40 protein-coding genes and 5 tRNA genes (1 of these 45 running past the window's edge) are annotated in these 57,671 nt (G+C 39.1%); 18 read left to right on the top strand and 27 right to left on the bottom strand.

Annotated features, from left to right (window positions below):
• Positions 1-79: 79 nt before the first annotated feature.
• From L1283_RS20310 to L1283_RS20370, 13 genes are all read right to left on the bottom strand, one after another.
• Entirely contained in the window at positions 80-637 is a 558-nt protein-coding gene (locus tag L1283_RS20310; protein ID WP_429626391.1) for a DUF3267 domain-containing protein, read from the bottom strand.
• A 468-nt stretch (positions 638-1,105) separates the two neighbouring features.
• Positions 1,106-1,699: a CPBP family intramembrane glutamic endopeptidase gene (locus tag L1283_RS20315; RefSeq protein ID WP_429626392.1), complete on the bottom strand. Its 594-nt coding sequence runs from the start codon at positions 1,697-1,699 to the stop codon at positions 1,106-1,108.
• Between the two features lie 80 nt (positions 1,700-1,779).
• Positions 1,780-1,944 carry a hypothetical protein gene (locus L1283_RS20320; RefSeq protein ID WP_157625908.1) on the bottom strand — a complete coding sequence of 55 codons (165 nt, stop codon included), beginning with the start codon at positions 1,942-1,944 and terminating at the stop codon, positions 1,780-1,782.
• 12 nt (positions 1,945-1,956) lie between these two features.
• Positions 1,957-2,133 carry a hypothetical protein gene (locus L1283_RS20325; protein ID WP_175441997.1) on the bottom strand — a complete coding sequence of 59 codons (177 nt, stop codon included), beginning with the start codon at positions 2,131-2,133 and terminating at the stop codon, positions 1,957-1,959.
• Positions 2,134-2,223: 90 nt separating this feature from the next.
• Positions 2,224-2,556 carry a hypothetical protein gene (locus L1283_RS20330; RefSeq protein ID WP_070566309.1) on the bottom strand — a complete coding sequence of 111 codons (333 nt, stop codon included), beginning with the start codon at positions 2,554-2,556 and terminating at the stop codon, positions 2,224-2,226.
• Between the two features lie 7 nt (positions 2,557-2,563).
• A complete protein-coding gene (locus L1283_RS20335) occupies positions 2,564-3,475 on the bottom strand; it encodes a TolC family protein (protein ID WP_429626393.1) in 912 nt (303 codons plus the stop codon).
• Positions 3,387-3,965: a TolC family protein gene (locus tag L1283_RS20340; RefSeq protein WP_429626394.1), complete on the bottom strand. Its 579-nt coding sequence runs from the start codon at positions 3,963-3,965 to the stop codon at positions 3,387-3,389. Before L1283_RS20340 ends, L1283_RS20335 begins: the two co-directional genes overlap by 89 nt.
• Positions 3,935-6,097 carry a peptidase domain-containing ABC transporter gene (locus L1283_RS20345; protein WP_429626396.1) on the bottom strand — a complete coding sequence of 721 codons (2,163 nt, stop codon included), beginning with the start codon at positions 6,095-6,097 and terminating at the stop codon, positions 3,935-3,937. The genes L1283_RS20340 and L1283_RS20345 overlap by 31 nt, the downstream gene beginning before the upstream one ends.
• A gap of 36 nt (positions 6,098-6,133) precedes the next feature.
• Entirely contained in the window at positions 6,134-7,234 is a 1,101-nt protein-coding gene (locus L1283_RS20350; RefSeq protein WP_286850966.1) for an HlyD family secretion protein, read from the bottom strand.
• 80 nt (positions 7,235-7,314) lie between these two features.
• Positions 7,315-9,906, bottom strand: coding sequence for a hypothetical protein (locus tag L1283_RS20355; protein WP_429626397.1), 2,592 nt, complete (start codon positions 9,904-9,906; stop codon positions 7,315-7,317).
• 8 nt (positions 9,907-9,914) lie between these two features.
• Positions 9,915-10,625 (bottom strand): GLPGLI family protein, encoded by a 711-nt coding sequence (locus L1283_RS20360; protein ID WP_070566299.1) that lies wholly within the window; start codon positions 10,623-10,625, stop codon positions 9,915-9,917.
• Positions 10,600-11,040 carry a MauE/DoxX family redox-associated membrane protein gene (locus tag L1283_RS20365; RefSeq protein WP_139144993.1) on the bottom strand — a complete coding sequence of 147 codons (441 nt, stop codon included), beginning with the start codon at positions 11,038-11,040 and terminating at the stop codon, positions 10,600-10,602. The genes L1283_RS20360 and L1283_RS20365 overlap by 26 nt, the downstream gene beginning before the upstream one ends.
• A 4-nt stretch (positions 11,041-11,044) precedes the next feature.
• Positions 11,045-12,109, bottom strand: a complete 1,065-nt coding sequence (locus L1283_RS20370) for a hypothetical protein (RefSeq protein ID WP_333885974.1) — start codon at positions 12,107-12,109, stop codon at positions 11,045-11,047.
• 389 nt (positions 12,110-12,498) lie between these two features.
• Between L1283_RS20370 and L1283_RS20375 the strand changes: the two genes are divergently transcribed.
• On the top strand, positions 12,499-13,140 hold the full coding sequence (locus L1283_RS20375) for a rhomboid family intramembrane serine protease (RefSeq protein WP_075991177.1): 642 nt from the start codon (positions 12,499-12,501) through the stop codon (positions 13,138-13,140).
• Here L1283_RS20375 and L1283_RS20380 read toward each other — a convergent pair.
• Entirely contained in the window at positions 13,137-13,274 is a 138-nt protein-coding gene (locus L1283_RS20380; protein WP_157625900.1) for a hypothetical protein, read from the bottom strand. The genes L1283_RS20375 and L1283_RS20380 overlap by 4 nt on opposite strands.
• A gap of 161 nt (positions 13,275-13,435) precedes the next feature.
• On the opposite strand from L1283_RS20380, the gene L1283_RS20385 reads away from it, so the two are divergent.
• Positions 13,436-13,756 (top strand): helix-turn-helix domain-containing protein, encoded by a 321-nt coding sequence (locus L1283_RS20385; protein ID WP_429626398.1) that lies wholly within the window; start codon positions 13,436-13,438, stop codon positions 13,754-13,756.
• A 20-nt stretch (positions 13,757-13,776) separates the two neighbouring features.
• Here the strand turns inward: L1283_RS20385 and L1283_RS20390 are convergent, their stop codons facing one another.
• The 9 genes from L1283_RS20390 to L1283_RS20430 form a co-directional block, all read right to left on the bottom strand.
• Positions 13,777-15,357 (bottom strand): S41 family peptidase, encoded by a 1,581-nt coding sequence (locus L1283_RS20390; RefSeq protein ID WP_429626399.1) that lies wholly within the window; start codon positions 15,355-15,357, stop codon positions 13,777-13,779.
• A 70-nt stretch (positions 15,358-15,427) separates the two neighbouring features.
• A complete protein-coding gene (gene nusG, locus L1283_RS20395) occupies positions 15,428-15,973 on the bottom strand; it encodes a transcription termination/antitermination protein NusG (protein ID WP_046672242.1) in 546 nt (181 codons plus the stop codon).
• Between the two features lie 20 nt (positions 15,974-15,993).
• A complete protein-coding gene (gene secE / locus L1283_RS20400; protein ID WP_028072657.1) occupies positions 15,994-16,188 on the bottom strand; it encodes a preprotein translocase subunit SecE in 195 nt (64 codons plus the stop codon).
• A 23-nt stretch (positions 16,189-16,211) separates the two neighbouring features.
• Positions 16,212-16,282 (bottom strand) — tRNA-Trp (locus L1283_RS20405).
• Positions 16,283-16,446: 164 nt separating this feature from the next.
• Positions 16,447-17,631: an elongation factor Tu gene (gene tuf, locus L1283_RS20410; RefSeq protein ID WP_075991174.1), complete on the bottom strand. Its 1,185-nt coding sequence runs from the start codon at positions 17,629-17,631 to the stop codon at positions 16,447-16,449.
• Between the two features lie 72 nt (positions 17,632-17,703).
• Positions 17,704-17,775: transfer RNA gene (locus L1283_RS20415), tRNA-Thr, on the bottom strand.
• Between the two features lie 95 nt (positions 17,776-17,870).
• Positions 17,871-17,943 (bottom strand) — tRNA-Gly (locus L1283_RS20420).
• 50 nt (positions 17,944-17,993) lie between these two features.
• A tRNA-Tyr gene (locus tag L1283_RS20425) sits at positions 17,994-18,074 on the bottom strand.
• 26 nt (positions 18,075-18,100) lie between these two features.
• Positions 18,101-18,173 (bottom strand) — tRNA-Thr (locus tag L1283_RS20430).
• Positions 18,174-18,499: 326 nt separating this feature from the next.
• Here L1283_RS20430 and L1283_RS20435 point away from each other — a divergent pair.
• Positions 18,500-19,663: a BamA/TamA family outer membrane protein gene (locus L1283_RS20435; protein WP_312482475.1), complete on the top strand. Its 1,164-nt coding sequence runs from the start codon at positions 18,500-18,502 to the stop codon at positions 19,661-19,663.
• A gap of 189 nt (positions 19,664-19,852) precedes the next feature.
• Here L1283_RS20435 and L1283_RS20440 read toward each other — a convergent pair whose 3' ends face one another.
• The 4 genes from L1283_RS20440 to L1283_RS20455 all read right to left on the bottom strand — a co-directional run bounded on the left by L1283_RS20440 (position 19,853) and on the right by L1283_RS20455 (position 24,553).
• On the bottom strand, positions 19,853-20,371 hold the full coding sequence (locus L1283_RS20440) for a hypothetical protein (RefSeq protein ID WP_075991172.1): 519 nt from the start codon (positions 20,369-20,371) through the stop codon (positions 19,853-19,855).
• Between the two features lie 82 nt (positions 20,372-20,453).
• Complete coding sequence (locus L1283_RS20445; protein WP_286735828.1) at positions 20,454-21,773, bottom strand: sensor histidine kinase; 1,320 nt, start codon at positions 21,771-21,773, stop codon at positions 20,454-20,456.
• Between the two features lie 3 nt (positions 21,774-21,776).
• Positions 21,777-23,138: a sigma-54-dependent transcriptional regulator gene (locus L1283_RS20450; protein WP_333885970.1), complete on the bottom strand. Its 1,362-nt coding sequence runs from the start codon at positions 23,136-23,138 to the stop codon at positions 21,777-21,779.
• 32 nt (positions 23,139-23,170) lie between these two features.
• Positions 23,171-24,553, bottom strand: a complete 1,383-nt coding sequence (locus tag L1283_RS20455; RefSeq protein WP_429626400.1) for a TolC family protein — start codon at positions 24,551-24,553, stop codon at positions 23,171-23,173.
• Positions 24,554-25,210: 657 nt separating this feature from the next.
• Here L1283_RS20455 and L1283_RS20460 point away from each other — a divergent pair.
• From L1283_RS20460 to L1283_RS20530, 15 genes are all read left to right on the top strand, one after another.
• Positions 25,211-26,464 carry an efflux RND transporter periplasmic adaptor subunit gene (locus tag L1283_RS20460; RefSeq protein WP_120333433.1) on the top strand — a complete coding sequence of 418 codons (1,254 nt, stop codon included), beginning with the start codon at positions 25,211-25,213 and terminating at the stop codon, positions 26,462-26,464.
• Positions 26,465-26,530: 66 nt separating this feature from the next.
• Entirely contained in the window at positions 26,531-28,897 is a 2,367-nt protein-coding gene (locus L1283_RS20465; RefSeq protein ID WP_429626401.1) for an ABC transporter permease, read from the top strand.
• Between the two features lie 91 nt (positions 28,898-28,988).
• Positions 28,989-29,666, top strand: coding sequence for an ABC transporter ATP-binding protein (locus tag L1283_RS20470; RefSeq protein WP_046672289.1), 678 nt, complete (start codon positions 28,989-28,991; stop codon positions 29,664-29,666).
• Positions 29,667-29,710: 44 nt separating this feature from the next.
• On the top strand, positions 29,711-32,116 hold the full coding sequence (locus L1283_RS20475; RefSeq protein WP_424544434.1) for an ABC transporter permease: 2,406 nt from the start codon (positions 29,711-29,713) through the stop codon (positions 32,114-32,116).
• A gap of 133 nt (positions 32,117-32,249) precedes the next feature.
• A complete protein-coding gene (locus L1283_RS20480) occupies positions 32,250-34,625 on the top strand; it encodes an ABC transporter permease (protein WP_088160329.1) in 2,376 nt (791 codons plus the stop codon).
• A 62-nt stretch (positions 34,626-34,687) separates the two neighbouring features.
• Positions 34,688-37,108, top strand: a complete 2,421-nt coding sequence (locus L1283_RS20485) for an ABC transporter permease (protein ID WP_088160328.1) — start codon at positions 34,688-34,690, stop codon at positions 37,106-37,108.
• Positions 37,109-37,142: 34 nt separating this feature from the next.
• On the top strand, positions 37,143-39,614 hold the full coding sequence (locus tag L1283_RS20490; protein WP_429626402.1) for an ABC transporter permease: 2,472 nt from the start codon (positions 37,143-37,145) through the stop codon (positions 39,612-39,614).
• A 47-nt stretch (positions 39,615-39,661) separates the two neighbouring features.
• Positions 39,662-42,070 carry an ABC transporter permease gene (locus tag L1283_RS20495; RefSeq protein ID WP_088160326.1) on the top strand — a complete coding sequence of 803 codons (2,409 nt, stop codon included), beginning with the start codon at positions 39,662-39,664 and terminating at the stop codon, positions 42,068-42,070.
• A 69-nt stretch (positions 42,071-42,139) separates the two neighbouring features.
• Positions 42,140-44,521, top strand: coding sequence for an ABC transporter permease (locus L1283_RS20500; RefSeq protein ID WP_088160325.1), 2,382 nt, complete (start codon positions 42,140-42,142; stop codon positions 44,519-44,521).
• Between the two features lie 32 nt (positions 44,522-44,553).
• A complete protein-coding gene (locus L1283_RS20505) occupies positions 44,554-46,917 on the top strand; it encodes an ABC transporter permease (protein WP_088160324.1) in 2,364 nt (787 codons plus the stop codon).
• Positions 46,918-47,133: 216 nt separating this feature from the next.
• Positions 47,134-49,524 carry an ABC transporter permease gene (locus L1283_RS20510; protein WP_198386034.1) on the top strand — a complete coding sequence of 797 codons (2,391 nt, stop codon included), beginning with the start codon at positions 47,134-47,136 and terminating at the stop codon, positions 49,522-49,524.
• Positions 49,525-49,624: 100 nt separating this feature from the next.
• Complete coding sequence (locus L1283_RS20515; protein WP_429626404.1) at positions 49,625-51,985, top strand: ABC transporter permease; 2,361 nt, start codon at positions 49,625-49,627, stop codon at positions 51,983-51,985.
• 90 nt (positions 51,986-52,075) lie between these two features.
• Positions 52,076-54,469 (top strand): ABC transporter permease, encoded by a 2,394-nt coding sequence (locus tag L1283_RS20520; protein ID WP_429626405.1) that lies wholly within the window; start codon positions 52,076-52,078, stop codon positions 54,467-54,469.
• A gap of 51 nt (positions 54,470-54,520) precedes the next feature.
• Positions 54,521-56,911 (top strand): FtsX-like permease family protein, encoded by a 2,391-nt coding sequence (locus L1283_RS20525; protein ID WP_429626406.1) that lies wholly within the window; start codon positions 54,521-54,523, stop codon positions 56,909-56,911.
• A 33-nt stretch (positions 56,912-56,944) separates the two neighbouring features.
• A protein-coding gene (locus tag L1283_RS20530; protein WP_429626408.1) for an ABC transporter permease crosses the window boundary here: on the top strand, positions 56,945-57,671 show its 5' end (the start). The gene runs 1,679 nt beyond the window's last position; the window shows 727 of its 2,406 coding nt (coding positions 1-727); it begins with the start codon at positions 56,945-56,947; its stop codon lies off the right edge, out of view.

Consider the following 57,671-nt stretch of genomic DNA (forward strand, 5'->3'; position numbering starts at 1 on the left):
TACTAAATGTTCTCCGTGTACGTGACATAATATTGCTAATTTAATCTATTTATTTCATACCTTAAATTTATGTCTAGTTTTAGGGGAGCAGCATAAGTACCAGGTTATCTTTATTCTCTTTATAAATTAAATTTAAAATCATGAAATCTCCGACTGCCGCACCAGAGAAGAAAATTGCAAAAAATAAAAGTGGTAAATTTCCAGTAAAAATTGAATAAATCGCGGGTAAAAAGCCAACAAGGAGAAAAGGCATAACTACACCTAACATATAAGGTCTTACCCGTAACGGTTCTTTGCAATGAGCATATGGAGTGAGCATTTTCCAAATAATTCCAAACTTTATGGATTTGAAACCTTGCTTCGCAAAGGATGCGAATACAATGCCATGAATCAATTCATGAAGAACGACACCGATAATAATGACAATACCATAAACCCACCATGCATTCGAAGCTTTATTATATAGGCTATCTTTAATTGCCGCCAGCTCTTCCTTTAGATCCCACAGTAAACAAAAAGGTATCCCGTATAAGAGAATGAAAACAGCGAAAAACAACATGCCTATCATGTTAGCTTTAGACATACTAATCAATCTCGGCTCTACAACAAACCCTGGATAATCTATTAATTCATTCATTAATTTTCTCACATTATTCTCATCAACTACTCTTCAATTGCCAATAGCACAAGTCAAAACACCATTACTTTCTTTGAACTAGGGTAGAAAAAGTAATAATGTCTTCAAATTATATTTATAGAAGATGCTTTTCTCCTATAAATTTATACCATAGTTTATTCTTATAGCCTGCGATTCATCATTATTTAGTGGTATTAATTTATATACGGGCTTTATTTTTTTGATTATGTGCAACCATTGCACGGATAAGTAGCAAAATTAGAAAAATTCGATAGCCAAATATAATAATCAAGTTATGACTTTTTACTAACAACATAATTTAAATATCTTAATTTAAAGCCCAATCCAATGGAATAATTCTTATATTCACAACTTTTTAATAATTTCAATATCATGCTACTCTCCCCTTTTTTACTTATTTTGGGCCCATATATAAATAAAATGTTAACATTAATAGAAAACCGAAACCTAATAATTCACGTGTGCATTTCTTTCATATCTGGAAACTGTAAATAAGATAACGCCAAACAAGATACTCCTAATCAGAAGACTTGCAAACCCTCCTTCTATCCCATAATTTCCTCCCAACCAATAATCATTGGTTGGCAAAATAAGACTATATAAACCACTTTTTGTTGTTCCACTCATTGGAAGTGAAAATAACCATTGAATATAATTCCAACCAAAGTGTAATCCAACAGGATAATATATAGATTTTGTATGAATATAAGCATATGCATAAATTATACCACCTAGAAAATGGGAAACAAATGCTGTGGTCGTAAAATGAGAATTTCCTAGATGACATGCAGCAAATAAGACAGCTGAAATTAGTACTGATTTTTTCTTATCAAAAAATCTACGCAACCCGCGAATCAAATAATACCGAAAGACAATCTCTTCAAAAAAAGCTGTACAGATACAAATTAAAAAAATATTAAATTGATCAGACATGGTAATAGTATTGGAGGCTATATCCAAGCCAAACAATAGAAAAAACACAATCAAAATAATACTTGATTGTAAAGTACCAAATATTAAAAGTTCTATTTTCTGTTTCAATAAATCAAAATTAGGACGAACCTAAGTAGCAAAGTACTTAGGTTCTTACGTAAAATAGTTTTTATTTTCAAAGCACTAAATTACCCATGAATTGCTGTAGGGCCACCAATGGATCCATCTAGATCTCTCTGTTGAGCCTGAAAAAATCGACCTAAAACCCAAAAAAAAGCTTCTGTCATACCATCTCCACCGTTTACTTCAATAATCTCAGAATTAGTCAATTCTGTTAGTTCTATTTTGTTCATAAATTTACAATTTTATAAAGCTTCACCATTTATTCCTCTTTCAAATGCAGCAACGTTTTGTCTCCAATCAGCAACGACATTATATAAAAATGTCCCCAAAGCAGCTTGCCACCATCCCCCATCAATTACTTCCATTTCTTTCGCATCCATTTCCTGAACACCGAAACCTTTTAAATCTAATGTATTCATTTTTTTGATTTATAAAAAATTAGTCCCTACTCTATTGTTAGCCTTTTCGGATTCCTGCTCTATTGATCAACACTACTAAATTACTTTTGCTCAATGCACAAAAAAAGCATTCAGAAAATGATTTGAAATAAAATTATCACCCGCATTTGCTTGTCTCATCTGATTTAAATCCAGCAAATGAATATTTTCCTGCTGAACCTCTACCTTGATTTGGATTGAATAGTCTTTTTCATAGTAATACGTATTAAGCGATCTATCAAAAGTAATTGGAGCACCAATATCTCTAAGATATTCAATAATACGGGCCAATCGTGACACAGAAAGCCCGAGGCGGACTGCTAGTTCTGACTGCGTCCCCGTCCTTCTTTGGCGGATCAACTTGTCCAACAAATTAATCCGATCTATATATTGAAATAGCTTCATAATGATTTTAATTTATCGATCCATAAATCTGATAGCGCAGCATGAGCTGATTGAACACCACAGTATATTTGCTGCGGATCGTTTCCGACTCCGCTTTAATCAAATTACTTTTACTCGTATTGACATCATAGATCGATGCCTTGCCCGCTTCAAAACTCCGCAAGGTGTAATCCAAAGATTGCGCTGTTGCCGTGCTCGCTTCTACCGCAATACCATATTGCTTTCTGTTCTCATCCAATTCAAGCAATAGCTTATCTAAGATCTGCTGCTGAGCAAACTTTTCATTATCAATCGCCAATTGTATATTTTGCTGGTTCAAGTCGATCTGCTTCAACTGACGTTTTGTTTTTCCTTTGTTGAAGATGGGCACCGAAACCGTCACAGCGAGCTGCTGGGCAAAGTTGTCTTTACTCTGTACAAAAAAAGATCGCGTATTGTCCGCTTTAAAAGCATTGAAATAGGTACTCCCCAAACCAGCGGATCCTTTTACCGTCGGAAATAACGCTGCTTTAACCAACTTGGACTCGACCTCAAGTCCAACAGCTTGACTTCGAAACTTAGCAAATACCGGATTATGCAAATAAGCTTCTTCCCGCAGGTTCGATATATCCGAAAAAGTATGCTCTTGCAGAAGATCACTCTCCGCTACTGGGACAGCCAGGCTTAAGTTATTATAGTCCGGGTAGTTCATCAGCTGGGCTAGTTTGAGCAAGGACTGTTGTCTATCTTTGTGATATTGTTGGTATTGCTGTTTCTCCCGTGCCAGATTGGCTTTTGCTTCGGCAACTACCGACACTGCTGTTGCCCCTACCGCCGTACTTTTCTGGGCCTTATCCAAGAGTTGCTGTGAAAACTGCATGGCCGAATCCTGTGAGACCAGCAGTGCCTGAGCCAGCAAGGTCTGCAGATAGGCTTCCATCTTCCATCAGCTGAACGGTAAGATTCCGTTTCAATATCTCTTTTTCGATATGTTCCTGTTCCGCTTCGGAAGCAGCTTTCTTGGCCTGGTTTCGAAAATAGTTATATTGGTATAGGGTCAGCTCCGCATTGATCCCCATGTTGCTATTCAGGTTGTCATTGCGCCGAATCGTACCAAACACATCCTGTGATGATCCAAAAGTGGTATAACCATTTGCGTAGCCGCTCACACTTGGCAAGCGTTCCCGCACTGCCATTTCCTGATCCAGCACTTTTATCTTAGCCTTGATGTCCTGCTGTTTGATCGGCAGATTATAAGCCACAGCATAGTCGATACAATCCTGTAAAGTCCAGGCTCGCTGCGCCAGTACATTCGTAGATAACAGTATGTTTATAGTAATAAACCAACACTTTATCCTACTTCTTTGATAATTGTTCATCATTGAATAAAAAACAACAGTTAGTTTAACACGATCGATTGCTTTTTCCACATATCCTTATAGGCAGACTCTTGGGCTAACAACTGATTATGCTCCCTTTGTTCGATAAGTACACCATCTTTAAGCACCATAATGGTATCGGCCTCGGCAATCGTACTCAACCGATGGGCAATCACAATCATCGTCTTACCCGAATCTTTAAAGCGACGGAATGCCCGCTGGATTACCTGTTCTGTTGAAGTATCCAAAGCTGAAGTTGCTTCGTCTAAAATCAGAATGTCCGGATTGCGGTATAATGCTCGTGCAATGGCAATTCGTTGCCGCTGTCCACCGGATAGCATGGATCCATTTTCACCCAGCTGAGTTTCAAAACCGGCTGGCAACTTTTCAATAAAAGACATCATGTCCAATTCATTGACCACCTGCAAGAGACGCTGAAAATTGGGAATATCCTCACCAACAGCAATATTGCTGACAATATTACCCGAAAAAAGATCGATCTGTTGGGGCACGATGGCAATGCGTTCCCGAAGGGAGCTCTTCGAAATATAGTTCAGATCGTATTGCCCAATAGAAATCTTCCCCTCCTGTAATGGATACAGCTGTTGAATAAGCGCTCCCAGCGTAGTCTTACCGCTTCCACTTTCTCCGATCACAGCCGTCATCTTGCTCTGTTGTATCCGGCAGCTAAAATTTCGGAATACCTCTACCCGTGATCCGTAAGAAAAACGAACATTATCAAAGACAATATCCCCAACCAGATCCGAAGTAAGCTGTAATTTTTCTTCTGATTCTTCGCGCTCCAGATCCATAATTTCAAACAGGCGATCTGCTGCAATCAATGCATTTTGCAATGTCTTGTTCATGCCGATCAATTGCGTCACCGGACCTGTAAAATAACCGATCAGGGCGTAAAATGAGAGTAGTTCTCCCGGTGTGATCGTACGTTCGATCACATAGTATGAGCCAACCCATAAGAGGATAATGGTAAATAACCGTGACAATAACTCGCCAGAGGTACTGGAAAACAAGCCATTCATCACCGAGGCATAAATGGTTTTCAATACATGCGAAAACCGATTGTCTGTACCACTATTAAAATAAGTTTCAATGCCAAACTGCTTGATAGTCTTGACCGAATTGAGCGATTCGACCAGATGAGATTCCAGTTCGGCCCCTTCTTCCATCATCCGGTGCTCTACTTTTTTGTTCAGTTTATTCGAAAGCCAATAGACCCCAAGATAAAAAGGGATAACAAGCAACATGATCAAAGCCAGCTTCCAGAAGTAGGTAAACATAAGCGCAAAGGAAAAGACTACGATCAACACATTAACGACCGCTTGTATGGCTACATCGTTGATAAAAGCACGAATTTTGACTGCATCATTGACCCGCGATATAATCTCGCCTACTTTCATTGTATCAAAGAAGCGTTGCGGAAGGCTCAGCAAGTGCTTATAGTAACCCAAAATCAGGTATTTATCGATCCTTTGCCCCGTCTGCAGGACCATGACACTTTTCAATGTACCAATGAGCAACTGAAAAATCAGAATGACCAACATACCGATCGAAAGAAGGTTCAATAAGCGCAGATTGCCATCGACCAGTACATAATCGGTAATTTTCTCAATGTAAAACGATGTTGAAAGCCCCAGCAGCGTATACACAGCAGCTCCCACCAGTGCCTGAACGATCACCGAGCGATGCGGCCGGATCAGATTCCAGAATCTCTTGTAAACATCGATCTTCTCATTTTTCTGTTCAAAATATTCATTGGGTTCCATTAAGATCAACACCCCAGTCCAAATCTTCTGAAAGGCCTCAAAGGTATATTTTTCTACTTTTCCCAAACCAGGATCCATCACCGTAATTTTATCCTTTTCCACCTGATAGATTACCACATAGTGTTGGAGCTGCTCTTTGAGCACAACATGGGCAATTGCTGGTAAAGGTATCTGCGGAATGGCATCTATAGCGCCCTTGACACCTTTGGCATTAAAACCCATTTGTTGCAGTCCTTGAACCATACCTAACACATTGGTACCACGCGTATCGGTGTGACAGAATTGTCTAATCTTGGCAATAGGAATATGTGTACCATAATAGCCCGCAATAGAAGCCAGACAGGCCGCCCCACAGTCACGGATATCGTGCTGCCTAACGCAAACAGGAGATTTTTTCATTACAAATTTACTGTTGTCAGATTAATAAAGAAATTTTTATAATGCGCTCGTTTTAGCGCCAAGATTTGGATTGAACAGATTGTCGGCCCGATCGAACAGGAGCTGCCATAACGTACGGTCCAAGAGGTAAAACCGCGCATTAAATGTATTTCCCTTTCCTACAAAGGCCTTATTTCCATTGGGGAGGCTCAGAAAGTTTTGATCCATACGGCACCTGACCTTAAAAAAGGATCCTTTTTGTTGATCGTTTACCAGATTGTAGTCAATATCATGCACTGTCCCCGAAAGAAATCCCCATTGGTTATAATTATACGTGTCCATCTGGAATTTGACCGATTGATTCTTTTTAATATAGCCGATCGATTTGGCAGGCACCATACATTCAGCTATAAGCTGATCCTCTGGCGAAATTTCCAAAATATCCTGTCCCTGCACGAGCTGTCCTCCTTTTTGATATCCTTTAAAATTAACCACTGTACCTGTTATGGGCGCTCGAACAATATAATTTTGACCATCAATCAAGATAGACTTTTTCTCGGACGACAGCGACTGTGCTTTCTGTTTCAGTTCGACCAACTTAGCGCTCCATTGCGCCATCTGCTGCTTCCGTATCGTCAAAAACTGATTTTCAAGTTGTTCAAAAGAGTATTGTGTTTTATCAAGTTCTGCTTGGGAAACCACCCCCTGGCTGAATAGCTGATTATGTCGGTCCAGTTCACGGCGTGCTAAGGTAAGCTGCGACTGTATTTCAGACATACGTTGTTCCATGGACAGATATTCCAGTTGATATTGTCCACTTTGCAGACTTTTTGCCCTACCATCAAGAATAAGTTTTAGATCAGCGATTTGCCTCGCATAGTCATCCGTTAAACCCTTATTTAGAGACAATTTATTTTCCAGATCTTCGGAAACAATGATTAGTAGTGTATCCCCCTGTTTTACCTGCTGATTGTTGCCTACTATACGGTTGTCAATAATACGGCCACTAACCAAGGATAGCATCTTTGTATTCTCCATCGTAGGCCTGACGATTCCCTGTGCCGAAATTGAAATCGGCACTTTGATAAGCGGTAATAATATCAACCCTATAATTATAGCCACTATCAGCAGCAGGTATATAATATTTGTTCTTTTCATCTTGGTTTTAATCAACAATACAAAACTGTCTATTGTTGATTAAATCCACCACAACCTGAGGTTGTATTTTTAAATTTTCATCAAAATCTGTACTTGACACCCACCGCACTATATCCAACTAAATTCTTAAAAGATTGAAAATTTTCAATTCCATTTTGATTATTAAAAACAGACAAAACAGCGTTGTTTTTAAAACCTAAATTCTGCAACATGTTTTCACAAGTCAATATCAGTTCTAGCTTTTTACTAATGATATATACCGAGGAAAGATCTATATCCATAAACTCGCGCCGTTGATCAACACTATTTATAACGCTATATTTAAGCATTGTCTTCCATTCCGTCCTTTTATGATTAAATTTTGGCCCCAACAAAATCATTAGTGAGTTCTGATCCGTTAGAAGTCCATCTTGATAACCATACCGTGTATAATCGTTTTTGAGGGTCATAGAAATGTTGATCGCTCCTGAGGAAAAAGAATTTAGATTTAGCATATAACCATGATTCCGCTGCTTAATCTGCGATTCTCCAGCACCCGAAAACTGATAAGAGCGGTTGTTCTGATAGTTATAGAACAAGGAAACATTCATAGGAAACTGATCTTTAAAAAGATTTTGTGCATAAGAGACATCTAGCCCTACATTTCGATACCCCTGAACCAATTTCAAATTTCTTAAAAGCGGAAAAGTCATATCAATAAATTGTACCAGCGCTTTTTCACTGTGCTGTCTATAGAGATTTATTCTAAAAGATTGCCCTTTAAATGGAAAATCATATAAATAGCCGAGCTTTACTGTATTGATTGCATAAATATCATGCAGCAATTGATGGTTTCCAAGTATTGTCTGATCATAAGAGATTACGCGCTGGCTTAGCCCTGATTTGACGTCAGGTGCTTGGGTAGTTCTTCCCCAATTAAAAATTAAACGATTTTTCTTAAATCGATCCAAAAAGTAATCCAAATTAATGTTAGCCAATAAAAAAGTAGAAGTAGATATAGAATCAAATACTTCGATTCTTTGACGCTGCAAGGCTATTGTACTACGAAGGTTAAAGCGTTTTAAATTAAAATTTGCTTCTGTGCGAGCTATATATCGCGTTTTGGCTTGGTTAATATTATCAGGAATAAAGCTATTATGTATATTACTATAAGATAATTCATAGACAAGTGTATTTACTTTTCCCAAAAGCTGTCTCAAATTAGTATGCAATATACTTTCATTGCTTGAAAATTTAATATTCTGTTTATTCCGATTAGTCTGCTCTTTCGTTGTCTCTAAATATTGAAGTTGCCAAGTATCTCTTGAAATCTCATTTTTCCAGTCCCAGCCCATATTCCAGGCTAAGGCATTATTTATCTTGGTCTCATAAGTCAAACGATTTGATAAAATATTGCTCCTCTGCTCCGTCATCTCTCCGAGATTAAAAAGCTCCTTTGTTTGAGGATATATTGATTCGTAACTTCCCTCTCCTTTCAAACGGTCTTGATAACTGGAAAAGATATTTTTGGCAATACTACTTTCACTCAATTTATATCGGAAATTCAACATAGTACCGATCATTCTAGCGCGCAAACTATCCGTACTATTTTTTTCATAAAGATTATTTCCTAAAAATCTGGAATTCTCTTCAGAGAGTCGGATGGACTTCAAATAATTTAAATTCAGAACCGCTTGTAATGAATATCGCTCCGTGTTCTTTTTAATCATTGTCGCATTCAATAAGCTAGATTCATTATTTAGCGTAATGTCCTTCGTATAAAATACCTTCTTATTCTGAGAGGAATAATAACTTGAAGCGACATTGTTAGAACGTATTGCGCCTGCATAATCCTCACTCGACCAGTCCTTATCAAAGACATTATTGATATTCGTCAACGAAAACAAAGAAAGATTGTCGCCAAAATAAAAGAGAAAGGGTTTAAATTTATACTTATTCTTATAGCCTAGAAATGCTTCCACATTTCCTTTCAATATATTCGTAAAACTATCTTTCACCTTTAGATCCAACACTTTCTCTTCATGCTCATTGCCAAGATTGACACGAAATGGATCCTGATAATTGGCAATCACTCTTATGTGATCTAACATTCCAGATTCCATGTTCTCCAAAGCTATTTTATTTTGAAACTCGAAGACTTCTTTACCATTGATCAGAATTTTATTAATCTCTTTCCCACCATGCACGATTTTGTAATTTTCATCGACTTTGAATCCAGGAATCCGTAATAAAATCTCTTTCAGATTGTCTCTATCTTGAAGATTCAAAGCCTTAAGATTATAGACCGTCGTATCATTATTAAAGGACGCAAAGCCTTTGTTCATATTTACCAATACTTCATCCATGCGAATAGACTCATCGCTTAGCATGATCACTGCAGGAAAATCAGATGCTTTACTCACTTTAGTTCGAAAAGTTTGAAAAGACATAGATCTCACCTTTAGTATGAACGGAAATCCATGTTCACGCAAACGGTATCTGCCTTTGTCGTCCGTCGTCATATAGTGCAGCATACGATCAGAATCCTGTACACTATAGAGACTAATTATTGCTCCTGAAATCGGATCTCCACTGGTTCGGGAAACTACACGACCATCAAGCAGCTGGGCTGAAGCACAATAACAAGAAAAAATTAAGAATAAAATGAAGAAAATACCCGACCAAAACCTCATTTGTTGTCCTAATCAATAATATTTTCAGTTTTCATCTTTTTTAGCAAAGGGGCTACCTGTTCTCTATACTTGGCGTAAGAAATACCAGTCTTTTTCTGAGCTGCATTCATTTGATTTTCGATATTCTTGGAAAATGCCTCTTTTGTTATTTTATCGATTTTGATAACATAGTAATCATTCTCCAACAAAACTGCCAAACCCGGAAGTTTAGCTCCGATATAGGGTCCAAAACTAATCGGATAATCTTCACAAAACCATACTACGGTATTGAAAGGATCATTCTTAAGGACTGCTTTACGGCAATTAAAATTGCCAACTTTCATTATTTCCTGTTTTACATCCCATTGTAATACTGCCGGCGAGTCTCGCACCTTAAATTGCTTACCGCGGAATAGATCTTCAAAATATAGGTTACCGGCCTGATCATAAAAAGAGAATAAATGTTTGAATGGGGGAGGACCATCCAATCCAATTTCTTTCTGTTCCAAGAGGATCGATCTCCCCTTGGATACATCAACATACAATGCATATTGCACTTCGAAACCCTCAATCAAATCTTTATATCCTTGCAAAAACACTGGATCATTTACTTCTTGCTCCAATCTCGCATTGAGAGAAGAGGAAAGCAATGTTCCTTTATAGGTAATCTTATATTGATTTTGCGCAACACAAAGTAACGCATATATACAAAAACTAAACGATAACAATATTTTTTTCATATGTTGATTTTTTCACGAATAGAATACTAATCGCAGCCAAAATTATATAAATAAGATTAAGAGTTAAATGTTCCTTGAATGGTAATTGCGCCATAATACCACCACAGCCGCAGGAAGGATAAAAATAGTATAATTCTAATATAATAATATAGAGGGTATAAACTGAAAAAAGAAGAATAGTCAAATAAAATCCTATTTTTCGATAGGCCAATAAGAAGAAAGCAACAATCAACTCCGCAACGATCACAGCTATCGCAAAATACTTCACTGAATTTACATAAAACAAATTAGTTCCAACTAATGTATCCATGAAAGTTTCAAAATTTTTAATCTTTTGATATACAGAAATCATGAGTAACACAAAAAGCCCAAATTGTATAACCGATACAATAAAATATAAAAGATATCTTTTCATAAAGTTATTTTTTGAAAAATAACGTAATCTTGGCATAACGACCAGACCTATATTTATCCCCAAATATTAAGCTAAACTTATCAGCCGTTAAATGATTGGTGAAGATGGGATAAGAATATTGACTGATATCAAAATCAAAATTGAGCTTAAAGCTATCTTTATATTTTCCTTCCACGAGATCATACCGATCATAAAGTATATAACTATTTTTAGTACTGATAATATTTGTCCGTACATACAAAATATTGTCAAAGATTTCTAGACCTTTATACAACCCTTCCAGCTGTATATTGTATGCCTTATTGGACTTCCCCTTAAAATCAAAGGTATCTATAGTGGTAATTTCACGAACAAATCTTCCGTCTTGATCAAATTCATAAAAGCTTGATCGATTATCGAACACATACAGTATACGATCTTGGAATACATAAAATTTACCACCATAGACACCAGGGTCTCCATTAACGGGATCTTTAGTCTCAATTGCTTTTATCAATGTTTGAGTTTGTTGCAAGGTATCAATAAGGTAAAAACCCAATTTTTCATCCTTTACTCCTGTGGATAGCAAAACATCTGGTTTCTTGCTGAGCTTGGCTGTACTAATTACAGTATATCCATCAAAATTGACAATATTCAATTTTTCAGAAACCAAGTTATACGTACCAAAACTTTTTCCTTTTGTAGATGAATTATAGAAATATATACTATGTTCATCTTGTCCTATAACCAATCCAAAGGGATATTTTTTTGATAGGTCCATCGTATGATGTTCAAGATTAGCAACATCCCAATAATGAACTTGTTGATTACTCTCTTTGAGATAATACCGTTCCACACCGGAACTTGCTATTTGATATAGTTTATCACCAAAATCTGCAGGTTTTAATGATTTAGTATAAGGTACAGCCTCCAAATCATTTTGCAAATCACCGTAGATGGTCTTTCCTTCAATTTGAAGTGCATCACAAACAACAATATTTCGCTTTTCTAGTGCATTGAAGCTGCTTGGTGATTTTAAACCACAGGAAATCAACAACACTAAACTTGGTATTAACAATTGGATTTTCATTAGATGAATTTATATACTTAAATTTTACTGATTGTCTGAGGGTGTTGGTTGGGATTCCTCATCTGGCATTGGTTCAACATGAGAATTATCAGAACCTTTATAAACCAAACCCCACAGAATACAAGAAGATCTACTTCCTTCACCAAATCAATCTTAGAAATACCTACAAGAGTAAATATTACCGCCAATAAGGCAAGAGAATTTTTTTTTATTGTTTTCATAAAAAAAAAAATTATTTATTGATTCCTACTCTATTTTAAAGCTTTTTCGGCAACTGCTTTTGTTGATCAACGATACAAATTTGGGCATTACCCATTACGTCCACCACAACCTGAGGTTGTATTTTAAAATTTATTAGATATTTTTGCATGATTCACCAACAACTATAAATGAAATTTTTCGATATATTCCCAACTTTCGCCGAATCCCCCTATTCCTATATTGTCGTACCGATTATATTGGTATGCAGCATCATTGGATTTTATAATAAATCGTTTTTCCATGCACTGATCCTGCACCCCTACGAAATAGCAAGAGGTAAGCGTATTCATACTTTGCTTACCTCGGCTTTGATTCATCGCAACTGGATTCACCTCTTGTTTAATTGTATTGTAATTTTTGGATTAGGGTATGATATGTGTGCTGTCTTAAATCAAGCACACGGAATTACTATTGCTTACGTCTTTACTATATTTATTTTTCTCCTTCTTATAATCCTACCAAATCTCATCCAAACACTTTTTAAAAAGAAAGACTTCACATTTACCGCTGTGGGTTCATCTGGCCTTTCCTTTGGACTATTCGGTTTTTCTGGACTATTTTTCCCTTTGCAAAAAATGAATCATTTATTCATTCCATGGATTCATAATTCAACGCACTATTGGATATATGCTTTACTAACATCAGTACTACTTTCCCTCATCAAAATATCCAAAATAAATAGATCCTTACACTTGGTCGCATTTGTTCTTGGCTCCATATTAGCACTAATTATGAGCCCCTATGCTATCGAATTGAAAGACGCATTTTAAGGTTTAAGATAATTCCATATGGATTCTAACCAATTTGTATTTTTCTCACCCTCCCGCTCCGATCCTCCTTCAATCTCCAACACTTCATTTGCATCCAACTCGCTAACATTAATTTCTTTTAATTTCTTTTCCATGATATCTCAATATTTATTTTTATCAAAATTCATGGAAAAGAGGCTGAGCTACCACAACCTAGGGTTATAGACTATAACTAGAAGTTTTAACATTGAAAAACTTCACAACTTCAAGTTATATTTATTAAATTAGGCCATTCGATAATTTGGGTTTTTAAAGAATGGCAAGAGAAGAAATCGGAACAATTATTAGGCAGAAAAGAGAAAGTCTCAGGATATCACAGGAAGCTGTTGCATTCGTTTTGGAGATATCACAGGCTGCCTATTCAAAAATCGAACGCAATGAGACGAAGCTAAAGGTAGAGCAGGTATACAAAATAGCGGATTATTTTGGTATCACGATCTATGAACTTTTACCACCTGCTTTGGCTAGCGATATAACAGGAGAGAATATATTTGGCTTAATCTATTATTATAGCAAACTTGTTCTAAAGAAAATAATTGCCTTATTTCAAGGGAAACGATCTCAAAGTAAAGCCTAATCCCCCGCTTACACTTCTCCTTATTTTTTAATAGACTTCAACACCTTATCCAATACTGGATCTTTCCCCTTGATAACATCATCAACACTCCGCACGACAGGAATATCCGGCATGACACCCCGCCCCGCTTCGTTTACTTGATAATAAGGTTTGACATCCATTAGGCCAAAACGCCAACGCAGATGGGAGTTTGGAAGTTTCAGCACTGGAAGAACTCCCGCAACTGTGCCACTAGCTGCCCCACCTGTCTCCTCGCCCACAAACACAGCCCGCTTCCCAACTTTTAGATTTGTAGCAATTAAACTCGCAGCAGAAAAAGTACCGCCATCAATCAATACAAATAAATCACCGCGATAGCGACTGCCTTTTGATTTCTCGACTTTGCTCCCTGTAAGGTGGGTATAATTTATCCCATCTTTGGAGAAGCTCTTTGTCCAGGATACTACAGCACTTGGAATAATAAATGGTGATAAAATGGGATAAGACCAGCTCGGCAATCCTTTTACCTGATAAAACGGCAAGTTGAATTTTGAGGTGATAACTGCCGGCTGAACAAATTGGAATTTATCCTCTTCCACTAAGTAACTGTATAGTTCACGGACATCGGACAAACGTCCGCCCAAATTGCCACGAAGATCCAAGATCAGGTATTGGACCGAATTAAGCCCCAGCCGATCAAAAATCCTTCTATAGGCTTCTTTTGGACGCCCATATGAAAAGTCAACCACTTTCAATAAAGCAACACTACTATCGCCTTTAACAGGGAAAGAGAGCTGTTTACTCATTCTTTTTAGATTGGCATTATACCCAAAGATTTTACGCTGCTTTTTTAGATCACTTTTCTTCTGATCAGGTTGGCTCACTTTTTTCACAACCGTGGTCCTTATCCCTGATTTAGCCTTTGTATCGACACTGTCAAACCTTCTGACCACCGTCCGCTGATATGTACTATCGGCGCGAGAAAACAAAACCGAAATAGAATCTTTATATCCCAGTTCCAATTGGTAATACCGCGGTAATAAACGCTCAAAAGCCTGATCGATAAATGTCGTATTATAGCCGTCTGAAGTAAAGGTTGGACGATATTTTGTGTACAGATTTTGTGGTTTTATACCCTCAATAGAAAGAATTTTAGAGCCTGCTACCAAACTTGAATCTAACGTTCCATTTTTTGAGAGGTAGAGTGTATTTTCCTGCCAATGAAATCCCAATTGTGAAAAGGGACCCTTACTTTTTTGATAACGGACTTTATCCTTACCTTTCGGATCAAATTTGGAAATAAGGGGACTCAGCGTCATATGCCCCTGCCGAACTTGAGCCAGTACAGATGCTAATGCCAACTGAAACTGATTGGGCAATAATGGCTGGCGGATCGCCCTACGAAGGCTGTCGAACTTAACCTTTAACTGATCTTCCCGCACATATAGAAACAAGTCTGGATGCATTTTCCATAAGTTATGCTCAACATAGTTGATATCTTGCTGCATAGCTTCCACCGCCAGGGGAGTTTCAATAAATCGATTGTACTTCTCGACATTTGCACAGCTCAGCAATGTCAGCACATACACCAATACGAATAGATAAATAGTTGGCCTTTTCATTTGTAGTAAGATACAAAAAAAAGCCTTCCAATTTTCATGAAAAGCTTTTCTCTATCGTTAATTACTAATCTTACTCTTTTTCTACTTGCATGTAGTTTAGTTCAAGTGGCGTCTTACGACCGAAGACTTTCACCATCACGATTAATTTCTTTTTATCTTCGTGGACTTCTTCGATTTCTCCGGTAAATCCGTTGAAAGGACCGTCGTTGACTTTCACTGTTTCACCCACATAGTAAGGAACGTTAATGGTTTCACCTTGCTCGGCCATTTCATCCACTTTACCTAGGATACGATTTACTTCTGCTTGGCGCAAAGGAACCGCATTACCAGCTTTATCGCCCAAGAAACCAATTACACTATTGATATTTTTGATGATGTGCTCTAACTCACCGTCAAGAGCTGCTTCTAATAAAACATAACCAGGATAGTAGTTACGTTCTTTAGCAACTTTCTTACCATCGCGCATCAAGTAGTATTTTTCCATTGGAATCAACACCTGAGGAATCAAGTGCTCAATACCTAAACGGCTAACTTCGGCATCAATATATTGCTTTACTTTCTTTTCTTTACCACTTACAGCACGAACTACGTACCACTTTAAACCTTGATCTGCCATAAATAAATACGATTGAAAAATTAAGAAGCAATACCGTACAAGAATTCTAACCCTACGCTTGAAGCTTTATCCATTACAAAGACAACCAATGCAATAAGAAGAGATGCAACAAGCACAATAACAGCTGAACTTTGTAACTGAGACCATGTAGGCCAAGTCACTTTCTCAGTGATCTCTACATAAGAGTCTTTAAAAAAATCAAGTACTTTTGCCATTTTAGTTTATCTGTTTTTATAAGCACGGGCACCAGGACTCGAACCCAGACCAAAGGTTTTGGAGACCTTCGTTCTACCTTTAAACTATGCCCGTGTATTTCTTATTTTGTGATGCAAATATAGTGTTTTAAACCACTTTCTGCAAATCTTTTTTCACTTTTTTTTATTCTAATCCGATAAATCGCTTATCGAAAAAATAAGCTAATCAACCTCAGTCGATTAGCTTATTCTATGTGATTCTAAATCTTTAATTAAAGACTAGATAATTTCAGTTACCTGACCAGCACCTACTGTACGACCACCCTCACGGATAGCGAAACGTAGACCTTTTTCCATTGCAATAGCAGAAATTAATTTCACGCTGATTGTAACGTTATCACCTGGCATAACCATTTCAGTACCTTCTGGTAAAGAGATCTCTCCAGTTACGTCAGTTGTACGGAAATAGAATTGAGGACGGTATTTGTTGAAGAATGGAGTGTGACGACCACCTTCAGCTTTTGACAATACGTAAACCTCAGCTTTGAAATGATCGTGAGGAGTTACTGAACCTGGTTTACAGATAACCATACCACGTTTGATATCAGTTTTCTCAATACCACGTAACAATAAACCTACGTTATCACCAGCCTCACCGTAATCTAAGATTTTACGGAACATCTCAACACCTGTTACTGTAGATTTCAAGTTCTCAGCACCCATACCTAAGATCTCAACTGGATCACCAGAGTTGATTACACCTCTTTCGATACGACCTGTAGCAACTGTACCACGACCTGTGATCGAGAATACGTCTTCTACTGGCATCAAGAAAGGTAAGTCAGTCAAACGTGGAGGAATTGGAATGTAGTTATCTACAGCATCCATTAATTCCATGATTTTCTCAACCCACTCAGGCTCACCGTTCAATGCACCTAAAGCAGAACCTTTGATTACAGGGATATCATCACCAGGGAATTCGTAGAATGATAATAACTCACGAACTTCCATTTCAACTAAGTCTAACAACTCAGGGTCATCAACTAAGTCAGTTTTGTTCATGAATACTACTAACGCAGGAACACCTACTTGGCGAGCCAACAAGATGTGCTCACGAGTTTGAGGCATAGGACCATCAGTCGCAGCAACTACGATGATAGCACCGTCCATTTGAGCAGCACCAGTTACCATGTTCTTAACGTAGTCAGCGTGACCTGGACAGTCAACGTGTGCATAGTGACGGTTAGCTGTAGAATATTCTACGTGTGCAGTATTGATTGTGATACCACGCTCTTTTTCTTCAGGAGCAGAGTCAATTGAATCAAATGAACGAGCTTCTGACAAACCTTTATCAGCCAATACTTTAGTGATAGCAGCTGTAGTTGTAGTTTTACCGTGGTCAACGTGACCGATAGTACCAATGTTTAAGTGTGGTTTACTACGGTCAAATTTCTCTTTTGCCATGTTTATGCGAATTAGTAATTATAAATTATTTCTATTTGTTATATACTCTTGCTTAACTTTTACACAAGTACGAGCCAAAGATGGGATTTGAACCCACGACCTCTTCCTTACCAAGGAAGTGCTCTACCCCTGAGCTACTTCGGCTTACTAAAAAACCTTATTTACGTATTAATGCCCCCACCTTTAGATACATTATTATCAAAGAAGATAGAGACTAAATTTAATACTTGAAAAATTTGAGCGGAAGACGAGGTTCGAACTCGCGACCTATAGCTTGGAAGGCTATCGCTCTACCAACTGAGCTACTTCCGCTTAATAATTAGAAACTAGAGCAAATCTAACACCCTAATTAAAATAAAGTGTGGAGGGAGAAGGATTCGAACCTTCGAAGCCGAAGCAACGGATTTACAGTCCGTCCCATTTGACCGCTCTGGAACCCCTCCAGACCTGTAACTTTCGTTACATTTAGAGCCTCTTATCGGAATCGAACCAATGACCTACTGATTACAAGTCAGTTGCTCTACCAGCTGAGCTAAAGAGGCTTCTAATATCTTTATTTAAACTTACATTCTATCAACGTCTGACCAAGCATTTCTACCTTTTCAGCGAGTGCAAATATCGAATTTACTTTTGATTTCTGCAAGTTTATTTTTTATTTTTTTTCATTTAAAGAACTAAGCAAACTTTTGTTGTTTTGAACCGTTGTTCCCTTGTTTGCTGATGCAAAGATAGACACAAAACTCACTTTACAAAAATATTTGTCAAAAAAAAAAGACAGTTTTTGGCAATTATACTGATATGCAGCACAATAATTTTTGGTTCCATATTTACCTGTTTTGGTTATTTGGCTAATATACTATCTTTGGGCATGCAAATTTTACCGCAATCACTTTCAAAACTTACCCGATACTCCGTACTATTTACGGTACTTTTAATGGGATCGGCCGAATTGAAAGCTCAAAATATTATTCAAAAATTGAGTAAAAAATTTCTTTCCGCTGAAAGAGATTCGACACGTTCCGGTAGTTTTATGGTTTTACCGGCCGTTGGTTATGCGCAGGAAACGGGAGTTGAATACGGCCTGGCGAGCGCGTATAATTTTTATCTGGACAAATCTGATCCCAAAATCCGCACCTCCACCGTCACGGTCATGGGAACCTTTACATCCAATAGTCAGTCCAACTTCAAACTACAGACCGATCTTTGGACTAAAAACAACGACTACCATCTGATTAGTGAAATACGCTACCGTAATTGGCCCTTTAACTATTATGGCGTCGGTATGGACACTTGGAAAGCCGATGAAGAACGCATTGATCAAAAATTATTTCGCGTCAAACTCGAAGCTGAGAAAAAAATCAGCAACAACCTGTATTCAGGTATCAACATTCAATACGATAACTTCACCATTCGTAGCGACAGTGCCGATCGTATTTTCAATCATTCCGATCTTATTGGGAAGCATGGCGGACAACAGCTACTCATAGGTCTTTCGCAATTGTTTGACAATAGGGACAACGTTTCTTATACAACAAAGGGGTATTATGCTAAATTGCGGCTAGCCTATGCTCCAAAGTTATGGACAAGTACTGATTTTACGGGGGCAAACCTCGATGTAGATCTCCGTGGCTTTATTCCACTGCACAACCAAGTCACGCTGGCTCTGCAAGGAATCTTTCGTTCCACATTTGGAAAAACCGTCCCATTTTACAACTACCGTGAGCTCGGTGGAGACATGATGATGCGCGGTTATTACCTCGGACGTTATCGGGACAAGAATTATCTTGCCTCACAGGCTGAACTGCGTTATCGCTTTCATCCACGCTTTGGCATCGTTGGATTTTCAGGACTCGGATCGACCTTTTCCAAGGAAGATAGCAGCCGATATGTCGCAAGTTATGGTGGTGGTTTACGCTACTTCTTTAGTCTCGAACACAATAGTAGCATACGCTTTGATTATTCTTTTGGTGAACAAAGACCCGGAGAAAAGCGACAGTCGGGTTTCTATCTGTCCCTAAGTGAAGCTTTTTAATAAACAAGAGCATCCATATAGGCATGGATGCTCTTGTTTATTCTTGCCTAATGACATCCACTTTTTCCTCTCCTCTCTACTGCCCTAAAACTTCTGCTAAAATAGTTGATGCCCAACGGAAAGCGGTAGATGACTGACCATCGACAGTCAAAAAGAGGTCGGAACAGAAGCCTAGATCGGAACAGCAGCTTAAAATCGAATCAGGAAATTCTCTTTTCGCTGTCCTTTTCTAAAGTAAACCAACCCAATTCGGTATAGATCTATCGTAACTACACTATGATCATCCTCCTTCAGCTTATTCCAATAGACTTCCCTTTTCACTGATAAATGGGGCTCGTTTATAATTAATAGATCTCGATCCCCAATATTTTCCAAAAAATTCAGGTCAAGATCGTCCTGGTCAATATAATAAATATGTCGGTACGCATAACGTCCACATTGGTCGTGCAAAAGACTCCTATAACTTTCGCGCGGATGATCGGCCCAGTAGCTAAAATTGTCGTAAGCAAATGTCCTTAATAATCGATCGATTAATGCATACTTTTTCTGTTCTACCTTGCTCTCGTTTTGAATAGTTTGTGGTAATTCTGAAACGCTCGCTTTGGATGTCTTTTGATAAATTACTTCGTCTACCAATTTATAAACAAAAGGAGAATGGGTCCCATGGCGACTATGGGATACAAAATAATGTCGCCAATACTTAAGCATGTAGTTCATTTCGCTGCAAACATCGCTAAATTTTATGATTTTTCACATGGAACATTAGGTTTTAGTTTGCAGGAATGCCCTCCTAAAACTGAAGCACAAAAACACTCCCCTCGCCTTCTGTACTATTGAGGAAAATAGTCCCTTTGTGCAAAAGCATAATCTGTTTGCTCAGGGTAAGGCCGACCCCTGTACCCGTCTTCTTCGTTGTAAAAAATGGTGTAAAGATCTGCTCCTGAAGATCAGCAGGAATTCCTGCCCCGTTATCTTCAATCCGAATCTGCACCTTTCCGTCTACTTCAAGAGCAGATAAACTAATATAGGCTTCTTCCCTATTTTTAACCGCATCTATTGCATTCAACATTAAGTTGATAATAACCTGCTCGATCAAATTGACATCGGCAGATAAGATTAGCCGTGTATTTTTCAGAATAATATCGACATCAATATTTTTCTGGATCAAGGTTGGTTCAAGCAGCTGATAGATATGCTCAAATAACTGCGAAATTTGGATCGGCGCTAACTGAGGCTGATCGACTTTATTGATCATACGATAACTCTTCGCAAAATGTAAAAGTCCTTCGCTACGACGTTTGATGGTGGAAATACCTGTTTTTAGATCATCAATATCTTCAGCTCCTTTAAAATGGTCCAAACGACCGTTTAAGGTTTCAGCAAGTGAGCTGATCGGAGCGATGGAATTCATGATTTCATGTGTCAGTACACGTAATAATTTATGCCATGCCTTTGTCTCAGTCTCATCAATTGCTTCGTTGATATTTTGGTACACCACAATGCGAAACAAAGCGTCCTGTGTCTCAAAGCTTGAGCTCTGAATCAATAATTTTATTTTTCCTTTACTTGACTGAACGGACTCCATCTGCTGCTGTCCATTTTCAAGCAACATGGTTTTTTCATAAAGATCATTGTTTTTTTTCTTCAATCCCGTGATATTTCCAAGGTGTGGCAAATGAAATAGCTGTTTGAAAGCTTCATTTACCCACATGACCTTACCACTATCCATCTCATAAAAGATAATCGCCGAATTCAGCATATTGATCACACGATCCAGGTATTGGTGCTGAATCTCCTGCTTAATGCTGATCTCCTTATAAGTCTCGTTGATCTGATTAAAGGCCATAAAAAGCTGCCCTTCCACTGACTTTGTATTTTTCACCAAGAAGCGTCTGGTAAAGTCGCGGTATTTGACCGCTTCGGAAAACTCAATCAGCTGCCTGGCCAAAAAATTATACTGTGCATATAGGTTAAAACCCAGGTATAGCATCATACAAAAGATCAAAGCCGCCTGTACATATTCTCTTTTAAGTAGCAAATAAGCGCTCACAAGTGCTGCTACCAGCAGTAAGATAACCTTGATTGCATTTAAGATTTTTCCGTGCCTCATCGACTAAATATCATATTTCTCCAAACGTCTATAAAGTGCCGCCCTGGTAAGCCCTAATTCTTTTGCAGCTTTACTGATATTTCCGTTATAACGTTCAATCGCCGATTTGATTGCTTTACGTTCCAATTCTTCCAGATTTTGACTGCTGGGACTGGATTCGACAACGCGGTTATCTATTTGTTGTTCTATTGGCGAGAAAAAAAGATCATTTCCAGCTATACTGAGCTGATCAGCCATAATAACAGCACGCTCGATGCTGTATTGGAGTTCTCGGACGTTGCCGGGAAAATGATATGCGCACATTTTTTTTACCGCATCCGGTTCAAAGCCTTCAATCCGCTTATTGTATTTCTTCGAATAAATATCGAGAAAATGATCAGCCAATAGCTTGATATCCTCTCCTCGTTCACGTAAGGGCGGTACCTGAATTTCAACGGTATTGATCCGATAAATTAAGTCTTTTCGAAAACGGCTTTCATCTGCAAGCTGTTTCAATGGCACATTGGTTGCTGAGATCAAGCGTATATCCACCGATATTGGTTGATAGGAACCCAACGGTGTAACCTGTCTATTCTGCAGTACGGTTAACAGTTTGGCTTGTTGCTGCAAAGAGATATTACCAATTTCATCGAGGAACAATGTTCCCCCATTTGCAGCTTCGAATCGACCTTGGCGGTCTTCACGTGCATCTGTAAATGCGCCCTTCTTATAACCGAAAAGCTCACTTTCAAATAACGTTTCTGTCAGCGCCCCGACGTCAACCTTTACATAAGTCCGATCTGAACGTAAGGATCTTCGCTGAATGGCTTGAGCAATCAGGTCTTTCCCGGTCCCATTTTCACCTAATATTAATATATTCGCATCTGTAGGGGCAATTTTCTCCAATTTATATTGCAGTTCGTCCATAACAATGGAATTACCAATCAAATCAGGACTGCTCCCACTACTGAGTAAGGAACTTTTACTTTTCTTTTCTTTATTTTTTGATTCAGCAAGCGCGCTTTCGATCGTTGCCAATAATTGCTCATTTTCCCAAGGTTTCACGACAAAATCTGACGCTCCCTGTTTCAGCGATTTTACAGCGAGATCAACAGCTCCATAAGCGGTAATCATAATGACATGTACCTGTGGAAACTTTTCTTTGATCCGGGATAACCAATATAATCCCTCATTACCGGTATTAATCGTACTTTTAAAATTCATATCTAAAAGCACCAGATCATAAGGTGTCTTCTCCAGATGTGCTATTAGATTCTCCGGATTGGGTTCAACTTGAATATGACTAACTTTAGGTTTAAGCAAGATTCTTGCCGCAGTTAATAAGTCCTGGTCATCATCAACGACTAAAATAGATGCTTTTTTCATACTTCCTGACTTCATTGAAGATACTAAGATAACTATAAATTCAACGAGCCTGCGTAATAATCATTGATATATTTTTGCAGCAGCCATTCATACTGTTTGACGACCAATTGAATCTGGCTGTTATCGAATTTATTTTTTGCGGTCAAAAAAATCACTGAATTACTGTTTCCCAATTCGAAAACTACCTTGGCAATACGAAAAGATTCCGCGTAGTTTTCATTTTGACTACGTAATTGTGTAATCATGTTACTTGCATTCTGCAAGTTAAAAACCGCATTGGACGTCGCCGACCGCAAAACATTTTGTTGGATCTCTTTTTGAAATCTAGCCGTCTGCAGATCTAATTTTGCCAAGCGGACGTTGTTATAAACTTGCAAATGATTAAAAATCGGAACAGAAAGATTGAGAGAAATATACTTTCCTACGTTATTACGCATTTGTGACCAATACGTTCCCTGAATCCCCAATTTAGAATAATTTGACCCTAAACCAGCGCTCAGACTCAATGACGGATAATAGTATGATTTTGCAATCTTAATATCCCGCTCCGCCACTTTGATCCGATAATCCAGCGCCTGTATATCGGGCAATTGATCAACGGCCATTTCATAGAGCTGTTTCGCATCCAGTCGTTGCCCGCTTTCTTTTATTCCGAGGTTATCCAATTCGCCCAATTGATTTTCATCCATATTTAGTAAGGCAGCAAGCTTCACGCGGCTACTGTATAGTAACTGACGATTATTTTCAATCGTGTTGACATCATTTGCCAGTTGTCCTTTCAGATCAAAGTAATCCCCAGGATTAATTGCACCTTCCTTATGCATACTCTCCGCACGTCTGACCTGTTCTCGGGTTACTTCAGTCTGCATTTCTGATTGCCGCAATATATCCTGAGCAGTTAAGCTTTGGATATAAGCGGTAATAACGTCCAGTTTTAACGCATTAATCTGCGTATCAAAAGTCAATTTACCGGCAGTCTTTGCATCAGCACGCATCCGGATATCGTGAAATAAACGGAACCCTTTAAATATTGGAAGACTTGCGCCCAAAGAAAAATTCCCTGTTGAGTTGTTGGATGAAATATATTGAAGGGTCGAATTATCCTGAGATCTTCCTGATGTTAGGCTATGTTGTAGGCTTGCATCAACATCGGGAAGTCTATTCGCTTTAGCCTGTGCTAAATTCACCTCCGCACGCCTCACATCGAGTTCATTCTGCAATAAGGTTGGATTGGCCTTTATTGCCAACTGAATACACTCAGCTAAGCTCCGCTTGGTAATTTGTTTATCGTCGACCGCTGCAATTGTTGCTGTCCCAGCCACTCTTTCCGTTAGTCGCTGCTCCGTCTGTTGCGCCCCTGCCTTGGCATAACTCAATAAAAAGCATAATGTACTATATATATAGACTCTCTTCATATCCATTTTTTATTTTCTTGCTGACCATCGCCATGCCAAACAACAAAAACACTAACTATCAAATAGATACAAAAAACATATTTTCAAAAATGTTCATTAATGAACAGTCGGTGTGCGTAGTTGGACAATAGCAAAGACAAACTGTATAAATAGCAGAATAATTCAAATCAAGTTCGATAGTTATTCTTCCATTCAATGGATATCAGTCGGAGCTTGTTCGGACTTTTTTCGGTCACAACCGAAGAAGCACCGAAGAAGTACCGAACAAGCTCCGACTAAGCACCGACTAAGCACCGAACAAGGGTTGAGTAAATAACGAAAGTAATATAGTTAAATCCTTAATTTTAACAGACCACTTTTACCAACCGTTATAACCGATCGACCAATATAGCTACCTACCCCCTTCCCTAATTTACACCAACAGAGTAACCCCTGCTCCATCGGAATTAATGTGCATCACCGCAGCCAGATTATATCTGCCAAAAGCGCTTCAGTTGACGCTCTAAACAGCAAAAAACTTCCAGTTGTACGCCTTCGTACAAGAAGTGTCCGCTATCGAACACCAAGCTTAAAACTAAACAAAACAAGAACCTATCAATCAATAATTTACATTCTTGGCACAGCTTTCATAGTTATATACAAAATTGATATTAAATTATGGACAGACCTTTAGAAAAGAAGAAGTGGAATAGCAAACGTATCATGACTATTGTGGGGGTTGCTGGCTTAGTTGGATTGATCAGCGCCAGTTTCTATTTTACCTCCGGCAAAAGCAAACTGAATGTTGAAGCTGACCGCATCTCTATTGTCGAAATAAAAAATGGAAACTTTCAGGAATTTATCCCTATAAATGGTACTGTGCTTCCTATTAGCAGCATATACCTCGATGCTTCTGTTGGTGGACGCGTAGAAGAAAAGTTTGTAGAAGATGGCGCTATCTTAAAAAAAGGGGATGCAATCATGCGTCTTTCCAATACCGATCAGGAGCTTACCTTGGTACAACAAGAAACACAAGTGCTGAATCTATTGACACAGTCCCAAATAGCGCAGACCAATGCACAACAAGCATCGATTAACAATCGCAATCAAATGGCTGATGTGGAACAAGCCTATAGAGAAGCTGAACGTATCTATACCTTAAATAGAAAATTACTCGCTGAAAAAGCCATTGGCACACAAGAGTTCGAAAAATCAAAGAACGAATACAACTATCAAAAAGAGCGGGTCAACTTGACCAAACAGATCCTAAAACAGGACGAAATCTCCAATGCGCAAAAAACTAATCAGGATAAGCAAACTTATCAACGTACACAGAGTGCATTGGAACTGATGAAAAGAAAAATTGGTGATCTGATCGTTAGAGCGCCTGTTGACGGACAATTGACAGCTTTCGATGCAGAAATCGGACAAAACAAAAATGCCGGGGAACGGTTGGGACAAATCGACGTTTTGACAGGATTCAAAGTGCGTGCTGATATTGACGAACATTATATCAACCGTATTTTCCCAGATCTACAAGGTGAATTTTCTATCGGTGAAAAAACCTACAAACTCCGTATCAAGAAAGTCTATACACAAGTTACCAATGGACGCTTCCAGGTTGACATGGAATTTATCAATGATGTTCCAAAAGGGATCCGTCGTGGACAAACTTTGCAGATACGTTTAGCGTTAAGTGACGAGACAAAAGCATTATTACTGGCAAAAGGAGGATTCTATCAACAGACCGGTGGTAACTGGATCTTCAAATTGGATAAAAATGGAAGCACAGCGTATCGTGTGGATATCCAACTAGGAAGACAGAATCCGGAATATTATGAGGTCATCAAAGGTCTACAACCGGGAGATAAAGTTATTGTATCGAGCTACGAGACGTATGACAAGGTTCAAGAACTGAATATTAAAAAGTAACATCATATAGCGGTTATCGAGAACATCAGGTCTGTCGATAACCGCTTTTATCATACGACCATAATTATGATTAAAAACTTTATTAAAACCGCACTTCGCAACCTTTGGAAAACCAAAGGTTACAGCTTTCTAAATATTTTTGGACTGGCGGTCGGGATTGCTGCGGCATCGTTGATTTTTTTATGGGTTGAAAATCAGTTGAGCTTCAACGATAATTTCGCCAACAAAAAGGATATCTACATTGTCAAATCAAAACAGACATACGATGGAGCCACCTATGTATTTGAATCTACCCCAGGACCCTTTGCCCAAAGCATAGCGAAAGAAATCCCAGGCATCAAGCATGCAGTACGCATAAGCTGGAATTCGCCAATGCTGTTTTCCGTCGGAGACAATAATATATTTCAAAATGGTGTATATGCCGATGGAAGCATCGCTGATGTGCTATCCCTTGCATTTCTTGAAGGGGATCGAAAGACTGCCTTTGATCAGGTCAATAACATTGTATTATCAGAAACTGCAGCGAAGAAATTATTTGGCAACCGTCCTGCCTTGGGAAAAACCGTCAAAACAAACAATAGTGAGCCATTTATTATTGCGGGGGTAATCAAGGACCTCCCCAAAAATAGCAGCTATGATTTTCAATGGCTCATCCCTTTCAAAAAATTTGAAGCAGGTCAGGATTTTCTAAAAAATTGGGGGAACAATAGTGTTCAAACCCTAGTTCAGGTCGAAGATAATGCCAACGTCGATCAGATTAACAAGCAGATGATGGATTTCGTCAAACACAAGACCAATGGTGAAGTCACTTTTTCACAGAATTTCCTCTATCCAATGGAACGTTGGATTACCTACAATCAGTTTGATAACAGTGGTATTGAAAAAGAAGGTGGCATTAAAAATATCCGTTTATTTACCTTCATTGCATGGGTTGTCTTACTGATCGCCTGTATCAATTTCATGAATCTTGCAACTGCAAGATCTGAAAAAAGAGCAAAAGAAGTTGGGATGCGCAAAGTGGTTGGTGCAAGTCGCAAATCGCTCATTGTGCAATTCTTGGGAGAATCCCTTGTTTTGGCAATTATTTCCTCTCTTGTTGCTATATTACTAATCTATATCTTCATCAGGCCGTTCAACACCATGATAGGCCAGGATCTTCAGGTTAATCTTTTAGCCCCCTCACACCTGCTATTTTTAACGACAATAACATTAGCATGTGGATTATTTGCAGGTAGCTATCCCGCATTTTTCCTTTCGGCATTCAAGCCGCTTTCAACGATCAAAGGGGCGAAACAGAAGGCCGGTAGTGGAAGTCTCGTCCGTAAAGGGTTGGTCATCCTGCAATATACAGCCTCAGTTGTGTTAATTATCTGTACCATTATCATCTACCAACAGATTCAGCACAACAAGAACAGAGATCTCGGTTTTGATAAGAGTCAGGTGTTGACTACAGCGCTACAAGGCGATATGGCCAAACATCTGCCGCTCATTAAAAATCAATTATTGGCAACAGGGGTTGTTCAAGAAGTCGGTGTCAGTGACATGAGTATCCTCAATATCAACTCCAATACGTCCGGTTTTAGCTGGGATGGAAAAGATCCAAATGCCAGTATTTTGATTGGTATGTTACGTTCTGATGAGGGCCTTATTCCAGCTTTAGACTTAAAGCTTTTTGATGGTAGAAACTTTCATCAAAATTTTGTGGGCGACAGCACATCGGTTGTCATCAACGAAGCATTTGCAAAACTGATCAAAAAAGATGGCCTTGTGGCCGGTAACATCATCAGCTACGGTGAGGAAAAGTTTACTATCGCCGGTGTCGTCAAGAACTTCGTTTATAACAATGTGTATGCCGATCCTGAGCCGATGCTGTTTCTACCAATGAATAGAGATAATGGGATCATGACCATTAAGACAAAGGCTGGAGTAGATTTACCAGATGCCATTCAACAAATCGAGAAGGTCATCGTCAAAAATAACCCAGGCTTCCCTTTTGACTATAAATTTTTAGATGACAGTTTCAATAATAAGTTTAAAGCGGAGCTTTTTGTACAGCAACTATCCAGTGTATTTGCACTGATGTCTATCATTATATCCTGCTTAGGTCTATTTGGTTTAGCCGCCTTTGCAACAGAGCAACGCGCAAAAGAGATCAGCATTCGTAAAGTCTTGGGCGCCTCTGTTTCGGGACTTATCCAAATGCTCAACCGTGAATTTGTCATTCTTGTAGCAATATCATGTATCATTGCCTTTCCTATTGCATGGATGATCATGAGCAAATGGCTAACTAATTATGCACATCATATCGATATTTCCTGGACCATTTTTATCATCAGTGGTCTGACAGCTATTATCATTGCCCTATTGACCATCAGTTCACAGGCATTTAAAGCAGCGATAGCCAATCCGACAAAGACTTTAAGAGATCAATAAACACTAAAAAAGAATTTAATAACAGAAATAGTAACTGTCCAAAGCAATTTCGCCAAGGATACAAAACATAAAAACCATGAGCACAAAAAATATGATCAAAATCACAAATCTTCAAAAGTATTACCGCACAGAAGAAGTTGAAACCGTCGCATTAAACAACCTCAATATCCATGTCAAAGAGGGAGAGTTTGTTGCTGTAATGGGGCCTTCGGGCTGTGGGAAATCGACTTTACTCAATATCATTGGTCTATTGGATGATTTGGATGAAGGAAGCTATCTATTCAACGAGATTGAAGTTGCCAAATTCAAAGAACGCGGTCGCTCAGATCTTCGCAAACATAACATTGGTTTTGTGTTCCAGAGCTTCAATTTGATCGATGAGCTGACCGTATTTGAAAACGTGGAACTTCCACTGGTTTATACCAATGTTCCAGCAGCAGAACGCAAAAAACGTGTAGAAGAAGTTTTGGAAAAAGTGCAGATCATGCACCGTCGCAATCACTTCCCACAACAGCTTTCCGGAGGTCAACAGCAACGTGTGGCTGTCGCTCGTGCGGTTGTCAATAATCCCAAACTGATCCTTGCCGATGAGCCTACGGGTAACCTCGATTCCAATAACGGCAACGAAGTTATGCAACTCCTGACTGAATTGAACGAGGCCGGCACAACCATCGTCATGGTAACACACAGTGAGCACGATGCAAAATTCTCTGACCGTGTAATCCGCATGCTAGACGGACAAGTGATTATGGAAACAACTTCGGTATAAGACAACTCATATATAACCAAGATATTAATCCTAATAACCTATAGATGATGAGCACGATTAAATTAATTTTCAGACAATTATGGCGCAACCGTCTTTTCACATTTTTAAATGTATTTGGGCTTGCCATCGGAATAAGTGCCTGTTGGCTAATTTTCCGTATCGTCAATTATGAATTTAGTTTTGACCAGCATCATCCGGAAAGTGAGCAGATTTACAAGGTCCATACCTCCTATGAGGAAAAGGATAAATTAGATCATTTCGATGGTGTTCCCGCACCATTACCGGCATATATCAAGGAAAACTTTGTCAATGTTGAACTGACAGTACCCATCTTTAAACAATACTTCGAGCGTGTCAGTAATAATCGCGGAGCGCAGAAAATAGAGTTTGAAGATCAGCCCGAAATCATCGGTACCACGGGAGACTATTTCAAAATGACACCTTATGTTTGGTTAGCTGGCGACCAAAGGAATATACTAAAAAATAGCCATGAAGTCATCCTGACAGAATCGCGGGCTAAATTGTATTTCCCAAACACGTCAATAGACCAAATCATAGGACAGACCTTATCCTATGATAGTACATTATACAATGTCGCCGGTATTGTAAAAGATCTAGCTCATCCAAGCAGCTTTTTGGGTAAAGAATTTATCCGGATTCCAGAACAGGAATGGAATAGCACAAACTGGAACAATTCAAATTCCAATTGGCAGCTCTTTATTAAGGTAAAATCATCGGCTTCCCTTCCTAACCTCATAAAGACAGCCGACAAAAAGGCGTATGAGATGACACATGCTGAATTTGACAAGTTTGGATTTAAAATGCATGTAAATACAGTTCCTTTAAAAGACTTACATTTTACTTCTTATGCGCAAAATAATGTTGATCAGAAAATAATGTACGGTCTTATCGGCATAGGTATATTTTTGCTCTTACTCGCCTGTGTCAATTACATCAATCTCGCTACAGCCCAAATCCCACAACGCGCCAAGGAAATTGGTATCAGAAAGACATTGGGAGAAAGCCAGAAAAGAATTACAAAATCCTTTCTGCTAGAAACATTTTGCATTACGGCTTTTTCGGTGCTTTTATCTTGGCCTTTACTTATTCTCATTCAAACAGTTTTAGCCGCATATATTCCCGATCAGCTCAAGCTATATCCAGATCCCTGGGGTGTATCGCTATTTTTAGCAACACTTACAATTACGATTACTTTAATTTCCTCAGGTTATCCGATTTTATTGACAAACAAAGTCAAGATTGTTGAAGTCATTAAAATCTCGAATGCGCAAACGCTCAAATTTGGCAATCTTTCTTTTCGAAAAATGCTCATTGTTTTTCAATTTTTGATTGCCCAGCTATTTGTTATTTCAACTTGCATCATTGGTCTACAATTGAAACATGCACTACAGAATAACTACGGCTTTGATAAGGATGCGATCATTACCCTACGTTTTCCGAGTAAAAGCTATCAGGACAGTAATGTTGATCCTTTTGTTTTCAAACAAGCGATTAAGCACATCGCAGGTGTTGAGCAGGCTTCCTTGGGGCATCTGCCCATGAGTAACGACCATTGGGGAAATGCCTTGTTTGCCAAAAGTGATACGGGACAGTTACAAGCCGATGTACAAATGAAATTTGTCGACCAAGATAACTTTAAGCTCTATAATTTTAAAATGCTTGCTGGCCGCCCGCTGCAATTGGCCGATACGAGCACAGGCATCGTGTTAAACTTAGCCAGCGTTCAAAAATTAGGTTTTAAATCTGCTGAAAACGCTGTAGGGAGCTTTGTTACGTATACCGACAAACAGCGCCAGATTGTGGGGGTAACCGACAATTTTCACACAAAAAATCTCCATGCAGCCATTCAGCCTGTCGTTATGCTAAGTTCCGTTAAAAAATGGGAATTAAACAGACTAAGTGTCAAACTCAATAATAATTCAGCTACCTGGCCCGAAACATTAAAGCAGATTGAAAAAGAGTGGCAAAAATATTATCCAAAAGCGCCATTCAAATATGATTTCTATGATCAGCAAATCAAAGAACTCTATAGCAGTGATCTAAAATTCTCGAAGATCATCAATCTATTTACATCAACGACAATTCTCATCAGCTGCCTGGGATTGATCGGACTGGTTACCATCACGACGGTACAGCGTACAAAAGAAATTGGTATTCGAAAAGTGTTGGGAAGTACGGTACTGGGGATTATTGGATTATTATCAAAAGATTATATCAAACTTATACTCATTTCTATTTTGATCGCTACCCCAATTGCTTGGTGGACGATGCACAAATGGTTGGATGATTTTGCTTATAAGATAGATCTATCCTGGTGGATGTTTATCATTCCAGCTGTAGCAACCCTACTCATTGCATTTTTTACAATGAGCTACCAATCCATAAAAGCAGCGCGTGCAAACCCAGTAAATAGTTTAAGAGATGAATAAAATAGTAAATAAGCTCAATAGTGATCAAGGAGAATGATGGGAATCAGTCATGATCCCATCACAATCCTTGTTTTGAATAAAGCGCCACAAGGAGTGACAAAAAAACAAAGTTAATCAAAGAAAGCCTATCACCATGATAAAGAACTATTTAATAACCGCAATTAGAGAATTAAGGAAACGGAAATTCTATACCGCGATCAATATATTAGGTCTGTCGGTCAGCCTTACTGCCTCCATATTAATTATTTTCTGGGTACAGGACGAAAAGAGCTTTGATAAATTCCACCCAGATTTTGAACAGATTTACAAAGTCAATTCTCATTTGGATCCCGAGCACAACGGTTCGATATGGGGGACATCTCCCGGGCCTATAGGAAACTATGCACAAAATGTACCGGAGGTAGATTACGCAACGCGTGTTTCACAGGATTACAATACCACGTTGGTCAATGACAAACTGAAACGTCCGGTAACTGATATGAACATCTATTATGTAGATGGTAATTTTTTCAAGATGTTTCATTTCCCCTTGAAAGAGGGCTCGCTTGCAGGTTTTCAGGAAAATTATAAACAGGCACTTATCACCCCATCAACTGCTGAAAAACTTTTTAGTACGCAAAAAGCCATTGGAAAAACTTTCCGTTATCAGAAAGATCTCTTCACCGTAGCAGGTATCCTAAACGATGTTCCACAAAACTCCTCCATGCAATTCGATGTCGTTATCCCACTGGGGTATCATGCACAGCGGTTTACAAACTGGGGCGGCAACGGTAAATGGAAAACAATAGATGAAGATATGGGCAACTATAGTTTTTCAACGTATATTAAAGTCAAACCTCATGCTTCTGCAGCACTTATCGGAAAATCGGTCACAGACACTTATACCAAAGCCCGCGACGGTGAAAACTCGACTATATTTGTTTTAGATCCACTCAAAACCATGCATTTAATCGCTCCTGACGGAAATAAATCGACACTTCGCATGGTTCAGATTTTTGGGATCATTGCGATATTGCTCCTAGTGATCGGTGCGGTAAATTATGTCAATCTAAGTACTGCAAGAGCATTGGATCGGGCGAAAGATGTTGGTATCCGTAAAATAATCGGCGCCAACCGTCTCCATTTATTCCTACAATTTATCACCGAAACTGTTGTTGTATTTCTTTGTTCACTACTGATCGCTTTCATCCTTATCGTGATCCTTCATACCGGATATAATCAGATCGCACAAAAATCAATCAGTCTAAATTTCCATAACACGACGATATGGCTGTATATTGGGGCAGCAATTATAGGCACATTGGGACTGTCCAGTATATATCCTGCGATACAGCTTTCCTCGTTCAATCCCATTCATTCGTTAAAAGGAAAATCAATAAAAGGTGTTTCCTCGAATACCATGCGTAAAATATTGGTGGTTTTCCAGTTTACACTCTCCGTAACGCTAATTGTATGTACGCTGATTATTAAAAAGCAATTGGACTTTATCCAAAAGATCAATTTGGGGTATGATAGAGATCATGTATTAACACTTGGTCTTCCTGAGGAGGCTTACAAACATATGGACGCGATACGTGCTGAACTAAAAAGCAATGAGGCGATACAAGGGGTTTCCCTATCAAGTTTATACAACATGACCGATTTTGGAAATGCCACGGGCGATATCGATTGGCCCGGCAAGTCCAAAGACAACAAACTCATTGTTGCTCAAGCGACCATCGATAAGGATTTTATTCCTTTGATGAACATGCAATTCCTCGAAGGAAAAAACTTTAGCGGAATGCCGGTTGATTCGTCCGGCTATATCATCAACGAGACTTTGGCGAAACAGATGGGATTAAAACCGCCGTACGTGGGATCCAATATGAGTTTCCACGATTTCCCTGGACAAATTATCGGTGTTGTGAAAGACTTCCACTTCAAATCCATCAAAGATAAAATAGGCCCAATGGTCTTCTGGACGCGCTGGGGATCGGGCACACTTTATGTTAAAACGAGTACGACAAAAGCCCCTGAGGCCATTAAAGTTTTAGAAAAGATCTATAACCGCTATCCATCAGACGCCCCTTTCAAATATACTTTCATTGATCAGCAATTTGATAGTCTATATAAATCCGAGCAGCGCACAGGTTTGTTGTTCAATATTTTCGCTGGCATCGCCATTTTTATATCTGCTTTAGGTCTGTTTGCGTTGGCAACTCACGAAGCGCAAATGCGTGTAAAGGAAATCGGTATCCGTAAAGTTCTTGGCGCTAGCACCTTTGGAGTCGTCCGTCTATTGGGGAAAAATTTCGTGATACTCGTCTCCATTTCCATTCTGATTGCCTGCCCTATTGCAGTTTACCTGATGAAACAATGGTTAAGCAATTTTGCCTATAAAACAGATCTAGAGGTGCAAACATTTGTCTTCGGTGGTATCTTGGCCTTGCTGATCGCCATTTTCACCGTCAGCTATCAGGCTGTTCGGGCAGCTTTATCCAATCCCGTAGATAGTTTAAGAGACGAATAATAAGAAAAATACAGTAAAAGTGGATTAAACATATTGATACACTAAAACTAAAGAATAAAGCGATGATCAAGAACTATATAAAAATAGCCTGGCGCAATATCTCCAAAAATAAAGGGTATTCAACCATAAACATAATTGGCTTGGCAATAGGATTAGCCTGTTGCCTATTGATAGCAATTTATGTGCAAAATGAATTGTCATACGACAAATATCATGTGAATAAAGATCGAATTTACCGCATCGTCCATGACTATAAAGATGTAAGCAGCACAGAACAGCATCAAATCTGGGGCAATGGTCCAATCGGTGAAGCCATCAAAGCCGATTTTCCTGAAATCGAAAAGGTCGTTCAATTTTCAGGGCAAACGTCTATCCTGCTCAAACAAGGCGATAAAAGATTCCAGGAGGAAAATGTATTTTTCATGGACTCTACTGCATTTGATGTCTTTAGTTGGAAGGTTTTAGCCGGCGACCCGCATACAGCCTTAAAGAATGCCTATTCTGTCGTATTAACAGAAAGTACCGCTAAGAAATATTTCGGAGATCAAAATCCCATTGGCAAGACGCTTGAGGGAGGTTTAGCTGCTGGTCGTGCCGATGCAGGTCTATATACTGTAACGGCAGTAATGGCCGATGTCCCCCCTAATTCACACTTTACGTTCGATGCATTGCTCTCGATGAGTACATTCCGAAAAGCACGGCCGGACGTATTTAATAAAGAAGGCTGGGATTATGTAGACTTCTACACGTACTTTCTCGCTTCAAAAGACTTTGATCCTGTAAAGTTCGACCAGAAAATACCGAAGTTTCTCAAGCGGCAACTCCCAACAAATGAAAACCCAAATGCAAAATACAATTTCCATATCGAGCCACTTCTGCAAGCTTACATGCACTCGTCTGCGGATCGTCAACCCGGTACCAATGGAAGCTATCAGAATTTATACATATTCAGCATTATTGGCGGATTCATCTTACTGATCGCCTGTGTGAACTTTATGAATCTGGCTACATCAAGGTCAATGGAAAGAGCAAAGGAAGTCGGCGTACGAAAAACCATAGGAGCAAGCAAAAGCAATCTGATCTTTCAGTTTATGTCTGAATCATTGGTTCTTGTATTCGTCAGTAGTATTTTGGCGATACTGCTCGTTATGGCCTTTCTCCCCTTTTTGGAAGCATTCTCGGGCAAACACCTCAATTATTCGTCCCTGAAAAATGGGACGACCTGGGCAATATTCCTATTCACCACCATTTTTACGGGACTTCTTGCTGCCAGCTATCCCGCGTTGATTCTAGCAAATTTCAAACCGATTGCAGTACTTAAAGGAAGTTATAGCAACAGCAAAGGGGGTACATTATTACGTCGCGTATTAGTTGTTTTCCAATTTTGCCTTTCTATTGCGCTCATTGCAGGTACAGTCGTCGTCTTTTCTCAACTAGATCAATTACAGCACCGAGATCTTGGATTTCAAAAAGATCAACGGCTTGTGATAGATTATAATTTCGATGATAAGGTAAACAATAACCTGGAAGCGATAAAATCTACACTAGCAAAAGATAAAGATGTATTGTCTGTCACGGCATCACGTACGGTACCGGGAACATTTTTTCCAAATGCAGGAACAGAAATCATGTCAGCAAACGGAACGATGAGTCAATTTGCTCCTTTCTTATATGAAGTCGATGTTGACTTTATTCCTAATATTGGTCTGCAAATGGCCGCTGGGCGTGCCTATTCCAGGGATTTCCCAGCGGATACGGCCCATTCACTTGTTATCAATGAATCTGCTGCAAAACAATGGGGCTATTCAAATCCACAAGATATTATTGGCAAGCAATTTCGTCAATGGGGAAGAGAAGGAACGGTTATCGGTGTAGTGAAAGATTTCAATTACCTTTCTTTACACCGTAAGATTGAGCCTTTAGCTTTGCGACTTGAACCAAGCAGCAGCCGCTATTTAACCTTAAATATCCAACATGTAAACCAGCCTGAGACCGTTGCCAGAATCGGCAAGCTGTGGAATGAACTTGTACCAAACCGTCCATTTTTATATAGCTTTCTTGACGACAATTTCAATCGTCAATATGAAGCGGATTTTAATTTTAGAAGACTTTTCACAGCCTTCTCCGGACTGGCACTTTTTATTGCCTGTTTAGGTTTATTGGGACTTGTTACATATACAGCCCAACAGCGTACCAAAGAAATCGGCGTACGGAAAGTTCTCGGTGCATCCATCTATAATTTAATCCTCCTACTCTCTTCCGACTTCATCAAGTTATTGGCTGTAGCTCTCCTCATCGCGACACCGCTATCTTGGATGGCGATGAGAAAATGGCTTGATAACTTTGCGTATCACATTGAACCACAATGGTGGATGTTTGTCTTTGCTGGTTTTGCTACAATCATTATCGCATTAGTAACGGTGAGTTTTCAAACACTCAAGGCTGCCAAGGCAAATCCTGTAGATAGTTTAAGAGACGAATAACAATATAATTTAATCCCATCACGATATTCCAGCTATGAACAACCTCCTATTAAAATCGGCAATTCGACAACTTTGGAAGAATAAACTATTCTCCCTATTAAATATTATTGGACTAGCCATCGGTATTACGTCATGTTGGGTCATATTTAAGATTGTCAATTATGAGTATAGTTTTGAAGCTGGAGTTCCTCAGCTTGATCGAACCTATCGGATCATTTCTCAGTTTAAAAATGATGGCAAGGATAATTACAATGGGGGATTGGCCAAGCCATTTTATCAGGCCATCCGAAAAGAAATTCCGGGCGTGGAACTGGTCGCTCCAGCATTCAGAAATTATCAAATGGAATCTGTCACAATCAACAAGGGACAAAAAAATCAAAAACTTGTCGAGGACTTTGATGAGGCTGAAGGCAATGTGACGGAGACTACCAGCGACTACTTCAAGCTCGTTGGCTACAAATGGTTAGCAGGTTCACCTGAGAAAGCATTTTCAACTGCCAACGACATCGTATTGACAAAAAAAAGGGCTGCCATTTATTTCCCAAACCAGGCTGTACAGGGCTTAATCGGCAAAACCATCTTTTATAACGACAGTATACCCAAAACAGTAACTGGCATTGTTGATAACCTTGGCTTCAACACGGAGTTCAATGGCACAGAATTCGTCTTGCTTAAAGAAGAAGTCTACCCACTGAATGTCTGGACGAATACCAATGGTACTGACAGACTTTATATCCGATTAAAAGATGGTGTAAAAGACCTTCCAATCCAGGCAACTATCAATAAAATCGGACAAAAAAAATGGCAGGAATTCAGCCAGGAAAAAAAACCTAAGTTTGACTACAACCGTAAGGTCGTGGTCATGCCACTAAAAGATTCCCATTTTGCAGTCCACATAAAAGAATGGTACGCCGAAAGAACAAGCAAAACCGTTATATATGGATTAATTGCCGTAGCTGCCTTTCTGATGCTTTTGGCCTGTATCAACTATATCAATCTTAGTACGGCACAAATCCCAGCGCGGAGTAAAGATATTGGTGTCCGTAAAACATTGGGAAGTAGTCAGGGAAAATTGGTTAGCCAAATTATTTTTGAATCGCTTTTAACCATTGCCATTGCACTTGTTTGTTCGGTCTTTCTGACGAAACTGGCCTTTTTCTATTTTCAGGAAATGATTCCGGAGAAAGTAAAGGATTTTACAAGTTCGACGACATCAATGCTGTTTATCGCAGTTTTACTGACCGTAACGACTTTAATTTCCTCGGCATATCCTTCTTGGTTAATTAAAAAGGTACAGCCTGTCAATTTATTTCGGGCTGGCAAGCAGTTTCAAATCGGAAAAACACAAATCAACCTTCGGAAAACGTTGATTGTATTCCAATTCTTTATTGCTCAATTCTTTACGGTTTCAGCACTCATTATCGGCCAGCAACTCTCCTATACCCTCAACAAAGATATGGGATTCGACAAAGATGCTGTTGTTACTTTCGATCTACCTTCCAAGCTCATCAACAAATTTTATGAGGAAAAACTGGATCAAAGTAAGAAACAAACACTCCTACATGAGATCCAAAAAATAAAAGGTGTTTCGGCAGCGTCAATCGGTAGCAAGCCCCTATCAAATAATTATTCATCATCTTGGTTTCATCGACAAGACCCTACACTAAAAGAAAAAATTTCATCCGATATTTTCTTTAAAAATGCAGATCCGAATTATATAGCTGTATATGACATGAAGCTAATCGCGGGAAATAACCTACCACAATCAGATACTGTCAATGCCTATATTATCAATGAATCTGCAGTAAAAGCTTTTGGTTTCAAATCCCCACAAGATGCCATAGGAAAATCTATCGGTCAGGAAGACAGTATGTTTCCGATAGTCGGTGTTATTAAAGACTTCCATGCCCAGGAATTCTATAAAGAGATCACACCTTTGGCTTTGCGCAGTTTTAGTCGCGGTGCTTATACCTTCAATATAAAACTATCGGGAAACAGCAAAGAATGGAAAACCAGTATCCAAGCGATCAATAAAGTATATACACAGTTTTTTCCGGAACTCCCGATAGAAATAAAATTCTACGATGAAACGATCGCTTCTCTTTATCAAAAAGAGCAAAATCTGGCCAAATTAATTAACGTGAGTACAATTGTTGCTGTTTTAATCGGTTGTTTGGGTCTCTTTGGGCTGATTACCCTTGCGGCTTTCCAACGCAGCAAAGAGATCGGTATCCGTAAAGTTTTGGGTGCGAGTATTCCAAGTATCTTTCATTTATTAGCAAAGAACTTCGTACAACTCATTTTAATCAGCATCCTAATTGCCGCACCATTGACCTGGTGGACGTGTAGCAAATGGCTGGAAGATTTTTACTACCGCATCGACCTTACGGCAACACCTTTTATCTTAGGCGCTGGGCTTGCACTATTTGCGGCAGTACTGACCATTAGTTTTCAATCGATCAAGGCGGCTATCCAAAATCCTGTCAATAGCCTACGGGACGAATAGCGACACGAGTATATCAAATTGGAGGATTAACAAAAAACGAAATAACAATGATTGTAAATTCACTTAAAACAGCCTATCGTTTTTTTAAAAAACATAAGTTGATCACGTTTATCAATATCACGAGTCTTGCGATTGGTATTACCGCGACGCTGGTTATTTTCCTGATGATCCAATACGACTACAGTTTTGACAAACATGTTCCCAACCAACAACAGGTCTATCGTGTTGTCAATAACGGAGAGTTCAAAAATGCCGGCGTCTACGTACCGTTGGTACGCACCATGCAAGCAGAGTTACCCAACTTGGAGGCCGTAGCCCCGATTTATCGAAGCCATGTCCAAAAGCTGAAAGTTTCTCTGGCAACAGACAAATTCCAGACTTTCCCGAAAGAACAGAAGATGGTATTCACGAACAGTCAATATTTCGATATTTTCCCTTCAAAATGGTTGGCTGGAAGTGCTAAGGCTTTGAATTCATCCGGAAATATTATCCTTACAGAGAAAACATTAGAAAAGTTTTATGGAAAAGAACTGCCTGCAAATGTGATTGGCAAAACCATCATCTATGCAGATAGTATCCCACTTCAGGTCGCCGGTGTAATTGAAAATCCGCAGCATAATTCGGATTTCAATTTTGAAAGCTTCATCGCTGAGTCGACGATCCCTCAGGATAACAATTTAAAAAACATGTATACATGGGAAGCTTGGAATAGCATATCGGATTCACATCAGGTGCTCATCAAAACAAAAGCACAAAGTAACCCTCTTTTAATAGAGCGTAATATCGCGAATCTCCTGAAGAAATATAAATACAAAGAAGGAGAGAAAATTAACGATAAGCTTGAATTACAAGCATTGGCGGATGTACATTTTGATACAAGATTTAATTATGACGCCCCCCATCCGGAAGCACTACGCAACCTTATTTTACTTGCAATCTTCCTCTTAGCCCTGGGGGCCGTAAATTTTATCAATCTATCCACGGCTCAGTCTATTGAAAGAGCCAAAGAAGTGGGCATTCGTAAGACGTTGGGTAGTTCTAAAACTACATTGATCAAACAGTTTTTGATCGAAACTTTTCTGATAACTTTGACCGCAACAGTACTTGCGGTCTTATTATTGCCATTGTTCTTACATGTCTTTGAAGGATTTATTCCGAAAAACCTAAGCATGGAAGGCCTGGACAAAACCGTTATTGTTTTCTTTCTATTTGGACAATTGGTCTTAGTAACCTTACTAGCCGGATTTTACCCTGCCTGGGTACTGACAGGATATGCTCCGGTGCTAGCGCTCAAAAACCAGCTTGGAAAAAACACGAATCTTTCCCGAAGCGCATGGATACGCAAAGCACTGACTATTTTCCAATTTGTATTAGCTCAGGCTTTTCTAATTTGTGTACTGGTTGTTGTCCGGCAAATCAATTACGTCTCCCATCGAGACATGGGTTTTCAAAAGGACGCTATTGTTAATGTCTACATTCCGGGAGCTTTCCAAAATTCGGCAAAAGGTGTAGTCCTTAAAAATGAGCTCAAAAAGCTAACGGATATTAAGGCAATCAGTTTCGGGAACATTGCACCCGCGATGAACGGCTGGATGACTACCGCAATCTCTTACGATCAATCGCCGGACAAGGAATCCTTGACTTTTGATAGCCGCTCTGGTGATGAAAACTATTTAGATGTTTATCAGATTCCACTTTTAGCGGGAAGAAATATCCGTTTATTGGATTCAACAAGTGAAATGTTGATCAATAGAAAAGGACTTGAACTACTGCATATCAAAAACCCGCAGGATGCCATTGGTAAAACCTTCGAAAATGGACAGAACATCATCGTTGGTGTAATGGAGGATTTTGATTTGTCTTCAGCGCGACAAGGGGTTAAACCAGTTCTTTATACAGGCAGTAAAGAAGGATATGTACTCCATATTGCCTTGGATCAATCGCATCCTGAAAACTGGAAAAACGCCATTGATAAAATAACATCAAGCTACAAATCGGTGTTCCCTGATGATGAATTGGACCTACGGTTTGTAGATGAGGTCATCCAGAACTTCTATACGCAAGAGAAGCAGCTGTCTAAGCTCCTTTCTTGGGCAGTAGGACTCTCTGTGCTAATTGCTGGATTAGGCTTATTTGGACTTGCCATATTTACGGCAAATCAGCGCACAAAGGAAATTGGAATTCGCAAAGTATTGGGGGCTTCTGTTTTCCAGATCACATTTTTACTGCTTCGGAATTTGCTATCACTGGTTGCAATAGCCTGTCTGGTAGCTTTTCCAATTGCTTATTATTTTATGCATAGCTGGCTGAACGACTTTGTTTACCGAACCACAATAAGTCCCTGGATTTTTGGGCTGTCAGCCGTAGGGTTGATTGCCTTTGCAAGTCTTGTACTATCAACCAAAAGTGTCTTTGCAGCAAAAGCAAACCCGATCAATAGTCTAAGGGATGAGTAAATCAGCGAGTAAAAGAGATAGGCTTATGTGTATTCATAACATGTATTAAGAACTTAAACCCCCATAACAATGATAAAGAACTTCATCAAAACCGCATGGCGAAGTATTTTTTCTAATAAATTCTACAGTGCCATTAATATTTTAGGATTAACAGCAGGAATGGTTGTGGGGATATTCCTATTGCTATGGATACAAGATGAGCTGTCCTTTGACCGATTCCATAAACATCAGCGCTCCATTTACAAAATTGGAATAGAAGGGGGAACGGGGATATCAAAACGAATCTTTGGATCCATCATTGCTCCCGTAGGAAATTTTGCAAAAAAGGAAATTCCTGAAGTCCAAGATGCAGTACGTATTTTCAAAATTGGAGATGCTGCACTTAAACATAAAGAGAAGAGATTTAACGAAAAGAATTTTGCGTTTGTAGACCCCAGTTATTTTACGGTTTTCGATTTTCCGCTACTACAGGGAAATTCAAAACAACCCTTCCCTGACAACAATTCCATTGTAATCACCCAGCGCACGGCACGTCGGTATTTCGGTGATGAAAATCCAATTGGAAAAACCGTAACATTAGGTATCGAGGACCTTTGTGTTGTATCAGGTGTCATTGCTGATTATCCTGAAAACTCTACTTTTCAATTTCAGGTTCTGCTTCCCATTTCGAGATTTAATGAGCAAGCCTACATCAAAAATAAAACGACCTATGATAATAAGACCTTTCTATCTTCCATGGATGAAGATTGGTCCAATTTTTCATTCGAAACCTATCTGCTGCTGAGGCCTGATGCAAATCTTGCTACAGTTTCAAAAAAGCTTCAGGCGATACACGAAAGGAACAAACCTGAGGATGCCCCTGTCCCCTACGTTACACAAGCACTCGCAAAGGTGCATCTCTACCAAATGGATGGGGGTGATGCAGGAATTGACAATGTTCGAGTTTTTATAGGTGTAGCGATTATGATTCTTGTAATAGCAAGTATTAACTATATCAATCTTTCTACTGCACGGTCGTTGTCGCGCGCCAAAGAAGTGGGGATACGTAAAGTTATCGGCGCAGGTAGAAAGGAACTTTTTTTCCAATTTATATTGGAAACAACCATACTATTTGTCATTGCATCAACATTGGCACTTGCCTTCGTATTTATTGGTCTCCCCCTATTTAATAATTTCTCAGGGAAGCAGATTTCGCTACAGCTCTTTAATCCTACGTTATGGATAAGCGTACTGATTATGCTTTTGGGAACACTAGTACTTACTAGTGTATACCCTGCCCTGCTTTTATCGAAGTTTGATCCAATTAAGGTATTGAAGGGCCGATTTACCATAAAAAATTCCAGTGCACGAAAAATACTGGTTGTCCTGCAATTCACTGTTTCTATAATTCTTATCACCTTAACAATTGTTATTGGCCGTCAATTGGATTTTATAAAACATCAAAATTTAGGCTACGAAAAGGATCATATTATTTCCGTTACTATGGCGCCAAAAATGTCCAAACATTTTGATGCTGTCAAAACCGAACTTCTAAAAAATAAGGATATTGATGATGTTATCCGTCTTGGCCGCGACATGGTTTATGGTGGTGCTTCAACTGGGGACAACGATTGGGAAGGAAAGCCAAGCAAATCCAATCTTTGGTTCAATATGACATATTCCGATCAATCGGCGCTCGACTTTTTTAAGATAAAACTTACGCAAGGTCGTAATTTCACAGGCTCCATAGCAGATTCAACCCATTTCATTATCAATGAATCGGCAGCGCGGGAAATGGGTTTAAAAGATCCGATTGGCGTACGTTTACGCATTCGAACAGTTCCGGGAACTATTATTGGGGTTGTAAAAGACTTTAATTATGCGAGCGCCAGACAAAAGATTGAGCCTATGGTCTTTCAATATAGCCCAAAAGATTGCTGGCAGCTATACCTTAAAACAACAACTTCTGGTACAAAATCCGCATTAAACTCCTTGCAACAGATCTGGAAAATTTATTATGATGATATGCCGATGAATTACAGCTTCCTGGACGAAAGCTATCAAAAGCAATATACGAATGAGCAGAAACAAGGCTCCTTATTCAATTTTTTTGCCCTGATTGCCATCGTCATCTCCTGCTTAGGACTCTTAGGACTATGCACCTACACCGCACAGGTTAGGACCAAAGAAATTGGTATCAGAAAGGTCCTTGGCGCAACGGTATTCGGTATTATACAATTATTAAACAAGGAATTTTTACTCTTAGTCATTTTAGCCAATGTCATCGCTGTACCAATCGCTGTATATTTCAGCACAAATTGGCTCGATGGTTTTGCTTTCAGAACGACTCTCCCATTTACCATATTTCTATATGCGGCGGGGATAACCATTGCTATTGCATTATTTACGGTGAGTTTCCAGTCCATCAAAGCGGCATACGCCAATCCTGTAAAAAGTTTGCACGATGAATAGTTTATATTTGAGAACCAAAACAACAGCATAAAATGATTCGATTATTCCTAAAAACAGCGCTGAGAAATTTGAAGCGCAGTCCCTTAAACACAACAATAAATATTTTGGGATTAGCATTGGGGTTTACTGTTGCCCTGATAAGTACATTATGGGTACTGAAACAATTTTCTTTTGATAAGCATTACAGCAATTATCAACATATTTATCAGGTCATGATGACCGGGACTTTCAATGATGAGAAATCTACTGATCGCTCCACCCCTATTCCTTTGGTCAAAACGATCGCGTCTGATTTCAAAAATGAAATGCAAGATGCAGCACTGATCACGAATATGGAAAGCAATAATCTTAAGGTAGGTGATAAGAAGCTTAATGCACCGGGGTTTTACGCCATGGGAAAATTTGCCGAATTATTTTCTCTCGAATCTGTACAAGGAAATAGTACCACACCGAGCAATCCATCGACCATCATAATTTCAGAATCCTTAGCAAAACGACTGTTCGATAAGGTAGAGATCATCGGGAAAACAATTCAATTGAATGGCAAAGAACAGTATACTGTTCAAGGTGTTTATAAAGATATTCCTGACAACAACACTTTTTATGGCTTAGATTATGTATTGCCGTTTGTCGATTATCTTGCAAAAGACCAAGGTATTGAAGAAAGCTGGTCCAGCTGCTATTTCAGCACTTTCGCCAAGATCGACAATGATGCCTTTGTTCCTGCTTTGGAAAATAAACTAACAAATATCATCAATAAAAAACTGACGGATATAAATCCTGAGATCCTGTTACATCCGATGTCCAAATGGCATTTATATGATTCGTTCAAGAATGGAAAGAATGTAGGCGGACAGATTCAATATGTATGGATGTTTGTTTGGATAAGCGTATTCATCATTTTATTGGCCAGTATCAATTTTATTAACCTGAGTACGGCGAGAAGCCTAAAAAGAGGAAAAGAAATCGGGGTTTTAAAATCTGTTGGCGTCAATCGCCGACAGCTTATTGCAGGCTTTCTTGTTGAGTCAATCCTCGCTGTAGCCTGCGCATTTTTGGCAGCCGTTCTATTCGCTACATTGCTTTTGCCTTGGGTCAAAACGATTACACATACGACACTGCATATCCCTTTTACCGATATTCGTTTCTATGGCTACTCCCTAGTAGGAATAGGCGTTATAGGACTTTTAGCAGGTATGTACCCGGCGTTATTTTTATCGGCATTTAATCCTATTCTTGCCCTTAAAGGTAAAATAAACAGCCGAAAAGGCGGATCAAGAAGTAGAAAGGCAATGGTCATCGTGCAATTTGCTATTTCTATTTTCCTGATGATATCCACCTATCTGGTGATTCAGCAACTGCATTACACAAAGGATCGTCCAATAGGTTATAAAAGTTCAAATTTGGTAAACATTACTTCATCCAATTCAACTATCGTCAAAAACTTTGATGTACTTCGAAAAGAGCTGATCGGTCAGCGCCTTGTGACGGATGCCGCCCTTTCTTCCAACTTTGTGAACCACCTATCCTTAACAGGTGGTGGCTTTAATTGGCAAGGTAATGATTCCAAAGACGGTGCGATCATGGGGATCTTCACCGTAGATGAAAACTTCGCGAATACTGTACAGTGGAATTTTATAAAAGGACGCAATTTTTCAAAAGATTTCAAAACTGATTCAACGGCTGTTATTCTGAATGAAGCGGCGGCCAAATTTATGGGAGTTACAGACCTTAACAGTAAACAATTGTCTAAAAGAGGAATCAATTATACCATTATTGGTGTTATACAGAACACATTATCTGAATCTCCTTTCAAATCCATTACACCGACGGCTTATTTTCTAAAATTTTTACCAAAGAATAAAATAACGCTTCAACTGGATGAAAATCAAGATCTCAAACAAAACCTAAAAGCGATTTCCACAGCGTTCAATCGCATAGACCCTGATCTTATTTTTGATTATACATTTACGGATCAGGAATATGCCAAAGAGTTTCAACAGATGGAAATGATCAAGAGCTTAACCAGTCTATTTACAGGATTGGCCATTCTCATTTCATGTCTTGGTCTCTACGCGCTGGTTTCCTTTCTTACGGAGCAACGAGAAAAAGAAATCGGCATTCGTAAAGTATTGGGTGCATCAGAACTTGGCTTGTGGCGGCTACTTTCCACAGAATACATTTGGCTCACAGGCATTGGCTTTTTAGTCGCAGCTCCTTTAGCCTATCTCCTCATGGAATCATGGCTTGAAGACTATGTCTACCGCATATCAATTACATGGACGGTCTTTGCTATCACAGGCTTAACCGCGCTAATCATCACCTTATTAACCGTTAGTTACCAAGCGATTAAAGCAACATTAGCAAATCCTGTAAAAACCTTAAGAAGCGAATAATACCAATTTGTTCGGGGACGGACACTATACTGTCCGTTTCCGAACATTTAAAACCGCCATAAAAACACACCAAAAACTTAAAAATCAATACATTATATTTATGGCAAACGAATTGAACTACTTGGCTTTGCTATTTTTCGAATAACGGAGTCTTCTACTAAAGCGAGCTAAGTGACAAGAATTATAGCCTAATTAACAGTCTAAATGCTCATAACCATGTTAAAGAACTATTTTAAAATTGCTTGGCGGAATATCAGAAAAAACAAAGGTTTTTCTCTTCTAAATATGTTTGGCCTCAGCATCGGAATAACATGTTTTCTATTGTTGGCAGCGTACATCTATCATGAATCCAGTTATGAGCGTTTCCTTCCCAATGCAGACCGTCTAGCTTATATTAGCCTCACCTATAAAGCACCCAATAGCACGGAAGAAGTAAATTCTGCGGTAACACCAACAGGCTTAGCTCCTGCTTTACAAGCTGAATTTCCGGATGTAGAACAGGCAACTAGATTCTACAGCTATTCCAAAGGCGGTAAAATAGAATCCAAAGAGGCACTAATAACTGAAAAAGGCCTACTTTATGCTGACCAAAATGTTTTTAAAACTTTAGGTTATACCTTTCTCGAAGGTGATTCACGATCAGCCTTAGCAGAACCAAATCAGATTGTCTTAACAAAAAAACTCGCAGCGAAATATTTCCCCAATCAGTCGGCCATCGGTCAGACACTATCCATTGACAAAGTCAACTGGAAAATCACAGGTATCATCGCAGACCTGCCCACAAATACACAGTTGAACTTCTCTGCACTCCTTTCCAATAAAGGATTAGAACGCTACAAAGAAATGGCTTGGTCATCTGCAAATGATATAACCATAGCGCTCCTAAAAAACAAAGATCAGTTCGGTTCGATCCAACAGAAATTGGACCAAATGACAAAATCAAAATTCGCCGAAGCATCAAAACAAGGCTATCAATTTCGATTTATCCTAGAAAAGCTGACTGATATCCACCTTCACTCCAAAGCAGCAGGTACAGGAAACATTACTTATATCTATATTTTATTGGCGTTAGGTGCTGCGCTTATTATTTTAACCTGCATCAATTTTACAAATTTGGTATTGGCGCATGCGCTTGAACGCAAGAAAGAAATCGGTGTCAAGAAAGTTCTGGGTGCAGCAAAGAAAACAATATTCTTTCAGTTCTTTTTTGAATGTAGCCTCATGGTTTTTCTAGCGGTTGCTTTTAGTCTTCTGACTACAGTACTTTTGTTACCCGTATTCAGTTCATTTATGGGTACCGAAATGAAATTAACCGTATGGACAGACCCTCGGTTTTATACGATTTTACTTGTTTTCATAGCCTTATTGACGCTTCTGTCGGGTGGCTGGCCTGCCTATTCAATTGCTAGTTCAAAACCTATTTCCATTTTTAAGCGAAAACTAACTGAAAAACGATATGGTATATCATTAAGCAAGGTGCTCGTTACTTTTCAATTCAGTATCTCTATATTTTTTATTATCTGCACCTTATTTGCGAGTAGACAGATGGATTTCATCCAGTCTAAAAACACAGGATTGGATCGCTCTGATATGTTGGTCATTGATGGCCGAGGATGGCAAGATAAAGAAAGGCAGCTATTAAAAGAAAAGTTAATGCAGCTCAATAGTGTCCAGGGCGTTACCGCTTCGTATGACAATCCCGTCAATATCCAAGGAGGCTACAGTATTAGGGAGGTAGAAGGCCAACCCAATGATTTTGATATGGATGTCACTGCAATTCCGATTGAAAAAGATTTTGTATCCGTTTTTCATATTCCATCCGTCGCAGGTACACCGTTGTCAGATGCGGACATTTTGCGCGCGCAAGACACTATTTCACCAGAATATGGGTTTGTAGTGAATACACTTGCGGCATCCGCCATGGGTTTTACTCCTGAACAGGCTATTGGAAAGAAAATCAATTTGAACGGACGTAAGGGCAGTATCAAACAAGTTGTGGCGAGTTTTAACTTTGCATCATTACACAACGAAGTCAAACCAATTGTACTTTTTCCTGAATATGATTATTTCGGCAATATTTTCATTCGACTCAATCCGACGTCGCCGGTAAAAGATGTTCTTGCGCAGATCAAAGCTGTTATAAAAGATATTGATTCAAAAAACAGTTTTGAATATCACTTTCTCAATGATGATTATAACAAGTTATATCTCAAAGATCAGCAAACAACACGAGTCATGCAGTTATTTTCGATCATTACAATTGCTATCGCCTGTATGGGACTATTTGCATTATCAGCTTATGCCGTGCAACAACGCTTTAAAGAGATCGGTATCCGTAAAGTATTAGGTGCTTCAACGATCAAGATTGTCAACATATTGAGTGTTGACTTTATGGCCCTGGTCCTGTGTGCTGTATTGATCAGTGTACCCTTAGGCTGGTATGCCATGCACCGATGGGTAGAGAATTTTGCTTACCACATCACGCTAGACTGGTGGGTATTTATTGTGGCGGCGATAAGTGCATTATTGGTATCATTTATCACCATTAGTTTTCAAACCATAAAAGCTGCGATTCTAAACCCGGTTGATAGTTTAAGAGATGAGTAATTGTTTTAGTAGCTAATAAAAATAAAGACACCTGATAAATAACAAGCTGGACCTTTAAAATTCAAGTTTTTTCTATTTATCGATACCTAATACGACAGATATGCTTAAAAATTACATCAAAATAGCATGGCGGAACCTATGGAAAAGCAAGGGCTATTCCGCGATTAATATTATTGGACTTTCTATCGGATTGGCAGCAGTACTGATCATCGGTATATGGATAAAAAATCAATTGCAATTCGACAATTTTTATAGCAATAAGGAAAGCATATATAAACTTTGGAACAAATATGAAGATCAGCAAAAAATCTACGTAAACGATATCACTTCGGCACCGGCATCTCAGGCTCTGCTAGCAGATTACCCCGAGGTTGAACGCGCTGCGCGGATGTATTGGAGCAGTACCGCCCTGATGTCTTTTGGCGATAAGAAGATTAAATCCAAGGGAAATGAAGTCGATCCAGCATTTATTGAATTATTTGATTTCAAACTTCTTAAAGGGAATAGCAAGAAGGCTCTAAAAGATACAAAAGATATCGTCCTGACGGAAAGTCTTGCTAAAAACATATTTGGCAAAACTGATCCAATAGATAAAACGCTTCTTCTCGACAATAAAGAACTGTATAGGGTATCGGCAATTATGCAGGATCTCCCCAGTAACACAAGTTTCGACTTTACCTATCTGATACCTTTAGAAAAAGCCGAAACCTATTCATCTGGCTGGGGTTCAAACACTTTCTATACTTATATCAAGCTGAAAGAAGGAACCGATGTTGATCTTTTTAATAAAAAGCTAAATAATATAGTCAACAAGAAAACAAACCATGAAATAAAAGGCTCCATGTTCCTCTATCCGATGTCCAAAATGCATCTGTATTCAAAATTTGAGCAGGGTATTGCTGTTGGCGGAAAAATAGATCAAGTTAAATTGGTGGCGGGAATAGGTTTATTAATATTATTGATCGCCTGTATCAATTTTATCAATCTCAGTACTGCCCGCAGCCAAAAAAGAGCAAAAGAAGTTGCAGTAAGAAAAGTTGTAGGAGCCCAACGCTTCCATTTAATCATACAATTTCTTTCCGAATCTTTATTGTTAACCTTTATTTCAGGTACATGTGCTATCGTATTGACAATACTGACTCTTCCTCTATTTAACCAGGTTTTAGATAAAGCATTAATCTTTTCATTTTCAGATTCATCGATCTGGTTTTCCCTGATTGGTTTTATTTTCCTTACAGGGATACTTGCAGGGCTATACCCTGCTTTCGTGCTCTCTTCTTTTAAACCGATAAAATCGCTCAAAATATTTGGACGGACAAACAAGTTTTCCCTGAATTTTCGAGAATTACTGGTTGTATTTCAATTTGGTATTGCTATTATACTGATTATAGCAACCATTATCGTACGCAAGCAAATAGAATATGCCAGCCAGCGTGAAATAGGTTATGAAAATTCACAACTTATCGAAGTACCCATTGAAGGCGGCATGGAAAAGAATTATGAGGCTATTAAGTCGGAGCTGATCACTGCCAACATTGCCGAAGCTGTTACTCGTACGGGCTGGTCAATTACTAAAAATGGAGCCAGTTCCGGAGGTAGTTTCCTATGGCCTGGAGCTAATCCAGAACAAGCAAAGAAAATGGGTTTTGAACTTGGACGCACTGAAAGTGACCTTGTTAAAACTCTTGGATTAAAGCTCATTGCTGGTCGAGACATCGATTATGGCAGGCTACCGGGAGATAGTGCTTCTGTACTAGTTAATGAAGCTGCTGTCAAAGAAATGAAACTGGAAAATCCAATAGGAAGTTATCTCAAATGGGGCGATAAAACTTATACTATCGTTGGTGTAATCAATGATTATATTACGGGGTCACCTTATAGTCCAATAACCCCCTTACTGATTTATCCTTCAAAAAATTGGATGTTGAATATGGTTATACGCACCAGTCCAAACAGAGCGATGGAAATGAACCTAAAGCAAATTGAGGAAATTATTAAAAAGTTCAATCCAGCCTACCCCTTCGAGTACCAGTTTGTGGATCAGAAATTTGCAGCTAAATTCAAAGATCAGCAAAAGACAGCTCAACTCGCATTCATTTTTTCAGGATTGGCTATTTTCATCTCTTGCCTGGGGCTATTTGGTCTTGCTTCTTATATTGCTGAATTAAAGACCAAAGAAATTGGCATTCGTAAGGTACTCGGCGCTTCGGTAACTGGAATTACCGCAATGTTATCGAAAGATTTTGTTAAGCTTGTCATTATTTCCATTCTAATTGCTTCGCCAATAGCTTGGTGGGCAATGAACAAATGGCTACAGGACTTTTCTTATCGGATTGAAATACAATGGTGGTTTTTTGCACTAGCAGGAATTTCCGCCTTATTCGTAGCTTTCTTTACAGTAAGTACACAAGCCATAAAAGCTGCCAATAGTAATCCCGTAAAGACATTGAGAGACGAATAAGCGCAAAAATTAAGTACGTAAAGCAAAAAATAGAGCGACAGTTGGTTCGCTTCAATCGAACAAAGCACTGCAAAACGAAAAATTAAAACCATGATAAGGAACTATATCAAAATCGCATGGCGGAACCTGATGAAAAACAAATCCTTTTCCTTGATTAATATCATTGGATTGGCGATCGGTATGGCCGGAGCATTACTTATAGCACTTTGGTTGCAGAACATGTTAACCATGGACCGCTTTCATGAGAAGGGTGATCGCCTGCACGTATTGAGTAATCGTGACGAATTTCAAGGCGAAAAATCAGCCTGGGCCTATACACCTAAAATACTAGCGCCCTCATTGGCTGCAGATTTTCCAGATATCGAAGCTTTTACCAGATATAATGAGGGATCGCAATTTTTAACAACTTTCAATGAAAAGAAACTGATCGCAAATACTGTTTTCATCGATCCTGGTTTTTTCAAAATGTTTTCTTTGCCTTTTGTGAAAGGAGAACAGAATGTGAGATTTGATCATCCCAAAGGTCTTGTGCTCACGGAAAGTTACGCAAAAGCACTGTTTGGAAATGAAGATCCCATTGGAAAATCAGTTCGGATAGACTCGGTTAATCAAGTTACCGTGCAAGCTATACTTAAAGATCTTCCGAGTAATTCAAGTTTCAAATTTGACATCCTCCTCCCATTTGAATATGCAAAAATAATCGGTTACGTAGACGATAACTGGAGCAATAATTCAATAACTACTTATGTCCTGTTAAAAGAAGGTACTTCAGTCAACGCATTTAACGACAAAATCAGAACCTATCTGAGAGATCATATCAATACAAGTAATAAAGCTGCCGGTTATACTTCTGCAAGAAATACGGGTGAGATTTTTGCCTTCCCCTATCCAGATTCTTTCCTTTACAATAGCGGAAAAGGAGGAAATTATACTTCCGGACGTATCGATATCGTCAAGCTATTTGCTTGGATTGGTGTATTTATTTTATTGGTGGCAAGCATCAATTTTATGAATTTGAGTACGGCACGTTCCGAACGCCGCGCAAAAGAAGTCGGTGTCCGCAAAGTAATTGGGGCAAATAAGACAAGCCTAATGGCGCAGTTCCTGGTTGAAAGCATATTGATTAGCCTGATCGGCATGGTACTCGCGACTATACTTGTTTTTATGGTCCTGCCATTTTTTAACGAGCTGGTGGGAAAACAGCTTAGCTTATCGTTATTAAACTTACCAACCTGGCTTTTTTTAATTGGTTTTGCCTTATTTACGGGTGTGTTAGCGGGTACCTACCCGGCCTTTTTCCTTTCTTCATTTCAGCCTATCAAGACCTTGAAAGGGAAATTTGTTTCTAAAACAAGAGGCCTTAGTATTCGCTCGCTCTTAGTCGTCATTCAATTTAGTCTCGCTATTATATTGATTATCGCAACAGTCATTGTCGCGAAACAAATCCAATATACCAAACAGCGCGACCGAGGTTATAATGAAAATGGGCTACTTTATAGCAGTATCCAAGGTGATCTTGAGAAGAATTACAAAATTCTTAGAAATGAATTGTTAGCCAGCAACGCAGTTGTTTCTGTATCGAAAAACATGTCGCCGGTAACCGATTTCTATAGCAATGGCTGGGGATTTACCTCCGGCACACCAACGGAACAGGACAAACGCATTTCCTATAACCGTTTTAGTACCGATGCCGATGCTGTAAAGAACCTTGGTTTGACATTGATCCAAGGCCGCGACATCGATATCTATAAATTTGCAACAGACAGTACTGCCTTGATTTTAAATGAATCCGCGGTAAAAAGTTTGCACCTCAAAAACCCGGTCAATAGCATTGTGGATGGCGATGAAACAAAATGGACCGTAGTTGGGGTGGTCAAAGATTTCATAATGGGATCGCCATTTGGAGACAATAAACCTATGGTGATATTAGGACCGCAAGCCTGGTTTACAACGATCCATTATCGTTTAAATCCAAACAATAATATCGCAGACAACTTAAAAACGATTGAGTCAATCTTTAAAAAGTTCAACCCAGATTACCCTTTTGAATATCAATTCATTGACAAGACCTACGAAGAGAAATTTAAAGAGACAAAAGCTATAGGTACACTGGCCATGATCTTTGCAGGATTGACGATCTTTATTTCCTGTCTGGGTTTATTGGCATTAATCGCCTATATGGCCGAAACGCGCATGAAAGAAATTGCTGTCCGCAAAGTTCTTGGAGCAAGTGTCACCCAAGTAACCTCTTTACTTTCGATCGATTTTATTAAGCTTGTTGTGGTCGCAATTTTTATCGCCACACCTATCGCTTGGTGGGCCATGGATAAATGGTTGCAAGATTACAGCTATCGAATTGAGATACAGTGGTATTATTTTGTCATTGCTGGACTATTGGCTATTCTGATCAGTATGGCCACGATAAGCTATCAAGCAATTAAGGCTGCATTAGGTAATCCTGTTAACAGTTTACGCGATGAGTAGCCCAAAGTTTAACAACATTGTTTCGTATAGTTTTAAACCATAAAGAAAGGAATGAATTCATTCAAACTTACTTTTCGCAGCCTCATTAGCAACCGACAATATACCTGGATCAATATCTTGGGCTTAAGTATTGGTTTTTCCTTGTGCCTTCTCGTATTTGCTCTTGTCATTGAAGAAAATTCGTATGACAAAAGCTGGAGAAATGCGGATCATCTCTTTCGGATTGTGACCATAGATTCAACGGCTGGCCTTGAACGCCAAATGTCCAGAACATTCGTTAATTTAAGTACGGAACTCAAACAAGTATTTCCGGAGATTCAAAATGAGGCTCGGATAGAATCCAGAAAATATTATTTAAAACCGCATGCAAGCTCAGCACAACCCATAGGCATACAGGTTTTGGAGTCGGAAATAAATATCTTGGATATGTTGAGCATCAAGGTTCTCGAAGGCAATCCCAAACAGCTGGTCCAAGGAAAAACAAACTTGCTCATCGGCGAAGAATTCAAAGAAAAGTACTTTAAGAACGAAAATGTCATCGGCAAAGTCATCCAAAGTGCCGACCCCTATACCGATAAACCATCAGATTATATCATTACGGGTGTTATGGATAATCTTCCTTATAATTCAACGCTTAGAGCTTCCGCCATTGCTTTAGTCCCCAAAATATCGATGGAATTAAGCAAAGATGGCTCAGGCTACTACACCGAACAATTTGTACAACTAAAACCCGGAACACCAAGAATAGATCTTGAACAGAAACTAAATCATTGGTATAAAGGATACCTCAGTCCCAACACAAAACAGGTGACTTCCTTTCGCCTGCAGCCTATTCAGGATATATATATGGAGCCATTAGGCAGTGTAGATATCAGCGGCAACCAAAAAACAACAAACATATTTGTGGGTGTTGCCGTTTTGGTCTTTATTATTTCCTGTATCAATTTTATTAACATTTACGCTGTAAGAACAGTTAAAAAATTAAGAGCACTTCATATACATAAAGTATTGGGGGCCAGCCGAGCCCAAATGATCAGACGGATGCTATTGGAAACAATCCTACTGTTTTTTATTTCTGCATTATGCAGTTTGGTACTCTTTAGACTTGGATTGTCCCAACTGGAGCACTTTATAGGCTATGATCTTGCTTATATTAAATCCATACAGCTCCCGTTGCTATTGGCATTTATGGCGACTGCAATTGTCCTTGGCCTGCTAATTGGTTTTTATCCAGCATGGCTGATCTCCGGTATTAAGAGTTCAGATGCCTTAAAAAATAAGCTATCAAAAATTCCCAATGCAGAAGTCTTTATCAAAAAAATGCTTATCACAACACAGTTCAGCATTGCCATTATCGTCATCATTGGCCTTATAACAATCAAGTCCCAACTCAGCTATATGCAAGCAGCTCCCTTGGGAATGGAAGTCAAAAATATGCTAAACATTGATTATTTCAACAAGGGTACACAAAATACAAATATAAAAGATCGCATTGGTCAACTTACCGGGGTTGAATCGGTCAGCGTCGCTGCCTGGACGCCGACAATCGGGTCAGGCTACCTTGCCAAGACAATCGTTGACAAGGACGATCCAGGGAAAAATATCCAAGTCAGTTTCATCGGTGGCGATGTCGATTTGTCCAAGACTTTGGGAATCCAGTTGGTTAAAGGTCGATTATTGACTCCTGAAGATTATACGCATGTTGAAATGGATTTGGGAGAAGACGAAGGTATCAATAATGCCCTTGTGACGGAAAGTACGGCAAAAAAGCTTGGGATAGAAAAACTCGGTATCCTGTATAAAGACCTTCAAATTATCCCCGTCGGAATCATCAAAGATTTCCATAGTGAGTCTTTTCGTAGCAAAATAGTACCAACAGTAATTTTGGCAAAAGATTTTAACGGAAGCGGCAATATGCTGATAAAAGTAGGGAAAGGACAAGAACAACAAATCTTTCGATCGGTATCTCAAATTATACAAAATACCTATCCTGATAAACACGTTTCCTTCCATTGGATAGATGATTTGATTGCAAAACAATATGAAAAAGAGAGCAAGCAAGTGCAATTGTTTATCCTATTCAGTGCATTGACATTGTTGATCTCCGCCTTAGGAATCACAGGATTGATTATGCAAAATCTCGAACAGCGTACTAAAGAGATTGGCATACGCAAAGTCCTAGGCGCAACAGTGCTCGACATATCACGTCTCTTTTCAAAAGATTATCTCATCTTATCCACCTTGGCTATTTTTATTGCCAGTCCAATAGCGGGGTATTTTTCAAAAAAATGGCTTGAAGATTATGCGTACAATGTGGGCGTACAATGGTGGTTCTTTATCCTTGCCGCGCTTGCCATCTTTTTGATCAGCATCATTACTGTCAATTTCCAAACAATACGTGCCGCACTAAACAATCCAGTAGATAGCTTACGAAACGAGTAAATATTCATTTATAGTAATAGAGGGGGCCTCAATATGATCAAGAATAATTTAAAAATAGCATGGAGAAATTTAACCCGCAATTTCTCCACTTCGTTTATCAACATCGTTGGGTTGGCCATGGGAATTGCAACCTGCCTGCTGATCAGCTTATATGTGACCGATGAATTTAGTTTTGATCGTTACAACGAGCATGCAGACCGTATTGTACGTGTTGTTTTCAGAGGAACAGTAAAGGGCGGAACGATCAATGAGGCACATGTGATGCCACCTGTAGCTTCGACTATGAAGTCAGAGCTGCCCGAAGTTGAAGAAACTGCACGACTACGAATCGGTGGATCCCCCCTATTTGTCGTCAATAATAAAGTGTTTCACGAAGAAAAAATGGCTTTCGTAGATGCTTCTTTCTTCAAAATTTTCACGCTCCCTTTTATTAAAGGGGATTTGTCTACAGCTATTTCTTCCCCAAATTCTGCAGTGATTTCCGAATCCACTGCCTTAAAATACTTCGGCACAAACGATGTTGTCGGTCGAGACCTCCTCATCAAAGACAGTCCAAATATCCTCAAAATCACTGGAGTAATCAAAGATGTCCCTCAAAACTCCCATTTTCATTTTGATGTATTTACCTCTTTGGATGCACTGGAAGATTCACGATCAGATTCGTGGATGACTTCCGAATATTATACTTATGCGCTACTTTCGAAAAATGCGTCACGTGAAAAGCTCGAAAAAAACTTAGCCGTCCTATTCGACAAACATG

It is taken from the genome of Sphingobacterium sp. HSC-15S19 (assembly GCF_050433745.1).
Taxonomy (GTDB): domain Bacteria; phylum Bacteroidota; class Bacteroidia; order Sphingobacteriales; family Sphingobacteriaceae; genus Sphingobacterium; species Sphingobacterium siyangense.

Bases quoted from the DNA above. Each gene is read 5' to 3' on its own strand.
- L1283_RS20310 (WP_429626391.1), bottom strand. From the start codon at position 637: ATGAATGAATTAATAGATTATCCAGGGTTTGTTGTAGAGCCGAGATTG.
- L1283_RS20320 (WP_157625908.1), bottom strand. From the start codon at position 1,944: ATGAACAAAATAGAACTAACAGAATTGACTAATTCTGAGATTATTGAA.
- L1283_RS20325 (WP_175441997.1), bottom strand. From the start codon at position 2,133: ATGAATACATTAGATTTAAAAGGTTTCGGTGTTCAGGAAATGGATGCG.
- L1283_RS20330 (WP_070566309.1), bottom strand. From the start codon at position 2,556: ATGAAGCTATTTCAATATATAGATCGGATTAATTTGTTGGACAAGTTG.
- L1283_RS20335 (WP_429626393.1), bottom strand. From the start codon at position 3,475: ATGGAAGCCTATCTGCAGACCTTGCTGGCTCAGGCACTGCTGGTCTCA.
- L1283_RS20345 (WP_429626396.1), bottom strand. From the start codon at position 6,097: ATGAAAAAATCTCCTGTTTGCGTTAGGCAGCACGATATCCGTGACTGT.
- L1283_RS20350 (WP_286850966.1), bottom strand. From the start codon at position 7,234: ATGAAAAGAACAAATATTATATACCTGCTGCTGATAGTGGCTATAATT.
- L1283_RS20355 (WP_429626397.1), bottom strand. From the start codon at position 9,906: ATGAGGTTTTGGTCGGGTATTTTCTTCATTTTATTCTTAATTTTTTCT.
- L1283_RS20360 (WP_070566299.1), bottom strand. From the start codon at position 10,625: ATGAAAAAAATATTGTTATCGTTTAGTTTTTGTATATATGCGTTACTT.
- L1283_RS20365 (WP_139144993.1), bottom strand. From the start codon at position 11,040: ATGAAAAGATATCTTTTATATTTTATTGTATCGGTTATACAATTTGGG.
- L1283_RS20370 (WP_333885974.1), bottom strand. From the start codon at position 12,109: ATGAAAATCCAATTGTTAATACCAAGTTTAGTGTTGTTGATTTCCTGT.
- L1283_RS20375 (WP_075991177.1), top strand. From the start codon at position 12,499: ATGAAATTTTTCGATATATTCCCAACTTTCGCCGAATCCCCCTATTCC.
- L1283_RS20380 (WP_157625900.1), bottom strand. From the start codon at position 13,274: ATGGAAAAGAAATTAAAAGAAATTAATGTTAGCGAGTTGGATGCAAAT.
- L1283_RS20385 (WP_429626398.1), top strand. From the start codon at position 13,436: ATGGCAAGAGAAGAAATCGGAACAATTATTAGGCAGAAAAGAGAAAGT.
- L1283_RS20390 (WP_429626399.1), bottom strand. From the start codon at position 15,357: ATGAAAAGGCCAACTATTTATCTATTCGTATTGGTGTATGTGCTGACA.
- nusG (WP_046672242.1), bottom strand. From the start codon at position 15,973: ATGGCAGATCAAGGTTTAAAGTGGTACGTAGTTCGTGCTGTAAGTGGT.
- secE (WP_028072657.1), bottom strand. From the start codon at position 16,188: ATGGCAAAAGTACTTGATTTTTTTAAAGACTCTTATGTAGAGATCACT.
- tuf (WP_075991174.1), bottom strand. From the start codon at position 17,631: ATGGCAAAAGAGAAATTTGACCGTAGTAAACCACACTTAAACATTGGT.
- L1283_RS20435 (WP_312482475.1), top strand. From the start codon at position 18,500: ATGCAAATTTTACCGCAATCACTTTCAAAACTTACCCGATACTCCGTA.
- L1283_RS20440 (WP_075991172.1), bottom strand. From the start codon at position 20,371: ATGCTTAAGTATTGGCGACATTATTTTGTATCCCATAGTCGCCATGGG.
- L1283_RS20445 (WP_286735828.1), bottom strand. From the start codon at position 21,773: ATGAGGCACGGAAAAATCTTAAATGCAATCAAGGTTATCTTACTGCTG.
- L1283_RS20450 (WP_333885970.1), bottom strand. From the start codon at position 23,138: ATGAAAAAAGCATCTATTTTAGTCGTTGATGATGACCAGGACTTATTA.
- L1283_RS20455 (WP_429626400.1), bottom strand. From the start codon at position 24,553: ATGAAGAGAGTCTATATATATAGTACATTATGCTTTTTATTGAGTTAT.
- L1283_RS20460 (WP_120333433.1), top strand. From the start codon at position 25,211: ATGGACAGACCTTTAGAAAAGAAGAAGTGGAATAGCAAACGTATCATG.
- L1283_RS20465 (WP_429626401.1), top strand. From the start codon at position 26,531: ATGATTAAAAACTTTATTAAAACCGCACTTCGCAACCTTTGGAAAACC.
- L1283_RS20470 (WP_046672289.1), top strand. From the start codon at position 28,989: ATGATCAAAATCACAAATCTTCAAAAGTATTACCGCACAGAAGAAGTT.
- L1283_RS20475 (WP_424544434.1), top strand. From the start codon at position 29,711: ATGATGAGCACGATTAAATTAATTTTCAGACAATTATGGCGCAACCGT.
- L1283_RS20480 (WP_088160329.1), top strand. From the start codon at position 32,250: ATGATAAAGAACTATTTAATAACCGCAATTAGAGAATTAAGGAAACGG.
- L1283_RS20485 (WP_088160328.1), top strand. From the start codon at position 34,688: ATGATCAAGAACTATATAAAAATAGCCTGGCGCAATATCTCCAAAAAT.
- L1283_RS20490 (WP_429626402.1), top strand. From the start codon at position 37,143: ATGAACAACCTCCTATTAAAATCGGCAATTCGACAACTTTGGAAGAAT.
- L1283_RS20495 (WP_088160326.1), top strand. From the start codon at position 39,662: ATGATTGTAAATTCACTTAAAACAGCCTATCGTTTTTTTAAAAAACAT.
- L1283_RS20500 (WP_088160325.1), top strand. From the start codon at position 42,140: ATGATAAAGAACTTCATCAAAACCGCATGGCGAAGTATTTTTTCTAAT.
- L1283_RS20505 (WP_088160324.1), top strand. From the start codon at position 44,554: ATGATTCGATTATTCCTAAAAACAGCGCTGAGAAATTTGAAGCGCAGT.
- L1283_RS20510 (WP_198386034.1), top strand. From the start codon at position 47,134: ATGTTAAAGAACTATTTTAAAATTGCTTGGCGGAATATCAGAAAAAAC.
- L1283_RS20515 (WP_429626404.1), top strand. From the start codon at position 49,625: ATGCTTAAAAATTACATCAAAATAGCATGGCGGAACCTATGGAAAAGC.
- L1283_RS20520 (WP_429626405.1), top strand. From the start codon at position 52,076: ATGATAAGGAACTATATCAAAATCGCATGGCGGAACCTGATGAAAAAC.
- L1283_RS20525 (WP_429626406.1), top strand. From the start codon at position 54,521: ATGAATTCATTCAAACTTACTTTTCGCAGCCTCATTAGCAACCGACAA.